58 protein-coding genes and 1 tRNA gene (2 of these 59 running past the window's edge) are annotated in these 57,671 nt (G+C 46.7%); 40 read left to right on the forward strand and 19 right to left on the reverse strand.

Annotated elements, in window-relative coordinates:
- From HB364_RS11220 to HB364_RS11255, 8 genes are all read left to right on the forward strand, one after another.
- Nucleotides 1-100, forward strand: partial view of a flotillin family protein gene (locus HB364_RS11220; protein ID WP_167288071.1) — the final stretch only. The gene continues 1,421 nt to the left of window position 1, outside the view; only the last 100 of its 1,521 coding nucleotides appear in the window; the start codon falls outside the window, past its left edge; its stop codon occupies nt 98-100.
- 177 nt (nt 101-277) lie between these two features.
- The gene (locus tag HB364_RS11225) at nt 278-895 is read left to right on the forward strand and encodes a TetR/AcrR family transcriptional regulator (protein WP_167288072.1); all 618 of its coding nucleotides are present in this window, start codon (nt 278-280) and stop codon (nt 893-895) included.
- A gap of 9 nt (nt 896-904) precedes the next feature.
- On the forward strand, nt 905-2,206 hold the full coding sequence (locus HB364_RS11230; RefSeq protein WP_167288073.1) for a TolC family protein: 1,302 nt from the start codon (nt 905-907) through the stop codon (nt 2,204-2,206).
- Nucleotides 2,207-2,240: 34 nt separating this feature from the next.
- Nucleotides 2,241-3,176: an HlyD family secretion protein gene (locus tag HB364_RS11235; protein WP_167288074.1), complete on the forward strand. Its 936-nt coding sequence runs from the start codon at nt 2,241-2,243 to the stop codon at nt 3,174-3,176.
- 51 nt (nt 3,177-3,227) lie between these two features.
- Nucleotides 3,228-4,145: an ABC transporter ATP-binding protein gene (locus tag HB364_RS11240; protein WP_167288075.1), complete on the forward strand. Its 918-nt coding sequence runs from the start codon at nt 3,228-3,230 to the stop codon at nt 4,143-4,145.
- A 6-nt stretch (nt 4,146-4,151) separates the two neighbouring features.
- A complete protein-coding gene (locus tag HB364_RS11245; RefSeq protein WP_167288076.1) occupies nt 4,152-4,898 on the forward strand; it encodes an ABC transporter ATP-binding protein in 747 nt (248 codons plus the stop codon).
- A gap of 14 nt (nt 4,899-4,912) precedes the next feature.
- On the forward strand, nt 4,913-6,019 hold the full coding sequence (locus HB364_RS11250; RefSeq protein ID WP_167288077.1) for an ABC transporter permease: 1,107 nt from the start codon (nt 4,913-4,915) through the stop codon (nt 6,017-6,019).
- Nucleotides 6,016-7,134 (forward strand): ABC transporter permease, encoded by a 1,119-nt coding sequence (locus HB364_RS11255; protein ID WP_167288078.1) that lies wholly within the window; start codon nt 6,016-6,018, stop codon nt 7,132-7,134. The genes HB364_RS11250 and HB364_RS11255 overlap by 4 nt, the downstream gene beginning before the upstream one ends.
- A gap of 23 nt (nt 7,135-7,157) precedes the next feature.
- Here HB364_RS11255 and HB364_RS11260 read toward each other — a convergent pair whose 3' ends face one another.
- Nucleotides 7,158-7,991, reverse strand: a complete 834-nt coding sequence (locus tag HB364_RS11260) for an NmrA family NAD(P)-binding protein (protein WP_167288079.1) — start codon at nt 7,989-7,991, stop codon at nt 7,158-7,160.
- Nucleotides 7,992-8,100: 109 nt separating this feature from the next.
- On the opposite strand from HB364_RS11260, the gene HB364_RS11265 reads away from it, so the two are divergent.
- From HB364_RS11265 to aroQ, 15 genes are all read left to right on the forward strand, one after another.
- A complete protein-coding gene (locus tag HB364_RS11265) occupies nt 8,101-8,259 on the forward strand; it encodes a hypothetical protein (protein WP_167288080.1) in 159 nt (52 codons plus the stop codon).
- An 83-nt stretch (nt 8,260-8,342) separates the two neighbouring features.
- Nucleotides 8,343-9,326 (forward strand): aldo/keto reductase, encoded by a 984-nt coding sequence (locus HB364_RS11270; RefSeq protein ID WP_167288081.1) that lies wholly within the window; start codon nt 8,343-8,345, stop codon nt 9,324-9,326.
- 140 nt (nt 9,327-9,466) lie between these two features.
- Nucleotides 9,467-10,054: a TetR/AcrR family transcriptional regulator gene (locus HB364_RS11275; RefSeq protein ID WP_167288082.1), complete on the forward strand. Its 588-nt coding sequence runs from the start codon at nt 9,467-9,469 to the stop codon at nt 10,052-10,054.
- Between the two features lie 21 nt (nt 10,055-10,075).
- The gene (locus HB364_RS11280; RefSeq protein WP_167288083.1) at nt 10,076-10,348 is read left to right on the forward strand and encodes a hypothetical protein; all 273 of its coding nucleotides are present in this window, start codon (nt 10,076-10,078) and stop codon (nt 10,346-10,348) included.
- A gap of 23 nt (nt 10,349-10,371) precedes the next feature.
- Nucleotides 10,372-11,667 (forward strand): MFS transporter, encoded by a 1,296-nt coding sequence (locus HB364_RS11285; protein WP_167288084.1) that lies wholly within the window; start codon nt 10,372-10,374, stop codon nt 11,665-11,667.
- A gap of 238 nt (nt 11,668-11,905) precedes the next feature.
- Nucleotides 11,906-12,304 carry a hypothetical protein gene (locus HB364_RS11290; RefSeq protein ID WP_167288085.1) on the forward strand — a complete coding sequence of 133 codons (399 nt, stop codon included), beginning with the start codon at nt 11,906-11,908 and terminating at the stop codon, nt 12,302-12,304.
- 124 nt (nt 12,305-12,428) lie between these two features.
- Entirely contained in the window at nt 12,429-12,647 is a 219-nt protein-coding gene (gene infA, locus HB364_RS11295; protein ID WP_119054088.1) for a translation initiation factor IF-1, read from the forward strand.
- Between the two features lie 15 nt (nt 12,648-12,662).
- Nucleotides 12,663-12,779 (forward strand): type B 50S ribosomal protein L36, encoded by a 117-nt coding sequence (gene ykgO / locus HB364_RS11300; protein WP_010519235.1) that lies wholly within the window; start codon nt 12,663-12,665, stop codon nt 12,777-12,779.
- 46 nt (nt 12,780-12,825) lie between these two features.
- A complete protein-coding gene (rpsM, locus tag HB364_RS11305; protein WP_167288086.1) occupies nt 12,826-13,206 on the forward strand; it encodes a 30S ribosomal protein S13 in 381 nt (126 codons plus the stop codon).
- 195 nt (nt 13,207-13,401) lie between these two features.
- Nucleotides 13,402-13,815 (forward strand): 30S ribosomal protein S11, encoded by a 414-nt coding sequence (rpsK, locus tag HB364_RS11310; protein WP_167288087.1) that lies wholly within the window; start codon nt 13,402-13,404, stop codon nt 13,813-13,815.
- Nucleotides 13,816-13,956: 141 nt separating this feature from the next.
- Nucleotides 13,957-14,562: a 30S ribosomal protein S4 gene (gene rpsD / locus HB364_RS11315; RefSeq protein WP_167288088.1), complete on the forward strand. Its 606-nt coding sequence runs from the start codon at nt 13,957-13,959 to the stop codon at nt 14,560-14,562.
- A 129-nt stretch (nt 14,563-14,691) separates the two neighbouring features.
- Nucleotides 14,692-15,693: a DNA-directed RNA polymerase subunit alpha gene (locus HB364_RS11320; protein ID WP_167288089.1), complete on the forward strand. Its 1,002-nt coding sequence runs from the start codon at nt 14,692-14,694 to the stop codon at nt 15,691-15,693.
- A 60-nt stretch (nt 15,694-15,753) separates the two neighbouring features.
- Nucleotides 15,754-16,239, forward strand: coding sequence for a 50S ribosomal protein L17 (gene rplQ, locus HB364_RS11325; RefSeq protein WP_167288090.1), 486 nt, complete (start codon nt 15,754-15,756; stop codon nt 16,237-16,239).
- Nucleotides 16,240-16,453: 214 nt separating this feature from the next.
- Nucleotides 16,454-17,584 carry a glutamine-hydrolyzing carbamoyl-phosphate synthase small subunit gene (carA, locus tag HB364_RS11330; RefSeq protein ID WP_167288091.1) on the forward strand — a complete coding sequence of 377 codons (1,131 nt, stop codon included), beginning with the start codon at nt 16,454-16,456 and terminating at the stop codon, nt 17,582-17,584.
- Nucleotides 17,585-17,693: 109 nt separating this feature from the next.
- Nucleotides 17,694-18,116 (forward strand): type II 3-dehydroquinate dehydratase, encoded by a 423-nt coding sequence (aroQ, locus tag HB364_RS11335; protein ID WP_167288092.1) that lies wholly within the window; start codon nt 17,694-17,696, stop codon nt 18,114-18,116.
- 4 nt (nt 18,117-18,120) lie between these two features.
- Here aroQ and HB364_RS11340 read toward each other — a convergent pair whose 3' ends face one another.
- From HB364_RS11340 to HB364_RS11350, 3 genes are all read right to left on the reverse strand, one after another.
- Complete coding sequence (locus HB364_RS11340; RefSeq protein ID WP_167288093.1) at nt 18,121-18,753, reverse strand: peptidylprolyl isomerase; 633 nt, start codon at nt 18,751-18,753, stop codon at nt 18,121-18,123.
- A gap of 87 nt (nt 18,754-18,840) precedes the next feature.
- Nucleotides 18,841-20,220 carry a phosphoglucosamine mutase gene (gene glmM / locus HB364_RS11345; RefSeq protein ID WP_167288094.1) on the reverse strand — a complete coding sequence of 460 codons (1,380 nt, stop codon included), beginning with the start codon at nt 20,218-20,220 and terminating at the stop codon, nt 18,841-18,843.
- A gap of 279 nt (nt 20,221-20,499) precedes the next feature.
- The gene (locus HB364_RS11350; protein ID WP_167288095.1) at nt 20,500-22,485 is read right to left on the reverse strand and encodes an LTA synthase family protein; all 1,986 of its coding nucleotides are present in this window, start codon (nt 22,483-22,485) and stop codon (nt 20,500-20,502) included.
- 58 nt (nt 22,486-22,543) lie between these two features.
- On the opposite strand from HB364_RS11350, the gene HB364_RS11355 reads away from it, so the two are divergent.
- The 3 genes from HB364_RS11355 to HB364_RS11365 all read left to right on the forward strand — a co-directional run bounded on the left by HB364_RS11355 (nt 22,544) and on the right by HB364_RS11365 (nt 25,585).
- Complete coding sequence (locus HB364_RS11355) at nt 22,544-23,152, forward strand: phosphatase PAP2 family protein (protein ID WP_167288096.1); 609 nt, start codon at nt 22,544-22,546, stop codon at nt 23,150-23,152.
- A gap of 18 nt (nt 23,153-23,170) precedes the next feature.
- Nucleotides 23,171-24,469: a hemolysin family protein gene (locus HB364_RS11360; protein WP_167288097.1), complete on the forward strand. Its 1,299-nt coding sequence runs from the start codon at nt 23,171-23,173 to the stop codon at nt 24,467-24,469.
- A gap of 243 nt (nt 24,470-24,712) precedes the next feature.
- The gene (locus HB364_RS11365) at nt 24,713-25,585 is read left to right on the forward strand and encodes a carboxylesterase family protein (protein ID WP_167288098.1); all 873 of its coding nucleotides are present in this window, start codon (nt 24,713-24,715) and stop codon (nt 25,583-25,585) included.
- A 124-nt stretch (nt 25,586-25,709) separates the two neighbouring features.
- Here HB364_RS11365 and HB364_RS11370 read toward each other — a convergent pair whose 3' ends face one another.
- Nucleotides 25,710-26,234 (reverse strand): DUF6702 family protein, encoded by a 525-nt coding sequence (locus HB364_RS11370; RefSeq protein WP_167288099.1) that lies wholly within the window; start codon nt 26,232-26,234, stop codon nt 25,710-25,712.
- 59 nt (nt 26,235-26,293) lie between these two features.
- Here HB364_RS11370 and HB364_RS11375 point away from each other — a divergent pair, with 59 nt between their 5' ends.
- Nucleotides 26,294-26,932: a HupE/UreJ family protein gene (locus tag HB364_RS11375; protein WP_167288100.1), complete on the forward strand. Its 639-nt coding sequence runs from the start codon at nt 26,294-26,296 to the stop codon at nt 26,930-26,932.
- Complete coding sequence (locus HB364_RS11380; protein ID WP_167288101.1) at nt 26,886-29,273, forward strand: M1 family metallopeptidase; 2,388 nt, start codon at nt 26,886-26,888, stop codon at nt 29,271-29,273. Before HB364_RS11375 ends, HB364_RS11380 begins: the two co-directional genes overlap by 47 nt.
- A 291-nt stretch (nt 29,274-29,564) precedes the next feature.
- Here the strand turns inward: HB364_RS11380 and HB364_RS11385 are convergent, their stop codons facing one another.
- From HB364_RS11385 to HB364_RS11395, 3 genes are all read right to left on the reverse strand, one after another.
- Complete coding sequence (locus tag HB364_RS11385; protein ID WP_167288102.1) at nt 29,565-29,756, reverse strand: Arc family DNA-binding protein; 192 nt, start codon at nt 29,754-29,756, stop codon at nt 29,565-29,567.
- Between the two features lie 37 nt (nt 29,757-29,793).
- A complete protein-coding gene (locus HB364_RS11390; RefSeq protein ID WP_167288103.1) occupies nt 29,794-30,642 on the reverse strand; it encodes an SPFH domain-containing protein in 849 nt (282 codons plus the stop codon).
- Nucleotides 30,643-31,026: 384 nt separating this feature from the next.
- Complete coding sequence (locus HB364_RS11395) at nt 31,027-31,680, reverse strand: toxin-antitoxin system YwqK family antitoxin (protein ID WP_167288104.1); 654 nt, start codon at nt 31,678-31,680, stop codon at nt 31,027-31,029.
- 331 nt (nt 31,681-32,011) lie between these two features.
- Between HB364_RS11395 and HB364_RS11400 the strand changes: the two genes are divergently transcribed.
- The 4 genes from HB364_RS11400 to HB364_RS11415 all read left to right on the forward strand — a co-directional run bounded on the left by HB364_RS11400 (nt 32,012) and on the right by HB364_RS11415 (nt 37,492).
- Entirely contained in the window at nt 32,012-33,145 is a 1,134-nt protein-coding gene (locus HB364_RS11400) for a cysteine desulfurase family protein (protein WP_167288105.1), read from the forward strand.
- 156 nt (nt 33,146-33,301) lie between these two features.
- A complete protein-coding gene (locus tag HB364_RS11405) occupies nt 33,302-34,684 on the forward strand; it encodes an alpha-amylase family glycosyl hydrolase (RefSeq protein ID WP_167288106.1) in 1,383 nt (460 codons plus the stop codon).
- A gap of 4 nt (nt 34,685-34,688) precedes the next feature.
- The gene (locus HB364_RS11410) at nt 34,689-36,173 is read left to right on the forward strand and encodes a gluconokinase (protein WP_167288107.1); all 1,485 of its coding nucleotides are present in this window, start codon (nt 34,689-34,691) and stop codon (nt 36,171-36,173) included.
- A gap of 119 nt (nt 36,174-36,292) precedes the next feature.
- Nucleotides 36,293-37,492, forward strand: a complete 1,200-nt coding sequence (locus tag HB364_RS11415) for a DUF1624 domain-containing protein (protein ID WP_167288108.1) — start codon at nt 36,293-36,295, stop codon at nt 37,490-37,492.
- 46 nt (nt 37,493-37,538) lie between these two features.
- On the opposite strand, the gene HB364_RS11420 is transcribed toward HB364_RS11415, so the two are convergent.
- From HB364_RS11420 to HB364_RS11430, 3 genes are all read right to left on the reverse strand, one after another.
- Nucleotides 37,539-37,799: a T9SS type A sorting domain-containing protein gene (locus HB364_RS11420; RefSeq protein ID WP_167288109.1), complete on the reverse strand. Its 261-nt coding sequence runs from the start codon at nt 37,797-37,799 to the stop codon at nt 37,539-37,541.
- A 334-nt stretch (nt 37,800-38,133) separates the two neighbouring features.
- Nucleotides 38,134-40,761 (reverse strand): DNA mismatch repair protein MutS, encoded by a 2,628-nt coding sequence (gene mutS, locus HB364_RS11425; protein WP_167288110.1) that lies wholly within the window; start codon nt 40,759-40,761, stop codon nt 38,134-38,136.
- 157 nt (nt 40,762-40,918) lie between these two features.
- The gene (locus HB364_RS11430) at nt 40,919-41,638 is read right to left on the reverse strand and encodes an SIMPL domain-containing protein (RefSeq protein ID WP_167288111.1); all 720 of its coding nucleotides are present in this window, start codon (nt 41,636-41,638) and stop codon (nt 40,919-40,921) included.
- Nucleotides 41,639-41,763: 125 nt separating this feature from the next.
- Between HB364_RS11430 and HB364_RS11435 the strand changes: the two genes are divergently transcribed.
- The gene (locus HB364_RS11435; protein ID WP_167288112.1) at nt 41,764-42,531 is read left to right on the forward strand and encodes a lysophospholipid acyltransferase family protein; all 768 of its coding nucleotides are present in this window, start codon (nt 41,764-41,766) and stop codon (nt 42,529-42,531) included.
- A gap of 1 nt (nt 42,532) precedes the next feature.
- Here the strand turns inward: HB364_RS11435 and HB364_RS11440 are convergent, their stop codons facing one another.
- Nucleotides 42,533-43,051 (reverse strand): acyl-CoA thioesterase, encoded by a 519-nt coding sequence (locus HB364_RS11440; RefSeq protein ID WP_167288113.1) that lies wholly within the window; start codon nt 43,049-43,051, stop codon nt 42,533-42,535.
- Nucleotides 43,052-43,105: 54 nt separating this feature from the next.
- On the reverse strand, nt 43,106-44,203 hold the full coding sequence (locus HB364_RS11445; RefSeq protein ID WP_167288114.1) for a mandelate racemase/muconate lactonizing enzyme family protein: 1,098 nt from the start codon (nt 44,201-44,203) through the stop codon (nt 43,106-43,108).
- An 83-nt stretch (nt 44,204-44,286) separates the two neighbouring features.
- Between HB364_RS11445 and HB364_RS11450 the strand changes: the two genes are divergently transcribed.
- Entirely contained in the window at nt 44,287-45,507 is a 1,221-nt protein-coding gene (locus HB364_RS11450) for a proline dehydrogenase family protein (RefSeq protein WP_167288115.1), read from the forward strand.
- A 9-nt stretch (nt 45,508-45,516) separates the two neighbouring features.
- Here the strand turns inward: HB364_RS11450 and HB364_RS11455 are convergent, their stop codons facing one another.
- Nucleotides 45,517-46,524 (reverse strand): N-acetylmuramoyl-L-alanine amidase family protein, encoded by a 1,008-nt coding sequence (locus tag HB364_RS11455; RefSeq protein ID WP_167288116.1) that lies wholly within the window; start codon nt 46,522-46,524, stop codon nt 45,517-45,519.
- 187 nt (nt 46,525-46,711) lie between these two features.
- On the reverse strand, nt 46,712-47,569 hold the full coding sequence (locus HB364_RS11460) for a dienelactone hydrolase family protein (protein WP_167288117.1): 858 nt from the start codon (nt 47,567-47,569) through the stop codon (nt 46,712-46,714).
- A 132-nt stretch (nt 47,570-47,701) separates the two neighbouring features.
- Between HB364_RS11460 and HB364_RS11465 the strand changes: the two genes are divergently transcribed.
- Both HB364_RS11465 and HB364_RS11470 read left to right on the forward strand, forming a co-directional pair.
- A tRNA-Val gene (locus HB364_RS11465) sits at nt 47,702-47,776 on the forward strand.
- A 194-nt stretch (nt 47,777-47,970) separates the two neighbouring features.
- Nucleotides 47,971-49,116: an acyltransferase family protein gene (locus HB364_RS11470; protein ID WP_167288118.1), complete on the forward strand. Its 1,146-nt coding sequence runs from the start codon at nt 47,971-47,973 to the stop codon at nt 49,114-49,116.
- Nucleotides 49,117-49,137: 21 nt separating this feature from the next.
- On the opposite strand, the gene xseB is transcribed toward HB364_RS11470, so the two are convergent.
- The gene (gene xseB / locus HB364_RS11475; RefSeq protein WP_167288119.1) at nt 49,138-49,353 is read right to left on the reverse strand and encodes an exodeoxyribonuclease VII small subunit; all 216 of its coding nucleotides are present in this window, start codon (nt 49,351-49,353) and stop codon (nt 49,138-49,140) included.
- Nucleotides 49,331-50,704: an exodeoxyribonuclease VII large subunit gene (xseA, locus tag HB364_RS11480; protein ID WP_167288120.1), complete on the reverse strand. Its 1,374-nt coding sequence runs from the start codon at nt 50,702-50,704 to the stop codon at nt 49,331-49,333. The genes xseB and xseA overlap by 23 nt, the downstream gene beginning before the upstream one ends.
- Nucleotides 50,705-50,791: 87 nt before the next feature.
- On the opposite strand from xseA, the gene HB364_RS11485 reads away from it, so the two are divergent.
- Nucleotides 50,792-51,004 carry a heavy-metal-associated domain-containing protein gene (locus HB364_RS11485; RefSeq protein ID WP_167288121.1) on the forward strand — a complete coding sequence of 71 codons (213 nt, stop codon included), beginning with the start codon at nt 50,792-50,794 and terminating at the stop codon, nt 51,002-51,004.
- A 23-nt stretch (nt 51,005-51,027) separates the two neighbouring features.
- On the opposite strand, the gene HB364_RS11490 is transcribed toward HB364_RS11485, so the two are convergent.
- Entirely contained in the window at nt 51,028-52,182 is a 1,155-nt protein-coding gene (locus tag HB364_RS11490; protein WP_167288122.1) for an LA_2272 family surface repeat-containing protein, read from the reverse strand.
- Between the two features lie 65 nt (nt 52,183-52,247).
- On the reverse strand, nt 52,248-53,339 hold the full coding sequence (locus tag HB364_RS11495; RefSeq protein WP_167288123.1) for an LA_2272 family surface repeat-containing protein: 1,092 nt from the start codon (nt 53,337-53,339) through the stop codon (nt 52,248-52,250).
- Between the two features lie 270 nt (nt 53,340-53,609).
- On the opposite strand from HB364_RS11495, the gene HB364_RS11500 reads away from it, so the two are divergent.
- From HB364_RS11500 to HB364_RS11510, 3 genes are all read left to right on the forward strand, one after another.
- Nucleotides 53,610-54,602, forward strand: coding sequence for a helix-turn-helix domain-containing protein (locus HB364_RS11500; RefSeq protein WP_167288124.1), 993 nt, complete (start codon nt 53,610-53,612; stop codon nt 54,600-54,602).
- A 167-nt stretch (nt 54,603-54,769) separates the two neighbouring features.
- Nucleotides 54,770-55,339 carry an OmpH family outer membrane protein gene (locus HB364_RS11505; protein WP_167288125.1) on the forward strand — a complete coding sequence of 190 codons (570 nt, stop codon included), beginning with the start codon at nt 54,770-54,772 and terminating at the stop codon, nt 55,337-55,339.
- Nucleotides 55,340-55,354: 15 nt separating this feature from the next.
- Nucleotides 55,355-57,671, forward strand: the 5' end (the start) of a protein-coding gene (locus HB364_RS11510) for a SpvB/TcaC N-terminal domain-containing protein (RefSeq protein WP_167288126.1). The gene runs 4,772 nt beyond the window's last position; only the first 2,317 of its 7,089 coding nucleotides appear in the window; the start codon lies at nt 55,355-55,357; the stop codon falls past the right edge of the window.

The following is a 57,671-nucleotide window of genomic DNA, read 5'->3' on the forward strand; positions in this document are numbered from 1 at the left end:
GTTCAATATGGCCGGACTTAACCTGCCCTCTTACTTAAAAGGAGGTGATCAGCCTCAACAGCCTTCTGTTGGAAGCGGGGATAGTGGTAAGGTGGATTAGTTACCTACCAGTATGCCACCATCCGGGACAAAGTTGCACTGTTCCACTTATTGCCTATTATCAGGAATAAGGGGTTGATAATGATCTGCTTAAGGACAGTCTAAAAAAATCCCCTAAAAACACTTGCTAGATAGACCATTGGGTTATACCTTTGGTTTAACTATTTGGTTAAACTGTATGGTTGAAGAGACAAATAAGGACCAAAGTACGGAGCAAAAGATACTGGCGGCGGCCAAAGCGGTGTTCATGGAACAGGGAATGGCAGGCGCCCGGATGCAGGATATTGCCGACAGGGCCGGGATCAATAAGGCCCTTTTGCACTACTACTTCCGCAGCAAAGACAAGCTGTTTGAAATGATATTCCAGGAGGCGGTCATGAAATTCCTGCCCCGGGTTAATATGCTGTTTGAAGCCGATGTGCCCCTTTTTGATAAGATAAAAGGGTTTGTAGATAGTTATATCACCATGATGATGGACAATCCCTTCCTTCCGCTCTTTGTGCTGAATGAGGTACATAAGTCGCCCGAAGATTTTATTATGAAAATATGGGGTGGCAGAACGCCTCCGATCATGGAGTTTGCCGCCCAGGTAGAACGTGAGATAGGACTGGGGCATATCAGGCCCATCAAGCCCGTTCAACTGATGCTGAATATGGTTTCCATGTGCATATTCCCTTTTGTTGGGCGACCAATTATTAAAGGAATATTTAAAATAGAGCATGATCAGTTCATGCAGTTGATGGAAGAACGGAAGACCCTGGTGGCCGACTTCGTTATTAATTCAATAAGGCTATAAAATTTTTTTATGCAGACGTTGACCAAATGGTTAAATAAGGTGGTTAAACATTGGAAAACAGCAGCCCTGCTGCTGTGCACAACAGCCGCGCTGGGGCAGGATAGTACCCGGCTCACCCTGGAGCAGGCTTATGAACTTGCCCGGCAAAATTATCCGCTCATTAAGCAGAAAGGACTGGTAAAGCAAACGGCCACACTTACGATTGATAACCTCAACAAAAGCTTTTTACCGCAGGTTACCGTGTCGGGCCAGGCTACTTACCAGTCGGATGTGACCAGCGTGCCGATTAAGATCCCCGGTATGGATATCCCGGTCCCTTCCAAAGATCAGTACCGCATACAGGCAGAGGCTACCCAACTCTTGTATGATGGCGGCACTATTAAGGCGCAAAAGAATGTACAGGAGGTAAATGCACTGGTAGAAGAGCAGCGTGCCGAAGTAGATCTGTATAAAGTGAAGGAACGCATCAACCAGTTCTACCTCGGCATTTTATTGCTGGATGAACAGTTGAAGCAAACCGAACTGGTGAAGAAAGATATACAGTTAGGCATTAAAAGAGTAACAGCGCAGGTGAATAATGGTACTGCTTTCCGCTCCAATCAACTGGTATTGGAAGCTGAACTGCTGAAGGCAGAACAACGTACCATTGAACTGAAAACTACCCGTAAGGGATGGCTGGATGTATTGTCGCTGTTCCTGAACCAGCCACTGCCGGAAAATACCGCTCTTGAAACACCCACCGTGCGTACTTATATTATGGCGCCGGGCATTAACCGTCCAGAACTCAGGTTATTCTCCTACCAGGACAGTTTATTCAAAACGCAGAACCAGTTGGTAAGTGCAAAGAACCGGCCGCGTACCAGCCTGTTTGTACAAGGTGGTTACAGCAGGCCGGGGCTCAATATGCTGAAGAACGACTTTGACTGGTTTTATATCGGCGGCATACGCCTCAACTGGTCGCTGGGCAATTTATACACTACCAAAAAAGAACGGCAACTACTGGCCGTGAATCAGCGGATGGTGGATGTACAGAAGGACCTGTTCCTGCTCAATACGAATACACAACTGAAGCAGCAGGAATCAGAACTGAATAAACTACAGCAACTGATTGCCACGGATGAGCAGATCATTGATATCCGTGCCAAAGTAAAGGAGTCGGCGAATGCACAACTGGAAAATGGCGTGATCACGGCGAATGATTACCTGCGGGAAGTAAATGCAGAAGACCAGGCAAGGCTTGCGCTCATAGCCCACCGCTTACAGTGGCTGCAGGCGCAGATCAATCACGAAACCATATCGGGTAATCAATAAACTGAAAACAAGCAACAGGAATAAATATAGTATTATGAAAAAGATCATTACAGGGGTAATCATCATAGCCACTTTCCTCACTGCCTGCAATGGCAATAAAGTTACGTACGATGCATCGGGCACTTTTGAAGTGGATGAAGTGATCGTATCAGCAGAACTGACAGGCAAGCTATTGTCTTTCGATGTACGGGAGGGAGATTCTATTCCCAAAGACAAAGTGGTAGGTACCATTGATGCCGAAAACCTGTCCTTACAGAAAGACCAGGTGCAGGCCAGCATTGAAGCCCTGAAAGAAAAGACTTCCGACCTGGCCCCGCAGGTGAGGTTATTACAGGATCAGTTGACCGTACAACAATCACAACTGGACAGGCTGCTGCGCGAAAAGCAACGTACCGAAAACCTGTTGAAACAGGATGCGGCCACCGGCAAGCAACTGGACGATCTGAATGCAGAGATAGATGTGGTGAAGAAGCAGATGGGTGTCACCCAACAACAGATCAATGTACAGCGCAGTAATGTAGGTACCCAGAACCGCAGCATCCTCAGTGAAGGCAAGCCGCTGGAAAAGAGAGTGGCGCAACTGGATGATCAGTTAAAGCGTGCTGATATTACCAATCCCATCGGTGGTACGGTGATCACCAAGTATGCAGAAGCGGGCGAGATGACATCTGCCGGCAAGGCATTGTATAAGATTGCCGACCTCTCTACGATGACCCTGCGGGCCTATATAACCGGTACCCAATTGTCGCAGGTAAAACTGAACCAGCCGGTAAAGGTATTGATTGATAATGGCGCAGACGCCTACCGTGAATATCCCGGCGTGATCACCTGGATATCTGATAAAGCAGAGTTCACGCCCAAAACGATACAAACCAAAGAAGAGCGCGCCAACCTGGTATATGCCACGAAGGTGCGGGTAAAGAATGATGGGTTTATTAAGATCGGGATGTATGGAGAAGTGAAATTGTGAGTAGTGAATCGAATACAGGGAATAATCAATAATGAATAATCAGTAATTAATATGCCTTCAGTAGTAGCTGAAAATATTATCAAGAAGTACGGCAAGAAGAAAGATGTGGTGGAAGCCCTGCATGGTATTTCTTTCGAAGCGGAGCAGGGGGAGCTGTTCGGCATCATCGGACCGGATGGGGCCGGTAAAACCTCCCTGTTCCGTATCCTTACTACGTTATTGCTGCCCGATGGGGGCCGCGCTTCGGTAGATGGGCTGGATGTGGTGAAGGATTTTAAAGCCATCCGCAACAGGGTGGGGTATATGCCCGGCCGTTTTTCCCTGTACCAGGACCTCACCGTAGCGGAGAATATGGAATTCTTTGCCACCATTTTTAATACTTCCATAGCAGCCAATTATGACCTCGTGAAGGACATCTATTCACAGATAGAGCCTTTTAGGGACAGGCGGGCCGGTAAGTTATCAGGAGGTATGAAGCAAAAGCTGGCCCTGAGCTGTGCGCTCATTCATCGTCCTTCTGTGTTGTTCCTGGATGAACCTACGACGGGTGTGGACGCTGTATCCCGTAAAGAGTTTTGGGAGATGCTGCGCAAGCTGAAACAACAAGGCATCACCATCCTGGTCTCTACGCCCTATATGGATGAAGCAAGCCTTTGTGACCGCGTAGCGCTGATACAGAATGGGAAATTATTATCGGTCAATAGTCCGGCTGGTGTACGGGCTGCCTTTGGTAAACCCCTGCTGGCAGTGAGGGCTACGAAAATGCTATCCCTGCTGAATGACCTGAAGCAATCCGGCGCTGTGGCAGATGCTTATCCCTTTGGAGAGTATCATCATGCTGTGATGCGCGGCAGTTATGATACGGAGCAATTGCGTCATTACCTGCAACAAAAGGGACATGAACAGGTAGAGATACAGGCGATAGAGCCGGATATAGAAGATTGTTTTATGGACCTGATGAAAAACTAATGCAACATGAATGAACAAATAGCCATAAAAGCGGATCACCTTACCAAACGTTTCGGCGACTTCACGGCCGTAGACGGGATCTCCTTTGAAGTGCAGAAGGGGGAGATATTCGGGTTCCTGGGCGCCAATGGCGCCGGCAAAACCACTGCCATGCGTATGCTGTGCGGACTTTCTATTCCTACCGGCGGTAAGGCTACGGTGGCCGGTTACGATGTATACAAACAAACAGAACAGATCAAGCGGAGCATCGGGTATATGAGCCAGAAGTTTTCCCTGTATGAAGACCTGACGGTGAAAGAGAATATCCGCTTTTATGCCGGCATCTATGGCAAGAGCGACGCTTTTATCAAGGAAAAAACAGCTTACCTGCTGCAGGAACTGCACATGGAAGGCGAGGCCAATAAGCTGGTGGGCTCCCTGCCCCTGGGATGGAAGCAGAAGCTGGCTTTCTCTGTAGCCATTTTCCATGAGCCGGAGATCGTATTCCTGGATGAGCCTACCGGCGGGGTAGACCCTGTGACCAGGCGTGAGTTCTGGAATATGATCTACAATGCAGCGGCCAAAGGCATCACCATTTTTGTGACCACCCACTATATGGATGAGGCAGAGTATTGTAACCGGGTATCTATCATGGTGGATGGACGCATTGATGCACTCGATACACCTACCCAACTGAAAAAGACATTGCAGGCGGCTTCCATGGATGAAGTGTTTTTAAAGCTGGCCCGGAAAGCAAAGCGTAATGCAGATTAAAAGTATTTACTGATATGAAACAGTTTCTATCATTCGTAAAAAAGGAGTTCTACCACATCGGGCGCGACAGGCGTACGCTGTTTATCCTGCTGGGTATGCCCATTATGCAAATCATCATTTTCGGATTTGCATTGACCAATGAGGTGAAGAACTCCAGGATTGCCATCCTGGACAATGCGCAGGATGTGGCTTCCACAGCCATCAGCAGTGAACTGGAAGCCAGCCGCTATTTTGATATTGCGCGCGACCTGCATTCCTATAAAGATATTGAAGCTGCCTTTAAGCAAGGGGCCATCAAACTGGCGGTGGTATTTCCCCAGCAGTTCAACAGCGACCTGCAGCATTTCAATACAGCCCAGGTACAACTGGTGGCCGATGCTTCTGATCCCAACGTGGCCACTACGCTAACCAACTATGCTACGTCGGTTATTATGGATTACCAGGACAGGATCACCAATGGCCGGCAATTGCCCTATACCATTAAAACAGAGATGCGGATGTTGTATAATCCGCAACTGAAAGGCGCCTACAGTTTTGTGCCGGGTGTAATGGCCATGGTGCTGATGCTGGTATGTACGATGATGACTGCCATTACGGTGGTGCGGGAAAAAGAAACAGGCACGATGGAGATCATGCTGGTATCGCCCGTGCGCCCGATGAAGATCGTAACGGCAAAGGCAGTGCCTTACCTGCTGTTGTCTATGATCAATATTACCAGTATCCTGTTGCTGAGTGTGTTTGTGCTGGATGTACCGATCAATGGGAGTTTATTGTTGCTGATTGCAGAAAGTATCTTGTTCATCCTCACCTCACTGGCACTGGGGCTGCTGATCTCTTCCTCTACCAACTCACAGCAAACGGCCATGTTTATTTCCTTAACGGGATTATTCCTGCCTACGGTGATGCTGAGCGGGTTTATGTTCCCGATCGAGAATATGCCTTTAGCCTTACGCATTATATCCAATGTAGTTCCTTCGAAGTGGTATTATGATATTGTGAGGTCGGTCATGATCAAAGGGCTGGGCATCTCAGCCGTATGGAAAGAAACGCTGATACTGGCAGGTATGACGGTTTTCCTGCTGGCGCTGGCTATTAAGAAGTTTAAAATAAGACTGGCATGAGAACTTTAAAATTCCTGCTGCAGAAAGAGTTCCGGCAAATCTTCCGTGATCCGGCCATCCTCCGCATCCTTTTTGTGATGCCCCTGGTGCAATTGATGATCCTGCCCCGTGCGGCGGACTATGAAGTGAAGAATATCAAGCTGAGCGTGGTAGATCATGATCATTCAGACTATTCGCGTCAACTGGTATCCAAGATCACTGCTTCGGGGTATTTCATATTGAATAATTATACTTCCTCCTATAAGGATGCTATGCATGAAGTGGAAAAAGACCATGCCGACCTGATCCTGGAAATACCAGCCTCCTTTGAAAAGACGCTGGTAAAGGAAGATGAGGCGCCTTTATTCATGGCGGTGAATGCGATCAATGGGGCCAAGGCCGGCCTGGGTTCTGCCTATCTGCGTGCCATTATCCAGGATTTTAACCGGGAGATAAGAATGGAATGGATCCAGTTTCCCCGCTTTAATCCTGAACTGAATGTAGCTGTTACTTCTTCCAACTGGTTCAATCCCTCCCTGAATTACCGTTATTTCATGGTGCCGGGTATCCTGGTGGTATTGGTAACGATGGTAGGCGCTTTCCTTACTTCTCTGAATATTGTAAAGGAGAAGGAGATTGGCACCATTGAGCAGATCAACGTAACGCCTATCCGCAAATACCATTTCATCCTTGGCAAGCTGATCCCCTTCTGGGTGCTGGGTATGGTGGTATTGAGCCTGGGCCTTATACTGGCAAGATTTGCTTATAATGTCATTCCTGCCGGCAGCCTGCTTACCATTTACGTATTCGCAGCCGTGTATTTGCTGGCGGTGCTGGGGTTGGGGTTGTTGCTTTCTACCTATACCGCCAATCAGCAGCAGGCCATGTTGCTGTCTTTCTTTATCATAATGGTGTTTATCCTGCTGGGCGGTCTTTATACCTCTATTGATAGTATGCCGGCCTGGGCGCAGGCTGTGACCAAGGTAAACCCGGTGGCCTATTTTGTAGAAGTAATGCGTATGGTGATCCTGAAAGGCAGCAGCCTGGCAGATATCAAACACCAGCTACTGATCGTCTTCGGCTTTGCGGTATTGCTGAATGGCTGGGCGATCATCAGCTATAAAAAGCGGGCGTAAAAGAAGAGGGGAATAGCGCCTGGCTATCCCCATACACCTCCTGCAATAGCTTTTTGAATATAAGTCGAAAAATCAGTTGCCTTGCGGCCTAAGGCTTTTTCTACACCGTCTGTTACATGCGCATTTCTGCCATCCAGTATTTCTGTGAATAAGTAAGTGAGCAGTGATGTGTATACTTTAGGAACATTGTATTCGTCCATCAGGGCTGCATATTCGTCCATAGATATGTGCTGGTATTGGATAGGCTTGCCGGTGGCGCGGGCAATTTCTGCTATTGCTTCTTTAAAGGTGAGCATGCGCGGTCCGGTTACCTCATACAAGGTGTTGGTGTGATTGTCGGTGGTTAAAGCTGCTATGGCGATCTCTGCAATATCATCTATGTCAATAAAGGGTTCTCTAACATTAGGTACAGGCAATGCCACATGACCGGCTGCAATGGGGTCGGCGAGATAGCCTTCACTAAAGTTCTGGCAGAACCAGCTTGCCCTGATGATGGTCCAGTTGAAGTTTGTATTCATAACGATCTGCTCGCACTGTTGTGCCTCCGGTTCACCACGGCCGGACAATAAGACCAGTTTCTTTACCCCACTTTTTGCGGCTGCTTTGGTAAAGGCAGTGATGGCTGGGACCGCTTCAGGAACAGCCAGATCTGGCACATAGGCTACATATACTGAATCAATATCCTGCAGGGCGGCTGGCCAGGTAGCCTCGTTGTCCCAGTCGAAAGGAATGGCTGCACCGCGGGAGCCTGCACGTACTGTCCAGCCATCTTTGGTAAGGCGGTTAAAAACCCTGCTGCCCGTTTTTCCGGTGCTACCGAGCACCAGTATCCTGTTTGTTTTGTTGCTTGTTGACATAGTATTTAATTTTCAACAAAGCTATTCCGGGCCGTACGGGGGAAATAGAACAAAACCGACAATGTTGGATGCGCGTAAACAAAGGGATGGTATATGAACTGTTCATTATGTGAAGCCCTGTTTTCTTTATCTGGCCGATGAATCGGAAGGCAAGCCGTTGCCCACCGGTAAAGGCCCGTTCAGGATCGTGGTGCCGGGTGAAAAGAAACCTGCCCGCAGCGGTTTCCAGGTTACGGAGCTGGTAGTACGCTTTGGGCGGGATGATTAGCCATGGCAGTGATAGCTCCTCATTTATTAATTATTAGTCCACCATACCGCTCTCTATTTTACATTTGCGCTCAAACTTGAACTATGGAATACAGACAATTGGGCGAAACAGACCTCCGGTTATCAGCTATTACCTTTGGGGCCTGGGCGATTGGCGGATGGATGTGGGGTGGGGCCGACAGGAAGGATGCGGTAAAAGCGATACAGGCTTCATATGCAGAAGGTGTTACTTCTATTGATACAGCGCCGGCTTACGGACAGGGATTGAGCGAAGAGATCGTAGCCGAAGCCATCCAAGGTATACCACGGGATAAAGTGCAACTGCTTACCAAATTCGGTTTGCGTTGGGACGTGAAAGAAGGGGAGTTCTTCTTCAAAAGCAAAGATGCAGCCGGTAATGACCTCGATATTTATAAGCTGGCTTCCAAAGCCAGTGTGATCAAAGAATGCGAAGACTGTCTGCGCCGGCTGAAAACAGATTATATTGACCTGTTCCAGATACACTGGGCCGATCCTTCTACTCCCATTGCCGAAACGATGGAAGCATTGGCCTTGCTGCTGCAGCAGGGTAAGATCAGGGCTGCCGGCGTATGTAATTATGCTGTGGAGCAGATGAAAGAGGCGGAGAAAACCATCAAGCTGGCTTCTGACCAGGTGCCGTATAGCATGGTGCTGCGCGATATTGAAAAGGAACTGGTGCCTTACGCTTTGGAGCATAAAAAATCCATCATTGCCTACAGTCCGCTGCAACGGGGCCTGCTTACCGGTAAGATAAAACCGGGTCATAAGTTTGGCGAAGGGGATACCCGGGAGAGCAACCGCTTTTATACACCAGAGAATATCACAAAGGTGAATGCCTTCCTGGATACACTAAGACCGCTGGCGGCAGAAAAAAAGGCCAGTCTGGCCCAGGTGGTGATCCGCTGGACGATTGAGCAACCCGCCATTACCGTAGCCCTGGTAGGCGCCCGGAATGCGGAGCAGGCGGTGCAAAATGCCAAAGCCATCGAAGTAAAACTTTCCAAAGAAGAGATCGGGTTTATTAATCAGCAGATCGCAAAAATGTAAATACTGCCTGTTATTAATAGGGAGAAGGGTGAATAACATGTTGTTATTCACCCTTCTGCATTGATAAAAAGGCCCGTTAACCAGAAAATAACGACCAGATAACATAAGTAAATGAATGTTCACTTATATTTGCTGTACGAATGAGAACAAGAGACACTGACAAGGAAGACCTGGTAAGGCAAAAGGCCATCGAAATGATTGTAAAAGAAGGCCTTGATGGGTTTAGCATGCAAAAGTTGGCCAAAGCGGCCAGTATTTCGCCTGCCACCCTCTATATCTACTATAAGGACAGGGAAGACCTGCTTCTGAAGTTGTGTCTTACGGTGGTGGATGAAATGATCGAGGTCAGCCTGGCGGGATTTGATCCTGAGCTTCCTTTTGCTGAAGGGATGGCGATCCAGTGGAAGAATCGCCTGGACTATTTTATGCGATACCCGATGGAAATGCAATTTATGGAACAGGTGAGGTATTCACCCTTGTTTGAAAAGGTGCACGAAGTCATTACTGCCAAATTTGGCAAGGTACTCGGACCCTTCGTCCATAAAGCAATCGTTAATAAAGAATTACGGGAGGTGCCTTTTGAAGTGTATTGGTCTGTAGCCTTTGCCCCCCTGTACCAGTTAATTAAGTTCCATAACCAGGGTGGCCACAAGAACAAGCATTTTAAGCTTACAGAAGAAGTGATGCAGCTTGCCCTGGAGATGGTATTAAAAGCCCTGAAGCCTTAAAACATTTGCCTGATTAAGTAAATGAATGTTCATTTTAACAATATCAACAGTACTCAATCGTCTTCCCGCACAGTGGGACTGCAGGTACTGGTATTCAAGACCAACTTGCGGCATAAGAAAGACCTGCGACAGGTAAGCCCTGTTTTAAATAGTGCGCCTGGCATTCTGAAATGGAATGTGGACCAGGCGGATGTTGACAAGGTTTTGCGCATTGAAGCCATGCAGTTGACAGAGGAAGACGTGATTACACTGGTAACGGGCGCCGGTTTTTGCTGTGAAGCATTGCCCGATTAATTAAACACTGATAAATTATAGCCATGAATCAGACGACGAAACAAGCCGTTCCAAAACCGTCCTTCACCCCTTATCAAACACTGGTTGTAGTAATACTGGCGCTGCTCCAGTTTACCATTATCCTGGATTTTATGGTCCTTTCACCGCTGGGTGTTATCCTGATGAAAGAATTGAGCATAACCCCTGACCAATTTGGGTGGGTAGTATCGGCCTATGCTTTTAGCGCCGGTATTTCGGGTATACTGGCGGCAGGTTTTGCCGATAAGTATGATCGTAAGAAGCTGCTGGTGATCTTTTACATTGGATTTTTAATTGGCACGGCTTTGTGTGCTTTAGCCAACGACTTCCATTCCCTGCTGATCGCCCGGATCGTTACCGGATTGTTCAGCGGGATAGTAGGTTCGGCCAGCATGGCCATCGTCACCGATCTATTCCCAGTCCAGATGCGGGGCCGGGTGATGGGTATTGTACAAATGGCATTTGGCGGCAGTCAGGTAATGGGTATCCCTATCGGTCTGTTGCTGGCCAATGAGCAGGGCTGGCATTTCGCCTTCTGGCTGATCGTGGTGTTCGGTTTTCTCCTAGGACTTGTGATCGTGTTCTATATGAAGCCAGTTACAGGGCATCTTCAACAGAAAGCAGAAAAAAATCCCCTGCAACACCTCGCCCACACCATCACAACAAGGCCGTACCTCGTTGGGTTCTTGGGTACTATGCTGCTGGCCACCGGTGGCTTTATGATGATGCCTTATGCCAGCGCTTTTACAGTTAATAATCTTGGTATCCAGCAAAAAGCATTACCCTGGTTATACTTCATCACCGGGATCTGTTCACTCATTATAATGCCGTTGATCGGCAAGCTGAGCGATAAGATAGATAAATACCTGATATTCTGTATAGGTACCGTTATCAGTATGGTCATGATCGGTATTTATACACATCTTGGCGTTATTTCGTTCACCACGCTGGTTATTATAAATGTCATCATGTTCTCCGGTATTATGTCGCGTATGGTACCGGCCACGGCTTTAACCAGTATTATACCGCAGCCGCAGGACAGGGGAGCTTATATGAGTATTAATTCTTCTGTGCAACAGGTATCAGGCGGTATTGCCGCTGTACTGGCAGGCTCTATAATTGTAGAAAACCCCAATAAGAGTCTGGCCCATTTTGATACCGTAGGCTATGTAACCATGGTAGCCATGGTGATAGCCGCCGTGATCATGTATTTTGTGAACCGGCAGATACAACAGAAAACGGGCAGCGGGACAAGCACAGGCCTGAAAGCCAAACCGATAGGGGAGGCGCTGGCGACGTAACTGGTTGCTTGTTACTGGTTGGCTGGTAAACTGGCAGCAAAATACCTCCGGAATTAGTTGTGTGTTAAGGAGTAGATAACAGATAGGTTTAATTTTTTTTGTATTCCGGGTTTCGGTAAATTAGGTAATGATTATTCCGCGTGGACGCAAAGATGCTGAGGGCTGGTAAACTAACACTTCTCGCTCGCTGCAACTTTGCCTTCCTGCGGCATTTTTTTAACCTAAAAATTGCTGTCGTATGCTTAAACTTTCAGAACTGCAACCCGGAGACATTGTAATGGCCGAGTATGAAGGCCAGCTGGTGGAAGGAACTGTAAAGGAACTGAACAAAGAAGACAAAGAGGTGTGCGTGGAAACAGCCGTTCAGGAATTCTGGTTTAAACCCGAACACCTTTTCCCCATCCCGCTATCCGAAGAGCAGTTGTTAAAACTTGGTTTTCAAAAGGTTGAAAGTGATAACGGTTCTGTTAAGTATAAGAAAGACTCCTTCCGGATCCTGTTACCCACCCAAGGCAATTTCAATGACCTCGAGATCTGGTGGCGGGAAGACCGCCGGCACCTGCGCCAGGCCATTCATGTGCATGAGCTTCAGAACCACTACTACCAGATGACCAAAGTAGAGCTCAATCCTGCCTGATTGTCAATGATTTTATACTTATTTTTGCCTGCTTTTAGGGCCATTCACGGAGGAGGGGAAAATTTTATGTTATTTTTTCTTAAATCCGCGTGATAATCCTATCTTTGCGCCTCCTTAAACGAATATGGGAAAACAACCGCTGATTAAACAAGATGGAGTAATTCTGGAAGCGCTGTCTAATGCGATGTTCAGGGTAAAGTTGGAAAATGGTCATGAAATATTGGCCACCATCTCTGGGAAAATGCGGATGAATTATATCCGGATATTACCGGGTGATAAAGTGGGAGTGGAGATGAGCCCGTATGATTTGTCCAGGGGAAGGATCATTTTCAGGTACAAATAAGAAAAAAGAAATATCATGAAAGTTCGTGCATCCATCAAGAAGCGCAGCGCCGATTGTAAGATCGTGAGGAGGAAGGGAAGGCTGTATGTGATTAACAAAAAGAATCCGCGCTTCAAGCAAAGACAGGGTTAATATTTATTGCCCATCTAAAATCGTAAATTAAAATTTCAAATCGAATATGGCTCGTATTGCCGGTGTAGACTTACCAAAGAATAAAAGGGGCGAGATTGGTCTTACCTATATTTTTGGTATTGGTCGTTCTACTGCTCAGTATATCCTGGGTAAAGCAGGTATTGATTACAACAAAAAGGTGCATGCCTGGAATGATGATGAACTGAATGCTATCCGTAACATCATTACCAATGAGTTTAAGGTAGAAGGTCAGTTGCGTTCTGAAGTTCAGATGAGCATCAAACGTTTGCTGGATATCGCCTGCTACCGTGGCTTACGTCACCGTAAAGGTTTACCGGTTCGTGGTCAGCGTACCCGTACCAACAGCCGTACAAGGAAAGGTAAACGTAAGACAGTGGCTGGTAAGAAAAAAGCAGCTAAGAAATAATGCCACAGAGGCACTGTTATCCGGTGTCTCTGTTTTCATATTTTGCCTGTTATTTATAATAACGGGCAGAAAGAGGCGCAACTTGTTGCGTCTCTACGAATTTGAATCAATGCCGGATCGCTACACAGCAGGAGGATTGGTTCAGTTCCGCCAAAAGCGGAATGATTTTTAAACGTAAAGATTACCTGTTAAACAATGGCAAAAGCAGCTAAACAACAAGCTACCAGCGCAAAAGCCGCTGCGAAGAAAAGAGTAGTAAAGATTGATGCTTATGGCGACGCACACATCGTGGCCAGCTTCAACAACCTGATCATCAGCATTACCAACAAGAACGGCCAGGTTATTTCCTGGAGCAGTGCCGGTAAAATGGGCTTCAAAGGTTCTAAAAAGAACACTCCTTATGCCGCCCAGATGGCTTCTGCTGATGCCGCTAAAACCGCTTTCGATGCGGGTGTTAAGAAAGTAGACGTTTTCGTAAAAGGCCCCGGCGCCGGTCGCGAAAGCGCTATCCGCGGATTGTCTCAGAACAGTATCGAAGTGGTACAGATCAAGGACGTAACCCCGCTGCCCCACAATGGCTGTCGTCCTCCCAAGAAAAGAAGAGTATAACCTGAAGTCTGAAGTCAGAGGTCTGAAGCAAACGCATCCGACCTCTGACTTCAGACCTCAGATTTCATAACAGGATGCCCGATTTATTTTTAAGATTTTTATTGATCAGGCATCGTCACCAAAAAATCAACTAAACAAATTATGGCACGTTACACTGGTCCAAAAACAAGAATCTGCCGCATTTTCGGCGAGCCCATTTTAGGTAATGGTAAATACCTGAGCAAGAACAGCAATCCTCCCGGCCAACATGGTCCTACCAAGAAGCGTAAGGCTCCGGGTGAATATGCCCTTCAGTTGAAAGAAAAGCAAAAGGCCAAATACACTTACGGCGTACTGGAAAAACAATTCCGGAAGACTTTCGAAGAAGCTAACCGTATCAAAGGTGTTACCGGTGAAAACCTCATCAAGTTGCTGGAAGCACGTCTTGATAACGCCGTTTACCGCCTTGGTCTGGCCGCTTCCCGTCCCGGCGCCCGTCAATTGGTTTCTCACAAGCATATCACCGTGAATGATGAAGTGGTGAATATCCCTTCTTTCCAACTGAAACCAGGCGATATCATCAGCATCAAGGAAAAGGATAAATCCAACACTTCTATTACCAGCCAGTTCCGTGGCAAGAACCAGAAGTTCTCCTGGCTCGACTGGAATGAAGGAGAGATGAAAGGTACTTTCGTAGCTTATCCTGAGCGTGAAAGTGTACCTGAGAACATTAAGGAGCAGTTGATTGTTGAATTGTATTCTAAGTAATCGTGAACCGTGACTGGTCTCCGGTCACCTGATCCGGTACGCTGAGTAGCAGCAATCCAAATTGTTCACCGTTTAAGGCGGCATCGTTGCCAAAGCCTTCAAACACGTAAAAAACAGAAATTTTAAAATATGGCCATTTTAAATTTCCAAAAGCCAGACAAGATCGTTTTACAGAAAGCAACGGAATTTGAAGCTCAATTCGAGTTTCGCCCGTTGGAACCCGGTTTCGGTGTAACCATTGGTAACGCCTTACGCAGGGTGTTGCTGAGCTCACTGGAAGGTTATGCCATCGTAGGTATCCGCATTGAAGGTGTAGACCATGAGTTTGCTACCATCAAGGGCATTACCGAAGATGTACTGGAAATCATTCTGAACTTAAAGCAGGTTCGCTTCAAAAAGAAAGTGGATCATGAAGTAGGTCAGGAAAAGATCACCCTGAGCATTAAAAACAAAGCTGAATTTACAGCCGGTATGATCGGAGAAGCTACTCAAAGCTTCGACATCATGAACCCCGATCTGCTGATCTGTACTTTAGATACTTCTGCCAAACTGGACATTGAACTGTCTGTTTCCAAAGGACGTGGTTACGTTCCTGCTGAAGACAACAAGGTAAAAGATGCTCCATTTGGTTACATCCCTACGGATGCCATCTTCACGCCCATCAAGAACGTGAAATACGCTATTGAGAACACGCGTGTGGAACAACGTACGGACTATGAGAAGCTGATCATGGATGTTAATACCGATGGTACTATCCATCCGGAAGAGGCGGTGAAACAAGCCAGCCGTATCCTGATCCAGCACCTCATGATCATCACCGACGAAAACATCACTTTCGACAACAAGGAAGACAAGAAAGAGGATGTGGTGGATGAGCAAATGCTGCAACTGCGTAAGATATTGAAAACACCACTGGAAGACCTCGATCTGTCAGTACGTGCTTTCAACTGTCTGAAAGCTGCCAAGATCAACTCCCTCAGCGAGCTGGTACAATATGAGCAGGAAGACCTGATGAAGTTCCGCAACTTCGGTCAGAAGTCACTGGCTGAAATTGAGCAGGTGCTGGCTGAAAGAGGTTTGCACTTTGGTATGGACCTGAGCAAACTGGGTTTGGATAAAGAAGAATTGTAATTTTTTAATAACAGTAGGCTGTAATTCCTGACACGGTACAGCCGGTAAAACTTAAAAGTCATGCGCCACGGAGACAAGATCAACAACCTGAGCAGGACGGCATCGCACAGAAAGGCGTTGCTGAGCAACTTAGCCTGCGAGCTGATATCCCACAAGAGAATCGTAACTACCCTCGCCAAGGCCAAAGCGTTGCGTACGTACATCGAGCCCCTGATCACCAAGGGTAAAGAAAATACTACTCACCAACGTCGTGTAGTATTCAGCTACCTACAGGATAAAGAGGCTGTTACTGAACTGTTCAGCACCATTGCCGAGAAAATTGGCGGTCGTCCCGGTGGTTATACCCGCATCATTAAGCTCGGCATCCGCCAGGGTGATAATGCTGAAATGGGGTTAATTGAACTGGTAGACTTCAACGAGATCTACGGTAAGGGTAAAACAGAGGCGAAAGAGCCGGCTAAGAAAACACGTCGTAGCAGAACCACCAAAAAGGCTGGTGATGCGAAGGCCGAAGATGCGAAATCCGAAGATAAAGCCGCTGAATAAGCATGATTCCGAACTCTTTTTATATCAAAGCCCCGCATATAAAGTGCGGGGCTTTTTTTGAATGTCCTATTGCCGGAAAGGCGGTAAGGCGTGAAGAAGGTAACGGCTGAGTTTCAATGCTTACCGTCTTCCCACCTGCCCGGTACAAACTGTGAACAATTTTAACTTCAAATACATCTAATAATTCTTTTCTTTGCAAAATTTTTCGATACACATGTCCACAACACAAAAACCTGCTGTTCTGTTATTGGCGGATGGTACCGTTCACTTTGGTAAAGCCTTTGGAAAGATTGGTACTACTGCCGGGGAAATTTGTTTTAATACCGGTATGACCGGATACCAGGAAGTGTTCACTGATCCCAGCTATTATGGCCAGATCATTATCATGAACAATGTGCATGTTGGTAACTATGGTACCAAGGATACCGATGTGGAGTCGGGCAGTGTGAAGATCCGCGGTCTTATTGGCCGTAACCTCGAAGAGCAATATTCCCGCAAGCAGGCCAATGCCTCTCTGGAGCAATACCTGCAGGATAATAACATCGTTTGCATCGAAGAAATTGATACCCGTGCCCTGGTAACCCATGTACGGGAAAAAGGCGCCATGAACTGTATCATCTCTTCTGAGATACTGGATGTGGAAGAGCTGAAGAAAGAACTGGCTAAAGTGCCCAGCATGGAGGGTCTTGAACTGGCCAGCTATGTAAGCACCGAAAAGCCTTATACCATGGGTGATGAGGCCACTGCTGCTGTAAAAGTAGCGGTGATGGATTATGGCACTAAAAAGAACATCCTGCAGTGTATGGTTGACAGGGGCGCTTTTGTAAAAGTATTTCCTGCCAAAACGCCGATCAGTGAATTAAAGCAATTCAATCCCGATGGTTACTTCATCTCCAATGGCCCCGGAGATCCTTCTGCCATGGATTATGCAGTAGCCACTGTAAAGGAAATACTGAAGGAAAGCAAGCCTACTTTCGGTATCTGCCTGGGCCACCAGTTGCTGGCATTAGCCAACGACATCGAGACCTTTAAGTTGCACCACGGTCATCGCGGACTGAACCACCCCGTGAAGAACCTGGTAACGGGTAAATGCGAGATCACTACCCAGAATCATGGTTTCGGTGTGAACCCGGAATCGGTGAAGAAAGCCAAAAATGTGGAAATCACCCACGTGAACCTGAATGATGAATCCATTGAAGGTATCCGCCTGAAAGATAAACCAGCCTTCTCCGTGCAATACCACCCTGAAGCAACGCCAGGCCCGCACGATAGCCGCTACCTCTTTGATGACTTCATCAACCTGGTAAGAGAGCATAAAGTAGTAAAAGTTAAAGTGAATTTTTAAAGAAGGATCATACTTATAATGTAACGAAAGGGTGTGTAGCCTTCCAAAGGCGGCTCACCCTTTCGCTCTTTTCACGTAAATGCAGTATTTTTAGCCGGCAAACTATCGTATGAAGATCGCAATCATCAATGGGCCTAATCTTAACCTGCTGGGCAAAAGAGAGCCGGGTATTTATGGCAGTATGTCTTTCGAACAGTATTTCGAAGAACTCAAGCAACAATACCCACAGGCAAACCTGCATTATTACCAAAGTAATGTAGAAGGGGAGCTGGTGAATGAGATACAGCGGGTAGGGTTCGACTATGATGGCATCATCATTAATCCTGCTGCCTATACCCATACTTCCGTAGCCATTGGCGATGCCATTGCGGCTATTAAAGCACCCGTCGTGGAAGTACATATCTCCAATGTACATGCACGGGAAGATTTTCGCAAGCTATCCCATGTATCTGCTAAAGCAGCAGGCAGCATCTTTGGCCTGGGGCTGAAGGGGTATGAACTGGCGTTGCAATACCTGCTCAACAGGAAATAACCCATTACAGGAATACCCGCATCATAAGGGCATAACCATGGTCTTCTTTGGCATCATCCAGCTTGCGGATAATGTGCAGGCCGTTGGCTGTCCATATCTTAAAAATATCACCCTTTTTGCGCCTGGAGAGCTCTTTTTCTATCTGCGGTATCAGCGAGCCCCTCACAACCCATCCCAGGTCGCCTTTGGTGGCCGCTTCCCCACCCATGGAATAAGCCTGGGCCATATCTTCGAAAGTGGTGCTGCCCTGCCTGATACGCAGCATGATATTATCGGTCAGGGAGTCCGCAATACGCCGGGTAAATACAGAGGTGTCCAGGAAGATCTGAGCAATATGATTAAAGGTGGCGGGTGCTTTGGCCAGGATCTGTACCAGTGTCTTCCCATTATTATAAGGGCCGTATACTTTACCCACTTTGCCATGATAGCCCAGGCTATCCGGCAGGCCTATAAACCGGTTGGTGCCGCGGATAACGATCGTATCAATTACAAACCTTTTCTTCAACACATCTTTTACGTACAGCGGGCTATTGGTAGCCTTTTCCAGCTCTGCCTTGATCTGGGTTACTGTTTTCTTTTGTGCAAAGGTGGTGGTGCTACCAATAAGGATTAATAATAAAGCGATCAGCGGTTTCATTCACCTAAAGATAATAAAAGACGAAGACCTGACAGGTTTCGCCGGCTGAGTACCCGGAAAACCTGTCAGGTCTTATTCAGGATTCTTTTACAATGATTCCTTGATATCCTGCATCAATCGCAGGGCAATATTGTTGGCGGTCGTTTCAAAATTACTTTCCGCATAGATGCGGATAATAGGTTCGGTATTGGAAGTACGGAGATGTACCCAATCACTATCAAATTCAATCTTCAAACCATCCTCTGTATTCACAGGCTGGTTTTTATACTTCTTTTGGATACGCTCAAAAATGGCTTTCACATCAATGCCATTTTCCAGTTCAATCTTATTCTTGGAAATAAAATAGTCGGGATAGCGGGTGCGGAAAGACTTCATGCCATTCTTGTGTGTAGCAAGAGAACTCAAAAACAAACCGATACCGATCAGTGCATCACGGCCATAATGGAAGTCAGGAACAATGATACCGCCGTTGCCTTCGCCGCCAATCACTGCTTTTACTTCTTTCATTTTCGTCACCACATTCACTTCACCCACTGCCGAAGGAAAATATTCACCCCCATGTTTAAGGGTAACTTCCTTGAGCGCTTTCGTGCTGCTCATATTGCTCACGGTATTGCCTACCTTCTTGCTCAATACATAATCGGCCACTGCTACCAGTGTGTATTCTTCTCCAAACATGCTGCCGTCTTCACATACAAAGCAGAGGCGGTCTACATCCGGGTCCACGGCAATGCCGAAATCGGCTTTGTGCTTGCGGACTGCATTGCTTAGCTCAGTGAGGTTTTCCGGCAGGGGCTCCGGATTGTGGGCAAACTTACCGGTTACTTCTTCATTCAGCACCACGACATTTTCTACACCCAGCGCTTTGAGCAGGGGAGGGACAAATAAGGCGCCGGTAGAATTGATCACATCTACGACGGCCTTGTATTTCTTTTTACGGATATCTTCTGCATTCACCAGCGGATAGTTCACCACCGCATCAATATGTTGCTGCAAGCTGGTTTCGTGCAGGGTATAAGTGCCCAGTTTATCTACGGAGGTAAAAGTAAAATCTTCTTTGCTGGCTTTTTCCAGTACAATAGCGCCATCTGCTGCACTGATAAATTCACCCTGCTCATTCAGCAGTTTCAGGGCATTCCATTCTTTGGGATTATGACTGGCTGTAATAATAATACCGCCGGCAGCTTTTTCCCATACCACTGCCAGCTCAACGGTAGGCGTGGTAGAGAGGCCAACATCTACTACGTCAATGCCCAAACCGGTGAGTGTATTTGTCACCAGTTGTTGTACCATGGACCCACTGATGCGGCCATCGCGGCCAATAACTACTTTACGGTTGGAACCTTTCTCCAGCAGCCAACTGCCGAAAGCAGCGGCAAACTTTACAACATCCAGCGGCGTTAAATTGTCTCCGCTTTTACCACCAATTGTTCCACGAATACCTGATATGCTTTTGATCAATGCCACAGTGCCAAGGGTTTTTATCAGTTACAAAAATAGGGTGTTTGCTACTATGCAGAGATTACCACTTGTGGGTATTTTACAGGATATGATTACAAATTGTAATGATACAGCATAAATTGAAAGCTAATCACAACCAACCAAACAACAGGATGGGATGGACATGCTTAGGAAGCGGGAAATTAAGGAAAGAAACACATATATAACCAAATTGTGGAAAATGAAGCCTTAAAAACCAGCAAACTGCGAATCCCCGTCGTCTCCATGCCTCGTTGCTATTGTGTCTCAATGCTTTTTCTTATTATTCAGCAACAGGTATTTGGCCGTTTCATGGAGCGCCTCGGTCAGCGTACGCATCTCATCAGTAACGGCTTTTGTTGCAGGATCTTTACCGGGTATGGAATTGTCCACTACCGATAACAATTCTTCCTTACCTGTCTTTAACAGACGCCGGTAAAAATAATTGCCTTTTATCACACCGGTAATATTATTATCGGGTTCGAAGATAAACGCAAACGAATGCGTAGTCGAATCCAACAGGTCTCTTCCCAGGGTAGTATTGGTATAAGGAATATTGGCAAGTCCTGCAATAGTAGGCAATACATCCACCTGTGAGCAAATATTACCCGTGCGGCGTGGAGCTACCAGCGAAGGATTATATATCAGTAACGGTACATGCATGGTAGTAAGGCGTTGTGCTGTCCAGGCCTCGGGAAACATGGTGCCTGCATTGCCTGGTATGCCATGATCACCGATAAATACAAACAGGGTATTGCTGAAATATTTTTCTTTACTGGCTGCTTCCATGAATTTCTGGTAAGAGAAATCGGTATAGCGGAATGCATTCAACTCATCCAGGTTCTCAAAACCATGTTGCCGCAATGAATCTACCGGTATATTCACTTTTTTAAATGCCTCCTGGTCTTCTTTGGGAATCGTATACGGCCGGTGATTATCTGCCGTCTGGATCACGGCAAAGAAAGGTTTCGTTTGTGTAGCCAGTATTTTATTCGATTCCAGGAAGAGGTTTTTATCGCTGATACCCCATACATCAACCGTGGGTGATTTGAAATCTTCTCCTTCATACAATTTTAATCCGGCAATATTATTAGTTAGCAGGCCCCGCACATTGGCCCAACTGGCGCTGCCACCCAGGAAATAGAATTTCTCATAACCGGTGAAATCATTAATAATGCTATGCTGATCTACTGCTCCCGGATTACGACTGGCTGTTCTGGGCATTTCCACATCCGGAATACCGGTGATGGTGGCCCATACGCCACGGGCGGTACCATAGGTAGGAGTGAAGCAATGGTCAAAAAAGAGCCCATTGCGGCAAAGGCTATCAAAGAAAGGAGTGGTACGCAACGGATTACCCCACATGGAGCTTTTATAGGCGCTGAATGATTCACAGATCACCAGTACAACATTGGGCTGTGCCGTAAGCGCCCCGGCATGGGGAGTTGCCTTCCGGGCATAATTCGGTTCGGAACCAGCGGCCGGCGGCAGGTTATAGTACTTCGCTATTACAGGGTACAGCGACTTCACCTTCTTCTCATCATACGTATTGCGGAACTTCAGGGTGTTGAAAAAGGATTCAAAGGGATTCAGGGCCAGGTTGGCCTTATAATCGTTGCCCAGGGCAAAGGCGTCGCTCCACCGCAAAGGGTATTGGTCAAACCGGCCGAAAATAAAAAAGCCCAGTACCAGGAAAGCCACCGTAAAGCTGGCAATCCTTGTTCTTTTGGTTACCGGCTGCGGGCGGTTGTTGACACGCCGCCAGGCCCGGCGGATAAACCACATGATCATCCAGGTGCTTACCAATAAGCCCATGATAAGGCGTACCACGGGATACGATTGCCATACCATGTTCAGGGAAATACCGGCGTCCTGCAGGTAATTGAGCACGCTGGCATTCAACCGCTGTACCAGGTAGGCATAGTGGGCAAAATCTACCACAAACAGGAACAGGCAGAGGAACACCACGATGTACAGGACCACCACCCAGATCTTTCTTCCCCGCGGCTGAAGGAAAGGATGGAGCCAGGGGATACTGCCGAGCAACAGCATGCACAACAGCAGAATGGAGATGGTGCGGAGATCATACCGTAAGCCGAGGAAAAAAGCATGGCCAAGCTCAGCCATTGAATTCCCTTGTTTATTGAAAAACAGGTAAAGACTAAAACGCATCAGGGTAAACAGGATCAACAGGATCAACCCTGTCCATAACATCCAGCGGATGAGCGCTGGTAACGTTACAATTCGCTTCATTACAATGAAATAAGCGCTAAAATTAAGGGAATTCTGTGTTTTCTTTATTTTTGTTACTATGATATTTGATCCCGCCGGCGGCCTGTTGACATTCTGGCAACACATACAACCTTTTGATACATGGCTGCTTACTCATATTAACCAGGACTGGAGCAGTACATTTTTGGATACCGTACTGCCGTATATGCGTGAAACCTTGTTCTGGATACCCCTGTACCTATTCCTGGTGCTCTTTGTAACCATGAACTTTGGGTGGAAGGGACTTTGGTGGCTGCTGGGCTTTGTATTGACTGCAGCCCTGGCTGATATTGTCAGCAGCCAGCTTATCAAACAGAACATTATGCGGGTGCGTCCCTGCCAGGACGGTGCGGTGGCGCAACATATTCGCTTTTTCATCAATTATTGCCCCCGCAGCTCCAGTTTCACTTCTTCCCATGCCTGCAGCCATTTTGCACAGGCCATGTTCTTCTTTCTCACCCTGCGCAGCGTAATAGGCAAATGGGCCGGCCTGTTCTTTGGCTGGGCCTTTGTAGTTGCCTATACACAGATATATGTGGGGGTACACTATCCTTTTGACGTATTTTGCGGCAGCCTGATAGGTTGCGGTATCGGTTTTGCTACCGGTAAATTATTTAATAACAAGATCGGAATACTTAGTTTAGCTTAGTCAAATTAATAGCCCTACATGGCAGAGATTTTTATAATACTTGGATTAATATTACTGAACGGATTATTTTCAATGGCAGAGATTGCGCTGGTTTCATCCCGTAAAGCCAGGCTGGAATCGCAGGCGAATAAGGGCGACAAACGGGCGCAGGAGGCTTTAAAACTGGCTAATCATCCCGATCATTTCCTTTCTACCGTACAGATCGGCATTACCCTCATCGGTATCTTAACGGGTGTATACTCCGGTGAACAATTAAAGACCGACCTCGTTGTCTATATCAACCGGTTTGAATCCCTCCGGGAATACAGCAATGGCATCGCTACCACGATCCTCGTTATCCTCATTACCTATTTCTCCTTGGTATTGGGCGAACTGGTGCCTAAACGCATCGGTCTGTCCAGGCCGGAAGTGATTGCCAAACTGGTAGCAGGGCCTATGCGGATAGTAAGCATCATTACCTATCCCTTTATCTGGCTGCTGACCAAATCCACGCAGGTCATTGTAAGCATTTTACGCATCAAGGCAAAGGACACGCATGTTACAGAAGAAGAGATCAAGGCCATCATCAGCGAGGGTACCGAACAAGGCACCATTGAGGAAGCGGAACAGGAGATCATTGAACGCATCTTTCACCTGGGCGACCGTAATATCACTTCCCTGATGACGCACCGCAGTGATATCATCTGGTTTGATGTAAATGATAATGAGCAATCCATTAAAGATAAGATCGTAACGGAACCCCACTCGGTATATCCCATCTGTGAAGATGACCTGGACAATATCAAAGGCATGGTATCTTTAAAAGATATGTATGTGACCAATGATCTTACCTTGTTTAAGCAGATCATGAAACCTGCCCTTTTTGTACCGGAGAACGTTACCGCCTATAATGTATTGGAGAAATTCAAAGCTACCCGTAACCATGCCTGCTTCATTGTAGATGAATATGGCAGTGTGCAGGGAATGATCACCCTGAATGATATTCTGGAAGCCATTGTAGGAGGTATGCCTGAAGTGGATGATGCCGATTATGAAATTGTGGAGCGACAGGATGGTTCTTACCTGGTTGATGGGCAGATACCTTTCTATGACTTTCTTTCACGTTTTGAAAAAACGGAATACATGCATGAAGGCGAGCAGGAATTTGATACGCTCGCGGGATTCATACTGCACAAACTGGAACGTATTCCCCATACCGGTGATACCCTCGAGTGGGAGGGCTTTCGCTTTGAGATCATAGACATGGATGCCCAGCGTATTGATAAAGTGCTGGTCAACATTTCTGATGAGATCAAAGAAGAAATGGAAGAAGATTAGCAACAGCGTATTTAACTACTATATATAAAGGAATATTTGATGTATATCAAACTGCTACTTCGCTGAAATACAGGCGGGTGGCTTATTTGCTGCGATCCATCACCTTGCCTCCTGCGAGTTTTCCTGCCTTTGCAGTAAAAATACGGTTTTAACATTTCGATCACTTCTACGCTTGATCCATTACCAAAATGGCACCATCTTTGACTTCATCGATCCGTTGAACAAACCACAAAAGTCTAACTTATGAAAAACGCGATCAAATACCTGATGGTCCTTTTGGTGCCTGTGGCAGCAGCAACGGCGTGTAAAAAAGATGTCAGTGAGGCCGATGATACGCCGGAGGGAGGTAAGCCACCTGTAACGAATGCCTACAATAATGTGGTAGAAACAAAATCACCCATTCAAAAGGGTATTACGGTGAATGTGAATAGTAATATCGGCGGTTACCACCAGGCGTTACCTTACCTGTACGACAGCACTACCAAAAGATATCCTTTATTGGTATTCATTCATGGTGTGGGCGAATTGGGCAATGGCGCTTCCCAACTTCCTAATGCCGGTAACATTGGTGTGGCAAGGCTTATCAAAGACAAAAAGTTTCCCGCCAACTTTAAAGTAAAGGATAAGAACTATTCTTTTATAGTCATATCACCGCAGATCAAAGTATGGGATTATAAGACCGTTGCCAAAGATGTAAATGATATGATCAGCTATGCGATCAGCAAATACCGGATTGATACTACCCGCATGTATGTAAGCGGGCTGAGTATGGGGGGAGGATATACCTGGGATTATGCTGGTGCTTATGCCAGCCGTATAGCAGCAATAGTGCCTATTTGCGGAGCATCAGGGCCTAATGATACCAAGGCAAAGAATATGGCCAATGCAAAACTGGCGGTGTGGGCCTTTCATAATGATGATGATCCCACTGTGGCTTCCAGCAATTCAAAAGGCTATGTGAGCAAGATCAATGCGCTGAATCCGGCCATTCCCGCGAAGCTCACCTTGTGGCCTACCGGCGGGCACGATGCCTGGACAAAAGCCCTTAACCCGACTTATAAGGAGAATAATATGAATATATACGAGTGGATGCTGCAATACAGCAGGTCCAAATAAGAAGAACACCCTATAACCATTCAATCAATAAGATTAATCAATTGACCTTGGGAAACGCAATGGTGCAGCACAAAGGTATATTGTTAAGGCTCTGATAATATATTCAAGTGCTGTACCTTCTTTTTTAAAATTCAAACTTCGCTTCTTTATCCGGGTAATTCAGCCTTGTACTCTTCCTGTTTCCGCCCACACTCACATGCATCAGGTTGAGCTGTTTATCATAAGCCTCATACAAAATGCTGTTATTCACTTCCACCTTTTTGGGGGCTGCAGGCGCCGCCACCTGGAAATAGCTCCATACAGCGTCATTTTCCCGTTCAAAACCTACAAATTCCAGCGTCACTTCCTTCCCATCCAGTTTTATAATCAGCCGTTTGCGGATATATTCCGCTACCTGGCGGTCCGTTTCGGCCTTGTCTTTGGGGTTGAACAGATCTACCTTTTTGTTGTGGATAGTGGTCAGGGTCTTCTCGAAATCGTCCGTAAAGATCTTACAGCTTACTTCCAGGGTCTTATCGGTTGCATTGTGGTTGATTTCGGTAACACTCACATACAACGGATGGTCTTCAGCAGGAGCGGGGGAGTGCGGGCCTGTGCCGGTAAGTATACCAGCCCACAGTATTAACCACTTATAGAGGTGTAGCGCCATTAACATCATAAATTTTTCTGTTACAAATCTCTTAATTATTTTGTAACCCGTCTGGTTATATGCAAGATTTTACTTTTTATTTTCAGTTGGGCATTGAACACATCCTTACCCTGGATGCCATGGATCACATCCTGTTTGTGACTGCCCTGTGCCTGCGGTATCTGTGGAAGGACTGGAAGAAAGTGGTGATCCTGGTGACTGCTTTTACCATTGGACACTCTATTACATTGGCATTGAGCGCACTGAATTATGTAAACTTCCCGACCGACTGGATTGAGTTCCTGATACCGCTTACCATTGCAGCCACCTGTATCAATAACATTACGCAACCTGCTTTTAACCAGGAAAAGCGTTTGCCATTGATCTATTTCTTTGCATTGTTCTTTGGGCTGATACATGGCCTTGCTTTCGCAGGGCAGTTTTTGAGCCTGGAAGGAAAGGAAGGGCTCGTATCCCACCTGCTGGCTTTTAACATTGGTATTGAGGTTGCGCAATTACTGGTGGTGGTATTCATATTATTCCTTTCCTGGATAGTAGTGCAGTTATTGAAAATATCCAGGACAGGCTGGTTGCGCACCGCATCCGCGGTCATATTGGTATTTTCACTGATTTGGGCATATCAAAGATTCCCGCATAATAAAAACACACATGATGAGAAAATCACTGCTCGTGGGAGTAGCATTCGCCGGTTTGTTTAGTGTGGCTTATGGACAGAACATACAAAACAACCCCGGATCTAACCACGGTAACAAATTTGAACAATTGGGCACCATTCTGCCTACGCCCAATGAGTACCGCACAGCCAGTGGCGCCCCCGGCCCCAAATACTGGCAGCAGCGCGCTGATTATGACATTAAATGCGAGCTGGATGAAGCAAACCTGAAATTGACCGGTAGTGAGCTCATTACCTATTTCAACAACTCGCCCAACACGCTCACTTATCTCTGGCTGCAGTTGGATGAGAATGAGCACAGCACCGTAAACAATGCCAATTACCAGAACAGCCGCACCATGCCTTCGCAGATCAATACGGCGATGGTGGATCAACTGGAAGCTGCAAGGATCGACAATGGCTATGGATTTATCATTACCAAAATGGTGGATGCGCTGGGTAAATCCCTGAAGTACACCATCAACAAAACCATGATGCGGGTAGAACTGCCTGCTCCCCTCAAGCCGGGGCAGAAGTTTGCCTTTACCATCAACTGGCATTATAAAATATCCGACCGTCTGTCTATGGGCGGTCGTGGCGGTTATGAATATTTCCGCGAAGATGGCAACCACCTCTTCACCATGGCGCAATGGTATCCGCGTCTTTGCGTATACAGTGATGCGGTGGGTTGGCAAAACCACCAGTTTACCGGCAGAGGAGAGTTTGCCCTCACCTTCGGCAACTTTAAAGTACAGATGACCGTTCCTGCCGACCATGTGGTGGGCAGTACCGGTGAGTGTACCAACTATGCACAGGTATTGACGCCTGCGCAATTGGGCCGCTGGACAAAGGCCCAGGCTTCCAAAGAGCCCGTGGAAATAGTAACACTGGAAGAAGCTAAAAAAGCAGAGGCACAAAAAAGCAAAACCAAAAAGACCTGGATCTTCAAGGCAGATAATGTGCGCGACTTTGCCTGGACAGCCTCCCGCAAATTTGTATGGGATGCCATGCCCACCTTTGTAGAAGGCAAGAAAATAATGTGTATGAGCTTTTATGGCAAAGAGGCTTATGGTTTATACCGCAAGTTCTCTACCAAGGCTGTAGCCCATACCATCCGCAGCTATTCCAAATTCACCATTCCTTATCCTTACCCGGTGGCGCAGAGCATTGAAGCGGCCAATGGTATGGAATACCCCATGATCTGCTTTAACTATGGCCGTACAGAAAAAGATGGCTCTTATACAGAAGCTACCAAATATGGTATGCTGGGGGTGATCATCCATGAAGTTGGCCATAACTTCTTCCCTATGATCATCAACAGTGATGAGCGCCAGTGGAGCTGGATGGATGAAGGGTTGAACTCCTTTGTAGAATACCTCACCGAAGAATTGTACGATAACAAATTCCCCATACGTGGTAAGGGGCCAGCCTGGGCTATCGTAGATTACATGCGCCTGCCCAAGAACCAACTGGAACCGATCATGTCCAACTCTGAGAATATCATTGGTTTTGGCCCCAATGCTTATACCAAGCCTGCTACGGGATTGAACATGCTGCGCGAAACCATCATGGGCCGTGACCTGTTTGATTATGCTTTCAAAGAATATGCACGCCGCTGGGCCTTCAAACATCCTGAACCTGCCGACCTGTTCCGCACCATGGAAGATGCTTCCGGCGAAGACCTCGACTGGTTCTGGAGAGGTTGGTTCTTTGGCACTGATGCCTGCGATATTGCGTTGGATACCGTGAAATACTTCAAAGCGGATGTTTCCGTTGATCCTACTGTACAAAAGGAAGGTGCCACCAGCACACGTAAACTGGAGAAGCCGATGGCTTCCTTGTTCGATACAGATGTCTCCAAACAACGCAACCGGGATGACAAGAAGATTGAATTCCTGACCGACCAGGACACTACCTTGCGCGATTTCTACTGGCGTTATGCCCGTGGTCTTGAGCCATATGATACCACCAGTTACCAGGTGCCTGTAGTCTCTTCTATAGAAGCGGCTGATGCGGCTGCAAAGCAAAAAGTAGCGGGTAAACATTTCTATGAGCTTACTTTCAGTAACAAGGGCGGACTGGTAATGCCCATCATTGTGGAATGGACATTTAAAGATGGCACAAAGGAAATAGACCGTATACCTGTACAGGTATGGCGCCTGAATGAACAAAAAGTGACCAAGACTTTCATGAAAGACAAGGAAGTGGAATCTGTGAAGCTGGACCCCCTGCGTGAAACAGCCGACATCAATGAAGGCAACAATACCTGGAATACCATCGCTGCTCCTTCCAGGTTCACGGTGTTTAAACAAAAACAACAGGCCCGCGGACAATCATCCGGCATCAACCCGATGCAAAAAGCAGAAGAGAAGAAAAAAGCTTTCTAAGTAATAAACTGATTTTCTGAAAAACGCCCTCGCTTATGCGGGGGCGTTTCTTTTAGGCAGGGACAAAAAAAATCGTCAGGGCAACCAGGCCCGACGATTTGATATATTTATACTACTGTATTAGTGGCAGGCCTTAGCACATAAGCTTACAAAGGCAAACAATACAGGTATTACCCATACTAAGAGAAAATTTTTGCTCATGGTTATTTTTTTAAGGTATTTGGAGCGATGTAAAGATACGACCCGCCTTCCGGTCCTTCCTTACCGTTTATCCTGCTTTCCGGTAAACGGCTATGGTTGTTTTTTATCATGTGTTGGGGGCAGGTTATCAGTTTTTTTCTTACGGCCACTCTCCTTCAATGCCTGGTCTATGATCCATTCCAGTTGACCATTCACACTGCGAAACTCATCCCCGGCCCATTTCTCCAGGGCCTTGAACGTTTCTTCATCAATACGTAGTACAAAGTTTTTCTTACTACTCACAGCGATCCGATTTTATAATGCTTCATCATTTCACGGGCTATTGATACAGCGTACCGGTATTCAGAATAGGTTGTGCGCCCCGCTCACCACATAATACCACCATCAGGTTACTCACCATGGCCGCTTTCTTTTCTTCATCCAGCGTTACGATCTGCTTGCGCGACAGTTGCTCCAGTGCCATTTCCACCATACCTACAGCGCCTTCTACAATCTTCGTACGGGCAGCTACAATGGCAGTGGCTTGCTGGCGTTGCAGCATGGCGCCTGCTATCTCGGCTGCATAAGCGAGGTGGCTGATCCGGGCCTCTTTCACCAGGATGCCGGCAGGAGATAAACGTTCATTCAATTCCTTTTCCAGCATTTCATTCACTTTCTCGCCCCCATCACGCAGGGTAATCGCTGCAGTTTCATCTTCCATATGATCGTACGCGTAGGTGGTAGCCAGGTGACGGATAGCTGCTTCACTTTGCACCTTTACATAATGATCGTAATGCTCTACCTCAAAGGCTGCTTTATAAGTATTATTCACCTGCCATACGATCACGGCTGCAATCTCAATAGGGTTCCCCATCTTGTCATTTACCTTCAACCTGGTGCTTTCCAGGTTCTCCGCCCGCAGGGAGATCATTTGTTTCTTAAATAAGGGATTTACAAACAACAAACCATTCTCTTTCACCGTACCCACATACTTACCAAAAAAGGTGAGCACACGGGAGTGGTTGGGGCTGATTACAATAATACCCAGCGACAGGTACAGGCAGGCAAAAAAAGCCAACAGGCCATATACAATAAGATAGGTGGAAAAAAAGTAAATAGCAGCAATAAACAGCAAAAAGGACAACAGCAGAGCCAGGAATCCCGACATGGGTTTAATGATCTTTTCCATATAAAGAAGTGTTTAGGATGATATCAATATGATATCAAATCTACATCATGGCGGCAGTAGCCCAAACAGAACCTGTACCAACGGAAAACTTTCCCATATAAGCGGAAATTACCCGATCGGGCCCGGCGGGATGAAAAGCGGCGCCATCAGGGGCTCAGAAAGCAGGCAAAAAACTTAATTGTAGGCCAGGTACATATAATTGAAATATTAATTTGACATGAGCTACAGAGAACGTTACGAGAACATTCAGAGGAACTACAGAGAACATAAGGAGAATGCTATCTTGGGATTATGTAGAGATTATCAATGGATTACCCGTAGCATACCAGGGGGTTCCGACATCCATACACCAAACATTAGGGAAGGTCTGAGGCCAGTACCCTATCAATTACCCGTACTTCCGTCACGGAATCTCACCTTCTTTTTGCCGGCATTCTTCTTTTCAAAGTCCAGCACCTCTTTGGGCTTGGTTACCTCTTTTTTGGCGGTGGGGGCTGCGGTAGTGGCTTTTTTATCCAGTTCACCCAGTGTATAGCTTTCTGTGCGGGTGGTGACTGCACCGGTCTCCGAATAATCATAATATTTCCAGGTGCCATGGCGCAGGGAGGCGCCCTCATTCTTTACGATCACCGTGCGGTAGGTATCAAACTTATCAGGGTCCTCTATCAGGAGGGTATCATACAACTTATCGGGATTGATCGCTTTCCATCTTTGTTCTAGCCTCAGTTCACCGTGTTTATTGTAATAACGGCATACGCTGTCCTTTAACCCCCATTTATAAAACTCTACTCCCACCAGGTCGCCCATCAGGCTGAACAGGCGCCATTCACCATCCTTTCGGTTATGTGTATACCATCCTTCTTCCTCATATCCGGGCTCGCCACGAACCGATTCATACCGGTTTATCCAGGGGCCTTGTTTGCGCCCGATCACATCAATGCGGTTCAGGGTATCACCATTGGCATTGATCTTATAGTCCTTCCACTGCGAAAAAGCATTCGCAGAAAAGAATAATAATATAAAAGTTATCCAACGCATTGAAAGGGATTTAATGGTGATAAAGCGCCATAAACCGGCAATTATAACGCCAAAGTTCCTTATTTCATTGCAAACAAAACCATAAAGCTGCTGGTCCGGCCGGGGCTGGTTATACAGGGTGACCGGGCCCTTTTTCCCTTGATAATCCATTGATTTACTGGACAATTAACCTGTTTTTACTATTTAATAATTACGCTCACTTATTGAATGTTTTCTATCAATACTTTTTAATTCTTAAAAATTCATTAGTAATCTGGTTGTTTCTATGAGGAATTTGCAATACCACAAATGGGGATATTTCAATGTAAAATATTTCGGAATTTTGCGCCCCATGAGCACTTCACGTATTTATTTCGACAATGCAGCCACCACAGCTCTCGATCCACTGGTACTGGAAACCATGATGCCTTACCTCACTGAAAAGTTTGGTAATCCATCTTCCATCTATTCCTATGGCCGCGAGACGAGGTTGGCCATTGAAACTGCCCGTAAAAGCGTGGCTAAAATACTGAATGCGCATCCTGCAGAGATCTTCTTCACCTCTGGTGGTACCGAAAGTTCCAACACAGCCATCAATGCTGCTGTGCACGATCTTGGCTGCAGGCACATCATCACCTCACCCATAGAACACCATGCCACCCTGCATACGGTAGAAAACCTTTATCACCGTGGCGAGGTAGCCCTGAGTTATGTGAAGCTGTTGCCCAACGGCCATGTTGACCTGGAAGACCTGGAACAGCAATTAGCCGCTTGTGAAGATAAATGCCTTGTTACCCTTATGCATGCCAATAATGAAATTGGCAACATACTGGATATCCATGCAGCAGGAGAGATCTGCAAACGTTATGGCGCCGTATTTCATTCCGACACTGTGCAAACGGTTGGCCACTTTCCTTTTGACCTCCGCAATACGCCTGTGCATTTTATTACCGGCGCCGGTCATAAATTCCATGGTCCGAAAGGAGTGGGTATCCTGTACATCAATGAAAATGTAAAGATCAAGCCGCATATCCATGGTGGTTCGCAGGAGCGTAACATGCGTGCCGGCACAGAGAACTTATACGGGATAGTGGGTTTTGCCAAAGCGCTTGAAATGGCTACCGAGCATTATGAAAAAGACAGCGCTTATATCAAAAGCCTCAAGCTCCATATGATGGAACAGATCCAAAAGCACATCAAGGGCGCTTCCTTTAATGGAGATCCCCTGGGTAAAAGCCTGTATACGGTATTAAGCGTGTCTTTCCCCAAAACCGAGAAATCGGAAATGATCTTATTCAACCTCGACATCAATAATATCTGTGCCAGTGGCGGCAGCGCCTGTACCAGTGGCGCCGATCAGGGATCACATGTCATCCGCGCTGTCAACAACAATCCCAACCAGGTTACCGTTCGTTTTTCCTTCAGTAAACACAACACCAAAGAAGAAATAGACCAGGTGGTGAGCAAGCTGAAAGAGATCATATAGTATACCAGCTACTTTAATACTGCTCATATAAAGTACAAAGGGGCCACATTCTCGGATGTGCCCTTTTGTTTTTTAAAGCTGTGGAACCCGGGTCTCTGAATGCCGGATGCTGAATTCTGTATTCTTTGCCTTAACTTACTTCTCAAATCACTAAGCATGAAATACCTGCTTCATACGGTTGCCATAGCCTGTTTCCTATTATCTCTTTTCCCCGCCTGTAAGCTCATGCCCAAAGAAAAGGGGACGCAGGCCGAAGCGGTGCAGCAAGATACCACGGCGATAGCAGGTCCCGGCTGGATCAAACAGTCTAATGTATATGAAGTCAATGTGCGCCAATATACCCCCGAAGGCACCTTCAAAGCCTTCGCCATCCATTTACCCCGCCTCAAACAAATGGGAGTAGACATCCTCTGGTTCATGCCCGTCACCCCCATCAGCAAAACAGACCGCAAGGGCACACTGGGCAGTTATTATGCAGTAGCTGATTATAAAGCCATCAACCCGGAGTTTGGCACCCTGAATGACTTTAAGCAATTGGTACAGCAGGCGCATGACAGCGGATTTAAGGTGATCATAGACTGGGTGGCCAATCATACCGGCGCCGATCACCCCTGGCTTACACAGCATCCTGACTTTTATAACCGCGACAGTACCGGCAAAGCCAAATATGTATTTGACTGGACAGATACACGTGACCTGAACTTTGATAATAAAGCCATGCGTGATAGCATGACCGCGGCTATGCAATACTGGTTGCAGGAAACAGGTATTGATGGTTTCCGTTGCGATGTGGCAGGAGAGGCGCCCACTGATTTCTGGAAAGATTGTATCCGGCAGTTAAGGAAAGTAAAGAACGTATTTATGCTGGCGGAAGCAGATAAAGGAGAGCTGCATACGGCCGGTTTTGATGCCAGCTATCCCTGGGATATGTTCCAGACCATGAAGAAAGTGGCTGCCGGTGAACGCAATGCTTTATCGCTGGATACGGTGCTCATGCGGCAGGACAGCACCTTTCCGGCAGGCGCTGTTCGCTTGTATTTCACCAGCAACCATGACGAGAACAGTTGGAATAAAAGCGACTTTGGTACCTTTCCAGGTTTAAAACACGGCGCCTTTGCAGTGCTTACACAAACCATGCGTGCCAGTCTTCCGCTTATTTACGGCGGGCAGGAGGAACCTGTTTTAAGAGCCATTCCCTTCTTTGAAAAAGACAATATGGGTTTTAAGAAATATGCGCGTGCGCCTTTCTATAAAATGCTACTTGATCTGCGCAAGCGTAACCAGGCCCTTGCTACAGATGCTTCTTTCAGAAAAGTATCAGTAGGAGATGATAAAGCCCTCTATGCCTATGTACGGGAAAAAGGGAAAGATAAGATACTGGTGATACTCAACCTCAGCAACAAGGAACAAACCATTACTATCAAAGACAGCTCGCTGACAGGTGAGCCCATGAACTTATTCCTCGGCGCAAAAGAGCCTTTTAAGCTCAATCATTCCTTCAACATTGAACAGTGGGGATATATTGTTTGTGAGTACTAAGCCCATGCAACATATCATCGGTGTAGACATTGGTACTACCAATACCAAAGCCATTGCCTTTACCACAGCAGGCATAGTCATAGCACAGGCGAATATTACCTACACGCCTGTTATTGCTACTGCCGGAAAGCATGAGCTGGATCCGGACATTTTATTCGATGCAGTGGTGCAAACCATCCGGCAGGTAACCCGGCAAACTGCTGAATCATCGCTCCTGGGCATTGCCTTCAGCAGCGCTATGCACAGTCTGATAGCGGTGGACGCAACAGGAAAACCATTGACCAACGTCATTACCTGGGCCGACCTGCGCAGCACCCGGCAGGCCACGCAACTAAAAAATACAGCTACCGGCAAGCGTATTTACCAGCGCACCGGTACACCTGTTCATCCCATGTCGCCATTGTGCAAACTGCTTTGGATGAAAGAAGAATGGCCCGAGATATTTAGCGTTGCGCATAAATTCATTGGTATTAAAGAACTGATCTTTTACCGTTTCTTTGATCAATACCTCATTGATCATTCCATTGCTTCTGCCACTGGTTTATTTGATATATACGAGGTAGACTGGAATAAAGAAGCCCTCTTATTGACAGGTCTTACCCGCGAGCGTTTTTCAACGCCTGTAAGTACTACGCACTCCGTAACCGGCCTTAAAAAAGAATATGCCGACGACCTGGGTATTGATCCCGCTACTCCATTTATCGTAGGCGCCAGCGATGGATGCCTGGCAAATGTAGGCAGCGGCGCCATGCAGCCCGGCGATATGTCGCTTACCATTGGCACCAGCGGGGCAGTGCGTATGACAGGCAGTAAGCCACAGCATGATAGTAAAGAAAGGATATTCAACTATATTCTCACAGAACAATGGTATGTGTCGGGTGGTCCGATCAACAATGGCGCTGTATTGCTGAAATGGTATGCTGAGCATTTCCTGGAACGCAGCTTTAACAGCACCGCAGATTTTGAATGGTTCCTGCGGCATGCGGCGCAGGCGCCTGCCGGGGCAGAAGGACTTGTTTTTTTACCCTATGTACAAGGCGAGCGGGCGCCGGTTTGGGATGCTGCCGCCAAAGGCGTATTCTTTGGCATACAGGCAGCACATACCCAGGCGCATTTCATGCGGGCCATCGTGGAAGGGATCAACTATGCCTTATACCAGGTGGCGCAATCCGTAGAAGAAACCATTGGTCCTGTACAACATATTTATGCCAGTGGCGGATTTACCCGTTCGCCTCAGTGGCTGCAATGGCTGGCCGATCTCTTTGGAAAGGAAATTTCCGTGTCTTCCACGGGCGATGCTTCCGCTGCCGGGGCGGCCATCATCGGTTTGCAGGCGTTGGGCATACAGGATACGCTGGCGCATCCCAATAGCGCTGTACTGTCTGAAGAGCGCTTTGTACCCAATGAACAGCAGCATACCATCTACCAGCGTAATTACGCTGTGTATAGTACCTTGTACGACAGGCTAAAAGATGTCTTTCAACTGTAGTGTTTTATTGCTCAGTTCCTCCTTTTCCGTCCCCGCTTTCGGTGATTGCTGTTCACAATAAATTCCCTGAAATTGCAGGCCATTTTGTACATTGAACTTAACCTTTAATACCATCAAACATGAGTCAGGCTGTTTTGACAAAGAACCGTGTTCAATCTATTGATGTGCTGCGCGGTATAGTAATGATCATCATGGCGCTGGATCATGTGCGTGACTTCTTTCATGTTGATGCTTTTCAAGGTGATCCGGTCAATCCCGCTACCACCAACCCGCTCCTGTATGGTACCCGGTGGATCACGCATTTCTGTGCGCCTACCTTTGTTTTCCTGGCCGGTACTTCCTCTTACCTGGTAGGATTGCGCAAATCAAAAGCTGAACTGAGTACATTCCTTATTAAACGCGGGTTATGGTTGATGCTGGCAGAAGTGTTGATCATTACCCTGGCTTTAACATTCAATCCGCTGTATAATCTTTTATTCCTGCAGGTGATCTGGGCTATAGGTATCAGCATGTTTATACTGGGATTGCTGGTACGCTTGCCGTATACTGTTATATTGGCTCTTGGGCTGATCATCGTACTGGGGCATAATCTGCTGGATTACCCGGAAGCAGCCATGGCCACGCGTAAGGAAGGACTGGGCTTTTGGTGGGACCTTGCGCATGGTGCGCGCTTTTCGATCTATCCTTTTGCGCCCAACTATGTAGTGGCTATTGTTTATCCTTTTTTGCCCTGGACAGGACTGATGCTCATGGGATATAGTGCCGGTAAACTATATGCTGATGGCTTTCCGGCCCTGCAACGTAAAAAGGTCCTGTTGTATACCGGCTTCGGGTTGCTTGTATTATTCTTCCTGCTCCGGTTTATCAATGCTTACGGCGATCCTGTTCCCTGGACCAGGCAGGAGAATACTACCCGCACCATCTTCTCCTTCTTTAACCTGAATAAATATCCTCCTTCATTGATGTATATGTCGGCCACCATTGGTGTTGCATTAATTGCACTGGTGTTGCTGGAGAATGTACGGAATAGCGTTACGGAGTTTTTTAAAGTATTCGGGCGGGTACCTTTCTTCTACTATGTAGTTCATTTCTTCCTGATACATGCTTTAGAGGTCATTGCATTCTTCTTATCGGGATATGGGGTCAAGGACATAGTCTCCAACCAGGTGCCTTTCCTGTTCCGGCCGGTCGTCTTTGGCTTCCCTTTGTGGGTGGTGTACCTGGTGTGGATAGGTCTCATCGTATTATTATATCCTTTGTGTAAGCGGTACAATGCTTACAAGAGCACGCATCATAAGTGGTGGCTTAGTTATGTATAGTAAAAAAAGAACCCCGGGGTCTTGTCAGGGTAAACCCTGTCGAAGCCTACTGCACGCTGATCTTCTTTTTGTAGATAATCTCATTGCCGGAAAGCAACTGCAGTAAATAAGTGCCGGGAGTAAGGCTGTCGGTATCTAAAGGAAAACTGACCATTTGTCCGGGATGCAGGATACCGGTTTTCTGTTCATACATCTTCCGCCCGGTAAGGCTGAATAAGCTGATACTGGTATTGTCCAGCTTCTTATTGGTCTGTACAAACAGCCAGTTAATCTTATCAATAATAGTGGGGTAGATATTGATTGGCAAAGCACACGTTTTAAGGTTCACAATAGATATCAGGAGGGTCAGCCTCACAGGCCGGTGTGCTACACGATGTTATTGGGCAGTTCATCGTTTGATGAAAGGAAGGAGGGGAGGTGGTATGTATATAGTAATACATAGCCACTGTGCTGATCGACATCAGCATGGGATTTCTTATCATAAAAGGATTGGGTTAAATAAAACAGGGGGTACGAAGACAATTACGTAGAATAAGGCGTAATGCTTATGGACATCTAAAACGGATACCTGTTATTCCTTATTGCTTTATTGTGCCGTCGGGCACATTTATTGACAATTGTTAAGGGAAGGAACAGTAGTACTACTTAATCCTGCTTTTAATCTCCTGTAATTTCAGCAATGCTTCTACCGGGGTGAGGCGGTTAATATCAAGGCCGTCCAGCAATTTGCGGATATCATCAAATGTTTCGCTGTGCGCATCAAAAATAGAGAGCTGGAACTTTTGAGAAGAGATATTCTTTACTGCCTGCCCGATGTTGGAACTCTGGTGAACAGGGGCGCCATCTTCTACATGCTTTTCTTCCAGTTGGTGCAATATTTCATTAGCGCGCTGGATCAGGGCAGGAGGCATGCCGGCCATCTTGGCCACGTGGATACCAAAACTATGGGTGCTGCCGCCGGGCGCCAGTTTACGCAGGAAAATGATCTTATTACCTACTTCTTTGTTGGTAACATGATAATTCCGGATGCGGGAAAGCTTATTTTCCAGTTCATTGAGTTCATGGTAGTGGGTAGCAAACAGGGTCTTGGGAGCATAGCCTGCGTTGTGCAGGTACTCTGCAATACTCCAGGCAATGGAAATACCATCATAGGTAGAGGTACCCCGTCCAATCTCATCCAGCAGGATCAGGCTGCGGGCAGTGAAATTATTGATAATGCTGGCCGTTTCATTCATCTCCACCATGAATGTAGATTCACCGCCGCTCAGGTTATCTGATGCTCCCACCCGGGTAAAGATCTTATCGGTTAAAGGTATTCTGGCTGTATCGGCCGGCACAAAGCTACCCATATGGGTCATTAGCGTAATAAGCGCTGTTTGTCGCAGGATGGCGCTCTTACCACTCATATTGGGACCGGTGAGGATAATGATCTGCTGAGACGACTGATCAAGAAAAATATCATTGGCGATATAGGCTTCCCCCGGTGGCAGGTTACGTTCTATTACCGGGTGACGGCTTTCTTTCAGGTCCAGCTCATGTCCTTCATGGAGTAGCGGTTTCTTATAATTGTACCGTAAGGCATTATCGGCAAAACATACGAGGCAGTCCAGTATAGCCAGTATATGGCCATTGGCCTGCATGGGAGCGATATACTCCTGCAGTTGCAGCAACAGCTTATCATACAACTCAGCCTCAATGGCCATGATCTTATCTTCGGCGCCAGTGATCTTCTCTTCATACTCTTTCAGCTCCGGGGTAATATACCGTTCGGCATTGGCCAGTGTTTGCTTGCGTATCCAGGACGCAGGCACCTTATTCTTGTGTGCATTCGTTACCTCCAGGTAATAACCAAATACATTGTTGAATCCTATCTTCAGCGATGAAATGCCGGTAACTTCTGCTTCTTTTTGTTGCAGTTCTACCAGGTATTCTTTTCCTCCGCTGGCTATCTTTCTCAGTTCATCCAGCTCTGCATGTACGCCTGCCTTAATCACATCGCCTTTGGCAGCCAGGGCCGGCGGGTTTTCTGTAATGGTATTCAGAATGGCTTCTATAAGGGTTTCACAGGGGTTCAGCGTAGTAATGAGTAGCCCCAGGTATTTATCCGTAACACTGGCACAAAGCTCCCTGATCTCCTGTACATGCTGCAAACCACGCGCTATTTGCATCACTTCCCGCGGGTTGATCTTCTTCACCGGTATCTTGCTCACCAGCCTTTCCACGTCGCCGCACTGTTTAATATGATGCGCGATCTTATTTCTTAATTCTACCTCCTTAATAAAGAACTCTACCAGGTCAAGCCGTTCGTTGATCCGGGTAGTATCTTTCAGGGGCAGCAGTATCCATCGCTTTAGCAGGCGGGCGCCCATGGGCGAAACCGTATTGTCCAATACCTTATGCAAGGTATTGCCTGCTTCGCTGCTTCCGGTACCGGTCAGTTCCAGGTTGCGGATCGTAAAACGGTCCATCCAGAGGTAATCCTCGCGGTCTATCCGTTGAATGGAAGTAATATGTTGCAGGTTGGGATGCTCGGTATCTTTCAGGTAATGCAGTACTGCGCCGGCAGCTATGGTGGCGCCAGGCATAGCTTCTATGCCAAAACCTTTCAGGGAGTGTACCTGGAAATGTTTGAGCAGGCTTTCGGTAGCATAAGCTGTATCAAAGACCCAGCTCTCCATCGTATACGTGTAGAACCGGCTGCCAAAGTTTTCCTTAAAATGTTTTTGATAGCTGCGCTGGAAAATAACCTCTGCCGGTTTTAATGTCTGGAGCAGTTTATCTATATATTCCTGGTTACCTTCTGCTACAAAAAACTCACCGGTGGATATATCCAGGAAGGCAATGCCCGCCTGATCATCGGTGAAATGAATACCTGCCAGGAAATTATTGCTGTTGTGTTCTAACAGCTTGTCGTTAGTAGCCACACCGGGAGTTACCATTTCGGTTACACCGCGTTTTACAATGCCTTTAGCCTGTTTGGGATCTTCCAACTGGTCGCAGATGGCTACACGGTAGCCTGCTTTTACCAGCTTGTGCAGGTAGGTATCCATGGCATGGTGTGGGAAACCTGCCAGTTCTGAAGCGCCGGAGGCGGCTCCATTATTCCGTTTGGTAAGCGTAATACCCAGTACCTGGGCGGCAATAATAGCGTCTCCGCCGAAGGTTTCATAAAAATCACCTACCCGGAACAACAGAATAGCATCAGGATATCTTTGCTTGATGGCCTTATGCTGCTGCATTAAGGGCGTATCTTCACCTGCTTTTGCCATGGGGGGCAAATATAAAGTCTTTGCTACCCTTAATAAAAAAACGCCCGGGTAATGTGGAGAACTCGTGAATTAATTTAAAAAAAGGCGGGTGGTAAGTGGTTACCACCCGCTGCCGGCCGTTTATCCTTGCCACTCATCATTCTCTACTCACCACTCATTATTTCAACGCAAACACCACATTCACTTCAAACTTCAAGGTGATTTTCCTGAAATCCATACTTGCTTCGCTGCCGCCCATTTTAGCGGAATCCATCGCTAAATTATATTGCACCATACGCTGGTTTTCATAGGGTATAATGCCCTGGTCATTGGGCTCCTGGATCGTCACTGCTGCACCTACCTGCTCATCAATAGCTGCTGCCAGGTAGCCGGCTTTTTCTTTGGCGGCTTTAATAGCCTGTATCTTTAGCTGTTTGCGGTATTCCTGGATCTTGCTGTGTGATGTCCTTTCGATCCTGAAGTTCTGGGTAGCGTCATCATCCAGTTTTTCCACCAGCTCATCCATCTTCTTACTGTTGGTGAACTTGACCTGGTAGGAAATAAATGCCATCAACTCCTGTTTTTTACTCCGCTTCCTGATCCATGGATTACCATTGTAACCATCGTAGGAAGCAATCGTGATCACTGAGTCGGGCAATCCTATGCTGCGGCAACTGGCCAGGAAATCAGATTTGATCTTTTCGAGATTGATCTTGCCACTGCCTTTCTTCTCGTATTCTTTCAGGTCTACGATCACATAGATCTCATCGGGCACTACTTCCATTTGAGCGCTGCCATTAACGGTAATGGTTTTAGGGTACGGATTAACGGCTGTTGATTGCGCGAACCCGGTAAGTGATGTCAATGCAATTAAACAGACTGGAATAAACTTTTTCATACATCAAATTTTTATATAGATGTAGGAGTAAAACCAATTACATAACGTTGCAGCAGCTATCAATTAAAGTGGGTATTTATTAACATTTCCTTAATTTCGGCTCATCGTTCTAAATGCCAACATCCATGAGCTCATTCCGGGAAAGATTGAAACACATTCATATTGTGCGTAAGATTGTGTATGCCATTGTAGGTATCGTTTCCTATCCCGGACTGGTGATCACGAACAAGTTAAAGATATCCGGTACTGAACACCTCAAAGACCTCCCGCGCAGGAACGTGCTTTTCGTGAGCAATCACCAAACTTATTTTGCCGATGTTATCACCTTCCTGCACATCTTCTGTGCAGTGAAATGGAGAAAACAAAACAGGTTGGGAATTCCTTATTATCTACTCAATCCTTTTACCAACGTATACTATGTAGCGGCCGAAGAGACCATGCAGGCTACCTGGATCAGTAAACTGTTTACCATGGCCGGGGCCCTTACCGTGAAAAGGACCTGGCGGCCAGAGGGTACAGAAACACGCAAGGGGCTGGACCCTTCCGATACCCGTAAAATTTCACGGGCACTGGAAAATAACTGGATCATCACCTTTCCGCAAGGCACTACCAAACCTTTTGCGCCCGGTCGCAAGGGTACAGCACTCATCATTAAAATGACAAAACCTATTGTTATACCGGTTGTCATCAATGGGTTCTGGCGGGCTTTCGATAAAAAGGGATTACGTTTCAAGAAAAAAGGCACGCTACTTACGGTGCGCTTCAAGCCGCCCATACAAATAGATTACGAAGCGCCTACAGAAGTGATCCTGGACCAGTTGATGGACGCCATAGAGCAAAGCAAGGCCTGGATGCTGAAAGGCGCCCATCACCGGGCAAAGATGAAAGCATAAACTACATTTGAAATAATGCTTTCAGTTCCGTTGCGTCAGCCGGTTTCATCTTGCCGCCCAGGATCAGCCGGAGCTGCCTTCTGCGCAGGGCGCTTTCAAAAAGATTCTTCTCTTCTTCTGTTTCTGGGATCAGTTGGGGAACAGCACGGGAGCGCCCATTGGGGTCCAGTGCTACAAAAGTATAGTAGGCCTCATTGCTCTTATAGCGGTATTGCTGGATGGCATCTTCGCCCCAAACCTTCATATGCACTTCCATGGAGGAATTAAAAGCGCGGGATACCTTGGCTTCAATATGTACCACATTGCCCAGCTTAATGGGATTTTCGAAGGAAATATTATCTACGGAAGCTGTTACCACAGGGGCGGCGCAATGCTTCATGGCGGCCAGGGCGGCGGCAATATCCATCCAGTACATCAGGCGGCCACCCATCAGGTTGCCAAAAGTGTTCGTATCGTTCGGCAATACCAGTTCTGTCATCACTACATACGATTCCTTGGCTGTCTTTGCTTTTGGGCTCATGGTACAAATTTGCCGCAAAGATAATCGTGAAGCCGGAAAGTCAATAAGTCGGGGCTAAATAGTCACGGATTGGCAATTCTTAAGGAATGTATTGTCCGCATCAGCCCCGATCCCCGCTGCCTCCGGCACTTCCAGGAAGAACCCCTTATACTGCACGCCACCTGTTACAGGGTCAGCCTTATGCCCCAGCATACAGGTATCCATATCATAGAAAATCACATTGTCATGCGCCAGCGCAAAATGCCCAAAGGCGGTTAACGCCACCCGGCTTTCCAGCATGCCGCCCATCATACAGGGGATCTTATGATCTGCACAAACCTTGTTGATCTTTATGGCTTCTGCTATACCGCCCGATTTGGCAAATTTGATATTCACATAATCGCAGGCATCCGCTGTTATTAAACGTTGTGCATCGTGATGGTCAAAAACGCTTTCATCGGCCATGATCTTGATGGGCGATTGTTTTCTTAAGGCGGGTAAATGGTGATCGTCCCAGTGGCGCATGGGTTGCTCGCAAAACTGGATATTGTAGGGCCCCATGGTAGTAAGGGCATATAGCGCATCTTCATAACTCCAGCCCTGGTTGGCGTCAATGCGCAGCAGGATATCAGCACCTACGGCCTCCCGTATCTGCCGGATACGCTCCACATCTTCCCGGGCATCTTTGCCCAGCTTTATTTTGATAATGCGTACTCCCCGTTGTATAAAACCGGTGGCTGCTGCTGCCATCTTCCCGGGCGTATCAATGCCAATGGTAAGATCGGTTTCCAGCTCTTTCTGTTTACCGCCCAGGTACCTGTACAAAGGCACTCCGGCCTGTTTAGCTGCCAGGTCGTACAGGGCCATATCAAAGGCGCTCTTGACCGTACTGTTGAATGCCGTAAAAGCATCCAGCTCCCGCAGCCTGTCGCTAATGGACATCGCCTCTTTTCCTTTCCAAAGCGCCGCAAAATCTTTCGCCATTTCAAAACAGGTGTTCTGTGTTTCCCCGGCAATCATGGGAAAGGCTGAACATTCCCCCACGCCATACATGCCTGCATCCGTATGCACCCGTATAAAAGTATTTTGGGCAAAATGCATCGTACCGGTAGCAATGGTAAATGGATGCATGGGGATGCTGAACTTCCAGATCTCAGTATGTGTAATTTTCATAGCGGGCCGGAAGGTAGTAACAATTTCAGATTTCAAAATCTTCAAATCTTCCTTACTTTTGCGCCTAACATTTGTTAGCAAGTATGGATAATCCTCTCCCCGCTATTTCTTTTGACAATACCGAATATGCCTTTGCTTATAAAACAGACCAGGAATTAAAGAAAGCCAGTTTTCTCTTTTCCAGTATGGGCCGCCAGTCGCTGGTAAAGCTGGGCACCCGTTTTACGCCCTGGGCCATCCGGGTGGGCCTGCCTGTGAAAGGGCTCATCCGCAATACTATTTTCAAGCAATTCGTAGGAGGGGAGACCCTGGAAGAAACAGCCCGCGTGGCTGACAAGCTGGAACAGTTTGGCGTACAGGTGATCCTGGACTATGGCGTAGAAGGCAAGGAAGGAGAGGAGAACTTTGACCATGCCTGTGAAGAGTTTATCCGGGTGATCAATTATGCTGCTACCCAGCATAATATGCCTTTCATGAGTATTAAGGTAACCGGTTTTGCCCGCTTTGCACTGCTGGAGAAGCTGGATGCGGCAGCTACGGATAAAAGTGGTTATGAAGGCCGTGTACATACCGAGGTGCTCAATGAAGAAGAGAAAGCCGAATGGCAACGGGTCGTGGACCGCATGCACAGGATCATCAGCGCCGCCGCTGCCAAAAATATAGGTGTACTGGTAGATGCTGAAGAAACCTGGATCCAGGATCCTGTAGATGCGCTGACCATGCAGATGATGGAGCTCTATAACCTGGAGAAAGTGACTGTTTTCAACACCATTCAATTATACCGTCACGACAGGCTGGCTTTCCTGAAGGACAGTTTTAGCCAGGCCGTGCAAAAAAGGTTTATCCTGGGCGCCAAGCTCGTACGTGGCGCTTACATGGAGAAAGAAAGAAAACGCGCAGAAGAAATGGGCTATCCATCACCCATACAGCCCAATAAGGAAGCCAGTGACCGGGATTATAACAGCGGCGTGGAGTTTTGTATAGAACACCTGGACAGGATCTCCCTGATCGTTGCCTCCCACAATGAGTACAGCAACCTGCGTGCTGCTGAATTGCTGGACCAGAAAGGATTGCCGCACAATCATCCGCATATACACTTTTCCCAGTTGTATGGCATGAGTGATAATATCACCTTCAACCTGGCCAAAGCCGGGCTTTCTGTCAGTAAATACCTGCCCTTCGGGCCTATTCATGATGTAATACCCTATCTCATGCGCCGGGCGCAGGAGAACTCTTCTGTCTCCGGCCAAACCGGGAGAGAGCTGGGACTGATTAAGAAAGAATTAAAAAGAAGGAAGATCTGAAGCAGGATATTATTGGTTGGAGGGGGGCAGCGAGTCTGACTTCTGACCTCCGTTCTCTACCTTCGTATTCGTTCCTTCCAGGGTTTCCTTATATTTTTTGAGCGCAGTAATAATGCTTTCTACAACTTCTGCCTGGCCTTCTTCGCTATTGAGGTATTTTTCTTCCTCCTCATTGGTAATAAAGCCGGTTTCTACCAGGATGCTGGGCATGCCGGTGGCCTGTAATACCCATATTTGCTCCCAGTTCCGTTGCTTTACACCACCACTCGCGCGGCCTCCCTTGGCAAATTCTTCTTCTACCATATTGGCCAGCATCAGGCTTTTGCCAAAATACTTTTTCTCATACAATTGAGCCCTGATCTTTGCTTCGGGAGAATTCATATCGAGATGAGGGGCACTGCCGCTGCTGGTGCTGTCTTCTGAAAATTCGGCACTTTCATCCGGATTGATATATGTGCTCTTTACCCCGCTGCGGTCAGCCGCCCAGATATAGGTCTCTGTGCCGTGCCGTTCATTCTTTACCCAGTAATTTTCGGTAATGGGCACTTTCACTGTTTTCTTTCTTTTCTTGGCGCCTTTACCTACGGTAATGGTTTTCGTTTTATAACCAATCGTGCGCTTGGCATACCAGCCTCCTGCTTTTTGTGGCGTGGCATTGCAATGGATGCTCAGGAACAGGTCGCCTTTCACCTCATTGGCCAGTTCGGCACGCATGCGGTTGGCGGTCCGGGCGTCCACATTCACGCCAAAAACGGTATCGGAAGTACGGGTGTACACCACACGGGTATCAGGAAATACCTCCTGGATACGCTGTCCCAGTTTTAAAGAAATGGCCAGGGCCACATCCGCTTCGTAGGAAAATAGCCCCTTGGCGCCCCGGGCCGGGCCGCCATGACCTGCATCTACCACAATAGTAGCCAGTACCGATTTCTGGCGGCCTTCCGGCGATTTGCCGGTAAAGGATACAAGGGCTGCCAGTGCGCCAAAAAACAATAAAAGAGTTATGGATTTTCTCATCATCACTTGCCGCTGTTTAATAGGTTGTATAATCCTGATACCTTCCACAAGCTTACCTATAGCCGTGGTACACGATCTAACGATAAAAAACAATTTAGAATATGTAATGTTTCAATTTTTTTGGTGCCTAAGTAGAATCCATGAGTGATACCGGTAGTTCTTTTACTGATTTCCGGCTTACCGTTGTCTACTTCAGCTTATCTCCAAAGAATTTCAGGGTCCTTTCCCAGGCCAGTTTGGCGGCGGCTTCATTATACCGCGTGGGGGCCGTATCATTGTGGAAAGCGTGATTGGCGCCTTCGTAGGTATAAAGCTCATAAGTAATACCCGCCTTCTTCAAGGCTTCTTCATAGGCAGGTATGCCGGCATTCACCCGCTCATCCAGTCCGCCATAATGGAGTTGTACAGCGGCTTTGATCCTGGATACATCGGCAGCATCGGGCTGACGGCCATAGAAGGCTACTGCCGCTTTCAGGTCGGGCACATTCACGGCCAGTTGATTGGCCAGCGCGCCGCCCCAGCAAAAGCCCACACAACCGGTTTTGCCGGTGCAGTCCTTTCTTCCTTTCAGGTAGTCAAAGGCCTTGGCAAAATTATTCAGGTTCTTTTTGGCATCCAGTTGGGCAAATAGTCCGCGGGCCTGGTCTTCTTCCTTGGGCGTTCCGCCCAGGGGCGATAAAGCGTCCACACCGAGGGCCAGGTATCCGGCCAGGGCCACCCGGCGGGTAACATCTTCAATATGGGGATTGAGGCCACGGTTTTCATGGATCACCACCACGGCGGCATACTTACCTTCTTTTTTAGGTTTGGCAAAATAGCCTTTCATCGTAGTCTCATCGCCGGGATAAGTAATGTATTCGGTAGTAATGCGGTCGTCCTGTGGCGAAATGGTTACCGCATTGTCGTACTTTACTTCCAGTTGCGACAGGGCTGTCATGGCTGCGGTCATGCTGCCGGTGAGCAATACCAGCCGTTTGATGAAATCTTCCCGCCGCAGGGGTTTATGGGTGTATTCATCAAAGAGGTTGATGATCTGCTGGTTCATACGATTGATTTTGAGTATAAAAGGATAGTTTTTAAAGTTAACGAATCCTGCTACAGATCGGTTGCCGGCCCATTAATTTTTTATAAGCACTGCTGTATCTTATTGGAAACGATACTGTAAATTGCAGGCCCCGGATCGTTAGCTCAGTTGGTTTAGAGCGCTGCTTTGACAGAGCAGAGGTCACTGGTTCGAGCCCAGTACGATCCACTTTCTTCCGCCGGAACTCCGGGAGGCGGATGACGCAATAACCAACGGTATCCCATTATATCCCATTAGATGCCGTTTTCTCTGCCAACCTTTCGCCGGCCTGTATCAGACGGCTTCCAGCGAGATCAATGAGTTCCTGAATTTGACTGATACTTACAGAATACCCCAAAAATGTGTACTTTGGATGCTTATAAATGAGAAACCTGCACGGTCATATCAACCGGAACTTTGGTCTCGATGTTTGCCGTTGCCTGGCTGTGAGTATGGTCCTGTTTGTGCATAGCAACCAGCATATCTTTAAGACCCCTTTCCCTTTTTTGTGGTATTTACCTATTGGCGGAGTAGAGCTTTTTTTCTCCCTGAGTGGCTTTTTGATCGGGAGTATCCTGCTTGGTTTATTCGATAGCCAATCCGTGTCTCTCAGGGATATCGTTGTATTCTGGACCAAACGCTGGTTAAGGACACTGCCTTTGTATTATGTCCTGTACCTTGTTTACCTGATACTCTACAACCAGTTAATCCACCCCATTTCCTTCGATGTTCGTTACTTATTGTTTCTGCACAATTTTACTACTCCTCCGCCGGCATTTTTCGGCGAATCTTCCACCCTCAGTATTGAGGAATGGTTTTATTTTACAGTACCTTTATTGATCTACATTGTATTATTCCTGGCGAAACAATTAAAAAAAACTTTCCTGTCAGGTACTCAGGCGTATAGCATAGGTGCCGTTGCTCTAATCATTTTTAGCGTACTTATGCGAGGGCAATATATGAACACAGGCCGCTTTATTGCCGTAACGGTGATCTTTAGAATGGATGCTATTGCTTATGGTCTCCTGATGGCATATTATTCGAAATGTATTGCACGAATGCCGAACCAAAGGGCAGCTTCTGTCATCGCTGCAGGCACCGTTCTTTGGTTCATAGCAGCCATTATCAGGCTCAAATACTTCTATGGATTTGCTGAGCAATGTTATTATTTGTTCAGTGGTATTGGGACTGCACTGGTCGTGCTGGGCTTCCATTATTTTTCATTCAGGAAACGACCCCGTATTATTCCATACATTAGCAAGATATCTTACTCCATTTATTTAGTGCATTTCACGGGTGTTATCACTCCACTCGTTTATTTTTTTCCCAGGAAGGATAAGGCAGACGAGTGGCTGATGCTGTTACTGGCATTGGTATTGACATTTTTGCTTGCATCCCTGACCTATTATTTTATTGAAAGGCCTTTCCTGCGATTACGGACGCTATGGTTCCCCCAAAAAGCAAAAAGTGCTGTAATAAACCTGCATAACGAGACATTGCGTGAGCCATCCGGTATCTCTTCATTATGAGAGGGCCGTTCAAAATAACGATTAATCCGGTTCATCCGTATCTTTATTCATCTGCTGTATAATATTGCTTACTTCCTGTTCCGTACTCTTCAGCCTGGCTTTGCAAAACTCCAGCAGGAAGGAGGCCCTTTTCAGCTTTTCGGCCAATACATCTACCGATACTGTTTCCGCCTCAATATCTGCCGCTATTTCTTTTAATTCTTCGTAGGCTGCCTCATAGGTCAGTGCTTCTTTCATCGGCTGGTTGTTTAGCTTTGATGGTGGTGGAAATATTGGTATTGTCTAAAAGAACATTAATGTCTGCCCCCACCGGCAGCAAACTGGCATCTGTTGTAATCCTGCCCTGGTAGGATACCAGAGCGAACCCTCTTTTAAGAATGCTGGCCGGATGCAGTACCTGCAACAGCTTTTCTAACCCTTGTATGGACTCCCGCTCATGCGAGAGGAGCCGGTAGCCGGAAAACCGGAGCTGGTGATTGATATTGGAGAGGTCTTTCTGCTTGCTGTTGAACAGGATGGCTGGCTTAATAGTCAGTTCATGGCCGATTGCATCCAGCTCACGATGATAACGGTGCAGGCCGGCCTGTGCTTCATGCAGTAATTGCCTTTCTGTAGTGACCAGTTCCGATTTTTTATCAGCCACCCATTGTTGTACTTTGACCAGTAACTTATGCTGCAGCAGGTTGATCCTGTCTTCAAAAACCCGGTTGTGCGCAATAAGGAACTCTGCCACTTTAGTGGGCGTTTTAAGCGGGGTATGGGCCATCAGGTCTACAATCGTTTCATTGTGCTGGTGGCCAATACCGGTAATAATGGGAATAGGGAACTTGGCGGTAACCTGTCCCAATATAAATGTATCAAAGACCAGGAAATCAGTAGAAGCGCCACCGCCCCGGATAATGACTACTGCGTCATAAGGTTTTCCGGAGGTAAAAACGTCCAACAGTCTTTCTTTGATCTGTGCGGCATTCACCTCTCCCTGTACCGTGGTAAAATAAGTATCTATAAAAAAATGGTAACCGTATTGGTTATTGAGCAGGGTATGGTGGAAATCCTGGTAGCCGGCTGATGTTTGTGCGGTTACTACCGCAATGCGCTGCAACACAATAGGCAGTGGAAGTTGCTTATTGACAGTAATATAACTATCTCCAATCTTTTGAATATAGGCGCTGCATTCGGTTAACAAACGCTGCAGGGTGGCTTGTTTCTGTTGCTCTAACTGCCCGATGGTATAGCCGGCGTCAATATCCAGCAGGGTGAGCTTCAGCCCATACACCGGGCTATAATCAATAGACACCTTGATCAGCACCTGCAACCCATCGGTAAAACGCTGGCCGGTGATCCTTTCAAAAACGCTGATCTGCCGGGCGCCTGTTGTCCAGGCCGCCGCACTGATCTTTGCCTTCAGGCCGGTGGAACCCACCTGTTTTTCTACCAGGTCAAAATAATGAAACCCTTTCGCCGGCTGGAATTTATGGCCTGAGATCTCCGCCACTACCCAATAATACTGCCCTTCAAACCGGTCTTTTAGCACGGCTTCAATCTGGTAGGTAAGTTCCGATAACTGGAGGGCTGGTATTGTTATCATACAGGCTGATTGGGCATTCCAAAATTATATAACATTTACCGTAAATAGTATAACAGTCAGGCTATTGGCTAAAGGTAGCTTTGTACCATGAAAACAATACAATTCAAAACAAATATCAAATGTTCAGGGTGCATTGCCAAAGTATCTCCTGAATTAAACAAAACAGTAGGAAGGGACAACTGGAAGGTGAACCTGGAATCTTCTGATAAAGTACTTACTGTATCTGATGAAGAAGTGAGTGAAACCGACATTCAGGAAGCGCTTGCAAAGGTGGGGTATAAGGCTGAAAAGATCGGATAAATAAAAGGGGGCGATGAGCCCCCTTAAAAATCCCAGTTAATAAAAGGAAGGGAACGTTTACTGTTTACATTCCATAGGCCCAGTTGTATGCCTTTCAGGTTCTTGCAATGATTCAGCAATGCTATCTGCAAACCTCTGCCCCTGATGGTCCTGTTGGCCAGGCCACTGATTATAACACCTTTAAATTCTTTGCAGGTAGTTGAGATACCTGTAATATGCAGACCGGTCATTTCTATACCAGCGCAAATACCTCCATTAATGCTGACCCCTCTTATACGTAAATCGCCTACCAGGCCACCACCACTGAGGCTGAGGCCAGTTACCTCAGACGTCATATCTGATTTATCTACTGAATCAGGGTAATTGATAGGATGGGGTGTTTGCAAAATATGGAAAGCAGCATACATACTGGCAAACACACTCAGCAGGTCAACGCTGATGTTCATGCCCCGTATGATTAGTGTGTCATTCTCTGCAAGCGTCATCGTTTGCAGACCAAGATTCAGCCCACTTATTTTGCTGGCATTGGTAGGAGTGAACCATACCCACTTTTTAGCAATAAAGGGTTTTCTTTTTTTATTAGTGTCTTCATCAATCTGCGGGTTCACACCCTCAAAGTAATAAGTCTGCCCGCGTTGGTCGTAAAGCCTGCCCACTCCCTGTGCAGAAAGGTATGGCACCAGTTCATAGGTCGTAGAGCGGCTGCTGTCTTTGGTGTAGGATACAGTCGTTTCCACCGGGAACTTTTTCAGGGTATCACCTTTTACAAATACATAGCTGCACCTGGTTAAAGAGTAATGGGCATAAAGCCCGAACATGCGGTCGCCAATCATCCGTATCTTTTTGAACTGTCCGGGGTGCAGGGCCAGTGTATCAATACGGTCATTATTTGTAGCCGTTTTCCTGGCATTAAGATAAGGGGTATAATAGATCGAGTCGTTACGTATATCAACTACCCGCATAGACACTATTCGCTTATCTTTTAAAACAATAAGGTAAACACAATTGCGGTAAATATAAAAAGCGCTCCGGCCGGGCTGGTAATCATTTTGATCGAAAGTCAGCCCCCTGTTTTTCTTTACAAAATACAGGTTCTGGGCACTGCTGTCTTCCTGTGCAAAGGAACTTACGGTAATACCGCATAAACCTATCAGTGTGATGATAATAAAACGAACCATTGGCAGGTATTTAGGGTTTATTGTCTACAAACTATTGTGCCAGGCTGGGTACTTCCAATGGGACCTTAGAAATTCCAGTTAATCAATGGTAGCTTTCGTTTATTGTTCACGTTCCATAAGCCCACCTGTACACCTTTAAAATCCTTGCACAAATTGAACAGGCTTATCTGCAGCCCCCTGCCTTTAGTGGATGCATTACAGAGTCCGCCGATCATTACCCCTTTGAACTCCTGGTTTACATTGAGCAGACAGGTGATCTGCACACCGTTGACTTCAGTTACTCCACTCACAATGCCATTGATGGCCAGTCCGCACATCTTGAAATCACCTATCACTCCACCGCCGCTAATGCTGAGCCCCGCTATCTTACTCTTCATATTCGTTTTATCTACGGTATCGGGCAGATCAGCTCTGGTAAGACGAGCAATAGCATACCCAACAACGAACGTAGTTAATAAGTCGGCATTCAGGTTTACCCCATGTATTACCAGCGAATCATTATCGGCAAGCGTCCATGTTTGAAGGCCGATATTCAGGCCGCTTATTTTGTTCACATTGGTAGGGGTGACCCAGGCCCATTTTTTAATGACCGGGGGCATGTTCTTTTTGAGGGTGTCTTCAAAACGTTGTTTACTGGTGCCTTCATAATAGGAAGCTGTTTCGCGCTGCTCGTAAACCTTGTCAAGCCCTTGTTGCGTGAGATAAGGTATAAGATCATAAGTAGTGGAATGGCTGCCATCTGCGGAATATTCCGTTTCTGTCCTGAACGGGAAGGTTTTGGGTTCCCGGCTTTTTTCAAACACATACTGGCCTTTCACTAAGGAATAACTTGTATAGATCCCGAAGGCCTGGTCACTGGGCATCCTTATCTTTTTAAGCTGTCCGGGATGCAGGGCCAGTGTATCCCTGGAGCCATTGCTTTTAGTGGCGATGCCAGTGTAACGGGTGTAATAGATTGAGTCATTCCGTATATCGATCACACGGGCTGGTACTGTCTTTTTATCTGCTAAAACAAAAGTATAAACGCAGTTCCGGTAAATATAAAAGGCATTCCTGCCAGGCTGGTAATCATTCTTTTCGAAAATTACCTCACCGTTCTTCCGGACAAAATAAAGATTCTGGTCGCTGTCTTCCTGTGCAAAGCTGCTTCCGGTCATACCGCATAAGTTTATAAGAGCGATGGTAATAAAGCGAATCATTGGCAGGTATTTGGGGTTCATGCCCACAAACATATCCTGCCAGGCCCGCTGCACCCAATGGGAAATAACTACCAGCCTGCCTCCCTTTGCAATCCGCCATAAAATTGGCCAACCTGTCCTCATCCGCTATGGAATAATCGTTATATAATAGCCTTTTATTTACTTTAATGGCAGAAATCCGTAAACAAATCATAGGTATTACGGATTTTCAGTAATTTCCTGTTTGTCATGGAAACACAACAATTGCAGCAACAGCTTTTCCGGCATTTAAAAGAAAGCCTGCCCGCCCACCTTTCACTCGTAGATGAACTGTGCCACCTGCTCGACCTGAGTGCTGACAGCGTGTACCGCCGTATCAGGGGAGAGAAGCCGGTTACCCTCATTGAGCTGAAACAAATATGTGAACATTATCATATTTCACTGGACCAGTTATTGCAATTGAAAAACGATTCCGTGCTTTTCCAGGCGCCAGGGATTACACGCCATGCTATTCCTTTTGCTGATCATATGAGGGGCATGCTGGAACAGTTTAAATATTTCAATTCTTTCAAACAGCGGGAAATCTATTACCTGTGTAAAGATGCTCCTTTCTGGTACTTCTATCTTTTTCCCGGCATGGCGGCCTTCAAAACCTTTTTCTGGGCAAAGACCATAAATAATGAACCGGCCCTGGCCAATAAATCGTTTTCCCTGGAAGAATATCCTTTTGAAGATTGTTTTGCCATTGGCCGGCAGATCCTGGAAGAACACAGCCTCATGCATACAGTGGAACTGTGGAACCTTGAAAGTATTCACAGCAGCATCAACCAGATCGCTTACTACAGGGATGCCGGTATTTTCAGGCATAAAGAAGACCTAATGGCTGTTGTTGAATCCTTTATCCAGATGCTGGATCACCTGCAGGCGCAGGCCGCCAAAGGAGTTAAATTTATGCCGGGCGCTACGGATGTAGCCCACAAAGGGCCTATTCAGTTTTATGTAAATGAACTCATCCTGGGCAACAATACCATTCTTCTGAATCTCGATGATAAGAAATTATCCATGATCACCTATAGTGTGTTCAGTTACCTCATCACCCGGGATGACCGGTTTGCCGGCAAAGCTTTTGATACCTTCAATACCTTACTCAGCCGCTCTACGCTTGTGAGCAAGTCGGGTGAGAAAGACAGGAACCGCTTCTTTAATACGCTCAGGGATAAAGTGGATCAACTGAGAAAATGATCACCCGGGGGGTGCCTGGGTTGGACCTTCGTTGTAGGGTGTTACTAACAGTATGGTAATGTTGCTTGTACGTTATTAATTTACTGCTGCCAGGATTTTTTTTGTGTTAGGCTGCGTTTTGTATTCAAATAATTCAATAAATTTAGAGTACCTAAACCTATCCTAACATGCTTGTATCCTCTACTCGTCATTCCTTTATTTGCGTCATTATCATCTTTAGTATATCCGTTTTTTTCTCTGCACCGGTATATGCACAAGGCAAGAAACAGCTTACTCCTGCTGCCAAAGCAGTAAAGATCGGCCTCATTGATCAGTTAAGACTAAGAAAAGAATACAAGGCCTATGATGCTGCCAGGGAAAAGCTGGCAAAGGAAAACCAGGCCGAAAAGAAATCTTTTGATCAGCAACTCCTGCTGATAGATAATCAAACAAAAAAACAGTTAAAGCAGGATAGCCTTAAGGGTGGCAAAGGCCGTGCAGGTATTGTGCAGCATGCAGACGACAGGCGATCGGCCATTAATGGCACCCATCAACTGGCCCAAAAGAAAAGGCATCAGGACAGAATAGCGCTCATGCAGCAATATGAGCAAAAGATCCAGGCTGCCATACAAGCTGTGATGGTGGAAGGCGGCTTTACAGACGTTAAACCGTTAAGTAAGGATAAAGAAAAAGATAAAGCTGCGAATGGACCCGGGAGCATTGATATCACTGACCTTGTCCTGAAAAAACTCAATTAAACCTCACTGATTCTTATGAGACTACTTTTACCTTATCCTGCAGCGCGCCTGCGCCGGTTCCTCCTGTCTATTACTATCTTATGCTGCGCCAATATGGTGGCCCAGGCCCAGTGCTATGAAGATTTTTATGTTTACCAGTCCTATCCTTACGGGCAACTTTGTTCGCCGCAGTATGTAACCCTGCGTGCAGAGTATTATAACTATTCCGGGAACTACGTATACGGAGAATTCCGCTGGTACAGCAGTGATACAGATCCCTGGCCTGTACAAACCAATACCATGTACATTGATCCCTATACTTATTCAGCTTATGCCGAATATTCGGTCTATGCCAATACAGGTGTAACGGTTTGGGTAAGTTTCTATAATTATAATACCGGTTGCGAATCGTACAGAACGCCTTATACCTTTTATTTCAGTCCTATTCCTTATGTGTGGCAGGACTATGCCGTCAAATGCGGCTGGGATGTAGCCAAAGTACAATTGAGCAGCAATACACCGGGCGTTACCTTCCAACTGTATAAGCTATATGAATATTATGATCCCTGGTATGGATACGTACAGGACTACCAGTTTGTCAACAGTAATACGACCGGTTATTTTGAAATATGGGATTTCGATCCTGCCACGGATGCTGAGAAGTATTATGCCAAAGTATACCAGCCTTATGGTTGTAGCGTTAATTATTATTACCAGCTTTATTTTGAAATAACCTCAGGATCTCCACCTACCATATCCGGCAATACGAACGTCACAGCAGGATCTTCTACCACATTGACCGCCGGTGGAACCGCCAGCAACTTTAAGTGGTATGATGCCAACGATAACTTCCTCACAGATGGCTGGCAATATTACACACCTACCACACTCACGCCGGGCACCTATACCTATTATGTGCGCGGTACTGATTGGACGGGTACCTGTTTATCAGATCCGGCTTCCGTTACAGTAACAGTATCTCTGCCGCCGGTCAACTATACGTCCCTGTATACCAGTTCTAATTTTACCAAAACCATTGATGTGTCAAAACCGGTAGGTACGGTAGGAGGAATGGCCGGAACCACCGCTGCAGGCGGCGCTACGTACAGGATACCGGTGTACACACCTCCTGGGACCAACGGGTTACAACCTGCCATAAACATCGTCTATAATTCCCATGCGGGAAATGGTGTTGTTGGATATGGATGGAATATTACGGGGCTGCCTGTTATCAGCCGTACCGGCCGTAATCTTTATTATAATGGCCTTGTATCGCCGGTTTCCTATACCAGTACCGATGCCTTTATGCTGGATGGCACACGCCTGAATCCGATATCCGGTTCCAATGGCGCCAACGGTACTACCTATGCCGGAGATGCTGAGTCCTTCTCCAGGGTTACTTCTTATACTTCCGGTTCGGCCAATAACCCGGACTGGTTCAGGGTTACTGCAAAAGATGGAACCATCATGGAGTTTGGTAATACGCCTGATGCGCGTATCCTTACTGAAAATAATAACAACGTCATGTTCTGGCGGCTAAATAAAATTATTGACATTAACGGCAACTACATCACTTTTAAATATGAGAATGGCTTCAGGGAAAGCCGTATTGACGAGGTCAGTTATACGGGTAACAGCAATACCGGTTTACAGCCTTATAATAAGATAAAGTTCAGCTATGGACAGCGTACGGATGTGGCGACTACCTATGAAGGGGGCTCGTCAGTAGTATTAAAACACCTGCTAACAGGGATCTCTATTAAGCATGATGCAGATGCTGTTAAAACGTATCAGTTTAACTATGGATTTGATAATGTAAAATCCATGTTGAAAGAAGTGGTGGAACTGGGCAGTGATGGCGCTGCGCTCAATAGCACTATCTTCCTGTATGGCGATCAGCCGCAGAACCTGTCTGTATCAACCACCTCAGCTTTACAGGGCGGATTCGATTTCTTTGCCGGTGACTTCAATGCAGATGGTAAGACCGACCTGCTGGCGGCCAACCTGTATTATGACCAGGGCGTCAAATATCATTCCCAGTATGAGATAAGGAGTGATATTACTACCAGTTCTTCATCCGTGCTGTATATTAAGAGCCTGCCTACCGGTAATTCGGTCAATATGGGTGAAAAAAAGTTTAGCAACTTCCTCACTTCTGATTATAATGGCGATGGCAGGGATGATGTATTGCAGCTCAGCACCGGGTATGGGTATACTTACCCGGGAAGCTGGAAGCGGTTGGTGAATAATGTAACGATCAATTATACAGGCAGCCACAATGGCTCCACCGGCTGGACTGATTATACCCCTACCACCTATCCCATACCATACGCCTGGGGGCAACCGTTTAATT

It is taken from the genome of Paraflavitalea devenefica (assembly GCF_011759375.1).
Taxonomy (GTDB): Bacteria; Bacteroidota; Bacteroidia; order Chitinophagales; family Chitinophagaceae; genus Paraflavitalea; species Paraflavitalea devenefica.

Excerpts from the sequence above, each read along its gene's own strand:
- HB364_RS11500 (WP_167288124.1), top strand. The coding sequence starts at position 53,610 with ATGGAAACACAACAATTGCAGCAACAGCTTTTCCGGCATTTAAAAGAA.
- HB364_RS11485 (WP_167288121.1), top strand. The coding sequence starts at position 50,792 with ATGAAAACAATACAATTCAAAACAAATATCAAATGTTCAGGGTGCATT.
- HB364_RS11225 (WP_167288072.1), top strand. The coding sequence starts at position 278 with ATGGTTGAAGAGACAAATAAGGACCAAAGTACGGAGCAAAAGATACTG.
- rpsK (WP_167288087.1), top strand. The coding sequence starts at position 13,402 with ATGGCAAAAGCAGCTAAACAACAAGCTACCAGCGCAAAAGCCGCTGCG.
- HB364_RS11440 (WP_167288113.1), bottom strand. The coding sequence starts at position 43,051 with ATGAGCCCAAAAGCAAAGACAGCCAAGGAATCGTATGTAGTGATGACA.
- infA (WP_119054088.1), top strand. The coding sequence starts at position 12,429 with ATGGGAAAACAACCGCTGATTAAACAAGATGGAGTAATTCTGGAAGCG.
- rpsD (WP_167288088.1), top strand. The coding sequence starts at position 13,957 with ATGGCACGTTACACTGGTCCAAAAACAAGAATCTGCCGCATTTTCGGC.
- HB364_RS11350 (WP_167288095.1), bottom strand. The coding sequence starts at position 22,485 with ATGAAGCGAATTGTAACGTTACCAGCGCTCATCCGCTGGATGTTATGG.
- HB364_RS11410 (WP_167288107.1), top strand. The coding sequence starts at position 34,689 with ATGCAACATATCATCGGTGTAGACATTGGTACTACCAATACCAAAGCC.
- HB364_RS11250 (WP_167288077.1), top strand. The coding sequence starts at position 4,913 with ATGAAACAGTTTCTATCATTCGTAAAAAAGGAGTTCTACCACATCGGG.
- mutS (WP_167288110.1), bottom strand. The coding sequence starts at position 40,761 with ATGGCAAAAGCAGGTGAAGATACGCCCTTAATGCAGCAGCATAAGGCC.
- HB364_RS11495 (WP_167288123.1), bottom strand. The coding sequence starts at position 53,339 with ATGACCGGAAGCAGCTTTGCACAGGAAGACAGCGACCAGAATCTTTAT.
- HB364_RS11455 (WP_167288116.1), bottom strand. The coding sequence starts at position 46,524 with ATGAGAAAATCCATAACTCTTTTATTGTTTTTTGGCGCACTGGCAGCC.
- HB364_RS11405 (WP_167288106.1), top strand. The coding sequence starts at position 33,302 with ATGAAATACCTGCTTCATACGGTTGCCATAGCCTGTTTCCTATTATCT.
- xseB (WP_167288119.1), bottom strand. The coding sequence starts at position 49,353 with ATGAAAGAAGCACTGACCTATGAGGCAGCCTACGAAGAATTAAAAGAA.
- HB364_RS11395 (WP_167288104.1), bottom strand. The coding sequence starts at position 31,680 with ATGCGTTGGATAACTTTTATATTATTATTCTTTTCTGCGAATGCTTTT.
- HB364_RS11430 (WP_167288111.1), bottom strand. The coding sequence starts at position 41,638 with ATGAAAAAGTTTATTCCAGTCTGTTTAATTGCATTGACATCACTTACC.
- HB364_RS11380 (WP_167288101.1), top strand. The coding sequence starts at position 26,886 with ATGAGAAAATCACTGCTCGTGGGAGTAGCATTCGCCGGTTTGTTTAGT.
- HB364_RS11470 (WP_167288118.1), top strand. The coding sequence starts at position 47,971 with ATGAGAAACCTGCACGGTCATATCAACCGGAACTTTGGTCTCGATGTT.
- HB364_RS11390 (WP_167288103.1), bottom strand. The coding sequence starts at position 30,642 with ATGGAAAAGATCATTAAACCCATGTCGGGATTCCTGGCTCTGCTGTTG.
- rpsM (WP_167288086.1), top strand. The coding sequence starts at position 12,826 with ATGGCTCGTATTGCCGGTGTAGACTTACCAAAGAATAAAAGGGGCGAG.
- HB364_RS11340 (WP_167288093.1), bottom strand. The coding sequence starts at position 18,753 with ATGAAACCGCTGATCGCTTTATTATTAATCCTTATTGGTAGCACCACC.
- HB364_RS11235 (WP_167288074.1), top strand. The coding sequence starts at position 2,241 with ATGAAAAAGATCATTACAGGGGTAATCATCATAGCCACTTTCCTCACT.
- HB364_RS11435 (WP_167288112.1), top strand. The coding sequence starts at position 41,764 with ATGAGCTCATTCCGGGAAAGATTGAAACACATTCATATTGTGCGTAAG.
- HB364_RS11320 (WP_167288089.1), top strand. The coding sequence starts at position 14,692 with ATGGCCATTTTAAATTTCCAAAAGCCAGACAAGATCGTTTTACAGAAA.
- HB364_RS11260 (WP_167288079.1), bottom strand. The coding sequence starts at position 7,991 with ATGTCAACAAGCAACAAAACAAACAGGATACTGGTGCTCGGTAGCACC.
- HB364_RS11460 (WP_167288117.1), bottom strand. The coding sequence starts at position 47,569 with ATGAACCAGCAGATCATCAACCTCTTTGATGAATACACCCATAAACCC.
- HB364_RS11505 (WP_167288125.1), top strand. The coding sequence starts at position 54,770 with ATGCTTGTATCCTCTACTCGTCATTCCTTTATTTGCGTCATTATCATC.
- HB364_RS11375 (WP_167288100.1), top strand. The coding sequence starts at position 26,294 with ATGCAAGATTTTACTTTTTATTTTCAGTTGGGCATTGAACACATCCTT.
- HB364_RS11275 (WP_167288082.1), top strand. The coding sequence starts at position 9,467 with ATGAGAACAAGAGACACTGACAAGGAAGACCTGGTAAGGCAAAAGGCC.
- HB364_RS11415 (WP_167288108.1), top strand. The coding sequence starts at position 36,293 with ATGAGTCAGGCTGTTTTGACAAAGAACCGTGTTCAATCTATTGATGTG.
- HB364_RS11280 (WP_167288083.1), top strand. The coding sequence starts at position 10,076 with ATGAATGTTCATTTTAACAATATCAACAGTACTCAATCGTCTTCCCGC.
- HB364_RS11400 (WP_167288105.1), top strand. The coding sequence starts at position 32,012 with ATGAGCACTTCACGTATTTATTTCGACAATGCAGCCACCACAGCTCTC.
- HB364_RS11365 (WP_167288098.1), top strand. The coding sequence starts at position 24,713 with ATGAAAAACGCGATCAAATACCTGATGGTCCTTTTGGTGCCTGTGGCA.
- HB364_RS11245 (WP_167288076.1), top strand. The coding sequence starts at position 4,152 with ATGAATGAACAAATAGCCATAAAAGCGGATCACCTTACCAAACGTTTC.
- ykgO (WP_010519235.1), top strand. The coding sequence starts at position 12,663 with ATGAAAGTTCGTGCATCCATCAAGAAGCGCAGCGCCGATTGTAAGATC.
- HB364_RS11445 (WP_167288114.1), bottom strand. The coding sequence starts at position 44,203 with ATGAAAATTACACATACTGAGATCTGGAAGTTCAGCATCCCCATGCAT.
- rplQ (WP_167288090.1), top strand. The coding sequence starts at position 15,754 with ATGCGCCACGGAGACAAGATCAACAACCTGAGCAGGACGGCATCGCAC.
- HB364_RS11230 (WP_167288073.1), top strand. The coding sequence starts at position 905 with ATGCAGACGTTGACCAAATGGTTAAATAAGGTGGTTAAACATTGGAAA.
- HB364_RS11270 (WP_167288081.1), top strand. The coding sequence starts at position 8,343 with ATGGAATACAGACAATTGGGCGAAACAGACCTCCGGTTATCAGCTATT.
- HB364_RS11255 (WP_167288078.1), top strand. The coding sequence starts at position 6,016 with ATGAGAACTTTAAAATTCCTGCTGCAGAAAGAGTTCCGGCAAATCTTC.
- aroQ (WP_167288092.1), top strand. The coding sequence starts at position 17,694 with ATGAAGATCGCAATCATCAATGGGCCTAATCTTAACCTGCTGGGCAAA.
- HB364_RS11490 (WP_167288122.1), bottom strand. The coding sequence starts at position 52,182 with ATGGTTCGTTTTATTATCATCACACTGATAGGTTTATGCGGTATTACC.
- carA (WP_167288091.1), top strand. The coding sequence starts at position 16,454 with ATGTCCACAACACAAAAACCTGCTGTTCTGTTATTGGCGGATGGTACC.
- HB364_RS11360 (WP_167288097.1), top strand. The coding sequence starts at position 23,171 with ATGGCAGAGATTTTTATAATACTTGGATTAATATTACTGAACGGATTA.
- HB364_RS11290 (WP_167288085.1), top strand. The coding sequence starts at position 11,906 with ATGCTTAAACTTTCAGAACTGCAACCCGGAGACATTGTAATGGCCGAG.
- HB364_RS11355 (WP_167288096.1), top strand. The coding sequence starts at position 22,544 with ATGATATTTGATCCCGCCGGCGGCCTGTTGACATTCTGGCAACACATA.
- HB364_RS11370 (WP_167288099.1), bottom strand. The coding sequence starts at position 26,234 with ATGGCGCTACACCTCTATAAGTGGTTAATACTGTGGGCTGGTATACTT.
- xseA (WP_167288120.1), bottom strand. The coding sequence starts at position 50,704 with ATGATAACAATACCAGCCCTCCAGTTATCGGAACTTACCTACCAGATT.
- HB364_RS11450 (WP_167288115.1), top strand. The coding sequence starts at position 44,287 with ATGGATAATCCTCTCCCCGCTATTTCTTTTGACAATACCGAATATGCC.
- HB364_RS11285 (WP_167288084.1), top strand. The coding sequence starts at position 10,372 with ATGAATCAGACGACGAAACAAGCCGTTCCAAAACCGTCCTTCACCCCT.
- HB364_RS11240 (WP_167288075.1), top strand. The coding sequence starts at position 3,228 with ATGCCTTCAGTAGTAGCTGAAAATATTATCAAGAAGTACGGCAAGAAG.